The sequence below is a fragment of the Streptomyces sp. NPDC057616 genome (genome assembly GCF_042800575.1).
In the GTDB taxonomy this organism is placed as follows: Bacteria; Actinomycetota; Actinomycetes; order Streptomycetales; family Streptomycetaceae; genus Streptomyces.
Map to the genome: position 1 here is coordinate 289,338 of NZ_JBHVGU010000006.1, position 45,394 is coordinate 334,731.

Here is a 45,394-nt window from a genome sequence, read left to right on the forward strand (position 1 = left end):
CGATGTGGCCCTCGTAGGCCATGATCCCCACGACCTTGAAGCCGGGGCGCCGGGCCACGGCGCGGGCCATGTCGGCCACCTGGGCGGGGGAGTGCAGCGGCGAGCGGCGCGCGCCGACGCGCACGCGGCCCCCGAACAGCTTGAGCGAGGTGTCCAACTCCAGGCAGACGCGGATGACTTCGCTCCCGCCGTCGCGCGCCTCGTCGATGAGGCGCAGCTGCGCCGGGTCGTCCACCATCACGGTCACGGCGGCGGCGAGCTTCGGGTCGGCGGCGAGCTCGGCGTAGGAGGCGCGGTCCGCGGACGGGTAGGCGAGCAGGACGTCGTCGAAGCCGCTGCGCGCCAGCCACAGGGACTCGGCGAGCGTGAAGGACATGACGCCGGTGAACCCGTCCCTGTCCAGGACCCGCTCCAGCAGGGCACGGCAGCGTACGGACTTGCTCGCGACGCGGATCGGCTTGCCGCCGGCGCGGCGGACGAGATCGTCCGCGTTGGCGTCGAAGGCGTCCAGGTCCACGATGGCCAGCGGTGCGTCCAGATGGGCGGTGGCCCGGTCGAAACGGGCCCGGTCGGCGGCGCGCGCAGTCATGAACGAAGCCTGCCAGACAGGATTACCGCAGGGTAGGGGGACGTTCCGGGCAGATGCCCCGGGCTCGTGGACTGGTTCCCGTATCGACAGGAGCAACCCGTAGAGTGACGCGCACGTACGGCGGAACGACGTCGGCCGCACACCGCGCTCGGGGATGTCTCTCCGTTCGTACGGGTATGCGTGCCCCGGGACGGACCGAAACCCGGCGTCGACCGGTTGAGCGCACGGACGGCGGCCCGCGTACAGGTAGTCGGTCCGGGCGCGAGGAAACGGGGGGTGCATGAGCACGGAAGCGCGGCACGCCTCCATCCCGCCACGCCCGTCCAAGCCCCCGGCGGCCGGCCCGGACCAGGCGGCCTCCGAACCCGCGCGTACCGCGGACGACACCACCAGGTCCGAGGGCGTCTGGTCCCCGTGGCGCACCTCCGAACCGTTCGACGCGTTCGCGCGCCGCGGCCCGGCGCGCGACACCCGCGACGCGGAGGAGGTCCCGGCGGAGCGACGGGAGTCCGCAGCCGCCACGGACCGCGGCCCGGAGCGCCCCCAGGAGACCCGCACCCAGGACGGCCACCCGTCGGACTCCCGCACCCAGGACGGCCACCCGTCGGACTCCCGCGCCTCGGACGGCCGCACCTCGGACACCCGCACCCGCTTCCCGAGCCTCCGGGCGCCGTCCGACCCGCCCCCGCCGCAGGCCTCGGCCCGCTTCCCGGACGCCCCGCCGTCGGCCGGACGCGAGGAACGGCGCCAGGAGCCGCGCGAGGAACAGCGCGACGGCGCCGGCCCGGACGCGCCGGCACGGGTCGTGCCGCCCCGCCCGGCCCACCGCCCCGGCATCCCGCCGCACCGTACGAGCGCCCCCGCGGAGACCACCCAGGAGTCCACCAGGCGCCTGCGCCCGATCCCCGGGCAGACCGCGCCCGTACCCCCGCCGCCACCCCCCGCACGGGAACCCGCGGGACCCGACCCCGCGCTCTCCTGGAGCGCCCCCGCCGCGCCTGCCGCCCCCGCCGCACCCCACGCCTCCGGCGCGCCCGCCCCGACGCCGGGCTCCGTGCGGCCGGTCGTGTCGTTCGGGGAGCCCGAGGGGTACGACGAGCAGGCCCGGCCGCGGCCGCTCGGGATGCGGATGCGCCCGCGCACGGCCGCCGTCGGCGTCTGCCTCGTGCTCGGCCTCGGCCTCATCGGCGGTGCCGTGACCGGCAGTTGGCTGGTCGGCGGCGGTGGCGAGGGCGGCACCCAGGACACCTACGCCGCGGCCGGGACCCTCTGGCACAGCGTGCCCGTGGACCGTCTGTTCCCGCCGACCGTGCAGGGCACGGGCGCCGGACCCGGCGGCGCCGACCGCACCTGGACACGCGTCGCCGTCGCACCGGACACCGGCTGCAAGAACGCCTTCGACCCGCTCCTGCGCAAGGCGCTCGCCCCCGTGGGCTGCCGGCGGCTGCTGCGCGCCACGTACACCGACGCCACCCAGAGCTTCGTCACCACCGTCGGCCTGATGTTCACCAAGGCCGACGCCGCCTCCATGGACGCCCTCGCCAGGCGCTTCCGGAACGAGGGCCTCGGCACCCGCACCGACCTCATGCCCCGCCCCTACGCCGAGAAGGGCACCGCCGCCGCCCGCTTCGGCCCCGAGCAGCGCGCCTCGTGGACCGTCTCGGTGCTCACCGACGCCCCCGTCGTCGTCTACGCCGTCTCCGGCTGGGCCGACGGCCGCAGCGTCGACACCCCGGTCCCGGCCGGGCAGGCCACGCAGTCCGGCGCGGCCTCCGCCCCCGCCCAGGCCGGCCTCGGCAACGAGGCCCAGGGACTCGCCGACCGCATCGAGCGGTCCCTGCGCAAGGACGTCACTTCGCCCACGGAGAAGCCCTCGTGAAGCGCCGTACCGGAGCCGGGGACGGGGCGGGGGCGAGGCGCCGGCTCGGCACGCTGAGCGTCCTGCTCGCCGCCTCGCTCGCGCTCGTCCCGCCCACGGTCGCGCACGCCGACGGCATACGCGCACAGCAGTGGGCCCTCGACGCCATGCACACCCAGCAGGCGTGGCAGAGCACCAAGGGCAAGGGCATCACGGTCGCCGTCCTCGACACCGGCGTCGAGGCCGGCCACCCCGACCTCGCGGGCAACGTCCTGGCCGCGAAGGACATGATCGGCTTCGGGGCGAAGCAGGGCGACCGGGCGTGGGCCCGGCACGGCACCGCCATGGCCGGGATCATCGCCGGGCACGGCCACGGGCCCGGCGACGGCGACGGCGTCATGGGCGTCGCGCCCGAGGCGAAGATCCTCCCCGTCCGCGTGATCCTCGAGGACGGCGACCCGGCCCGCACCAAGGCCCGCAGCACCCGCGGCAACGCCCTCGCCGAGGGCATCCGCTGGGCCGCCGACCACGGCGCCGACGTCATCAACCTCTCCCTCGGCGACGACTCCGCCTCCGCCCACCCCGAACCCGCCGAGGACGAGGCCGTCCAGTACGCCCTGAAGCGGGGCGTCGCCGTCGTCGCCTCGGCCGGCAACGGCGGCGAGAAGGGCGACCACGTCTCCTACCCGGCGGCCTACCCGGGCGTCATCGCCGCGACCGCCGTCGACCGCTTCGGCACCCGCGCCTCCTTCTCCACCCGCCGCTGGTACGCCACGGTCAGCGCCCCCGGCGTCGACATCGTGATCGCCGACCCCGACCACAAGTACTACGAGGGATGGGGCACCAGCGCGGCCTCCGCCTTCGTCTCCGGCGCGGTCGCCCTCATCAAGGCCGCCCACCCCGGGCTCACCCCCGCCCAGATCAAGCAGCTCCTCGAGGACACCGCCCGCAACGCCCCCTCCGGCGGCCGCGACGACTCCCGCGGCTTCGGCATGATCGACCCGGCCGCCGCCATCAAGGCCGCCGGCCGCCTCAAGCCGGAGGGCCTCCAGGTGGCGTCGTACGGCGACAAGTACTTCGGCCCGGGCCCGGACGCCGCCAAGTCGTCCGACGCCACCAGCGGCTGGGCCGCCCCGCTCGCGGGCAGCCTCGGCGGCGTCCTGCTCGTCATGGCCGTGATCATGTGGCGAGGCCGCCGCATCCGTTACGAGGGCCGGTGATCAGGCGCTGCCGGTCAGCGCCCCTACCGCCGCCTTGGCCGTCGTCTCGACGAGGGTGATTCCCTGCGCCTTCGTCGAGTTGCCGTTCGACAGGACGGCCACCAGGCAGTCCCGGCCGTCCACCGTCACGCGGCCGATGCTGTTGATGTCCCACAGGCCCGTCGTGCTGCGGGCCAGCCAGCCGTTCTTCAGCGCCCACTCCGAGCCGTCGGCGGCGGCCGAGACGCCCCAGTGCTGGTCGGCGGCGATCTGCGCCATCAGCCCCTGCAGATACGTCCGGGACGCCTCGCTCAGCTCCGAGTCGTCCCCGAACACCTGGCCCAGCAGCGTGAGTTGATCGGCGGCGGTGGTCTGGGTCAGCCCCCACAGCATCCCGTCGCCCCCCTCGGTGCCCGTGAGCCCGAGCCGCTCGTTGGCGGCGTCGAGCCCGTCCGCCTCGCCGATGATCCGCCACAGCGCCGACGCGGAGTCGTTGTCGCTGTTCTCGATCATCGCGGTGGCGTACGTCTTCTCGGCCGCGGTGAGATGCCGGTCCGCGTCCTGCGCCTGCAGCAGCAGCGCCGCCAGGATGTCGACCTTGACGATGCTCGCGGTGTCGAAGGCGCCGTCTCCGTAGGAGGCGCTCGCGCCGGAGTCCAGGTTCAGCACCGCCACCGACACGTCGGCGCCGTCCTCGACGGACACCGACTTCATGGCGGTGGTCAGCAGCGCGTCGTGGTCGACCGCCGCCTGTGTCACGGATTCCACGGATTCCTCCCCGTCCGCCGTGGCCGAGGTGGAGGCCGACGCCGTCGCGGACGACGATACGGCGACCTTGCCCGAGTGCGCCTGAGCCTTCACGTACACCGTCCCGGCGGCCGTAGCGCCCACGACGGTCAGGGCGGCGAGGGCGACGTGGAGCACGGACCTGGTCCTGGGCGGGCGCGAACGGCGGCCTCTGTGGGCTCTGGGGGACTCCATGCCGCGATGCTCGGGGCGGCGACTGTGCGTGCCGTTAGACGGACGTTAGATGTGTGTCAGGGGATTCTGAGAAAGCGGTGAAGGCCGTGAACGACCGGTTTCCGGGGCCGCACAAGCCCAGCAGCATCCCCCCTATAGGGTCGGTGACCGTGGCGAACAAGAACATTCCCGACCCCGGCTTCTCCGACGACGACGGCTCCGCCGACCCCCGGCTGAGCGCGGCGCTCGCCGCCTGGGCCGAGGACCGCACCGCCGTCGGCCCCGTCCTGGAGGCGCTGAAGGGCGCCCGGCTCCTCGTCCCCGTGGTGGCCGTCCTGGGCGAGGTCGAGGAGGACGAGAACGGGCTGCGCCGCGAGAAGACCAGCGACATGGCCGTGCCGACCCTGAAGGCCGGGTCCCGGACCGCGCTGCCGGCCTTCACCTCCACCGACTCGCTGTCCCGCTGGGACCCGGCGGCCCGCCCCGTCGCCGTACCCCTGCACCAGGCCCTCCAGGCCGCCGCGCACGAGAAGGCGGACACGGTGGTCCTGGACCTGGCCGGGCCGGTGCCGTTCGAGCTGACCGGACCCGCGCTGCTCGCCCTCGCCGAGGGGCGTACGACCACCGACCCGCTCACCGACCCCGCGGTGCGGCAGGCGGTCCGCGCCGCCGTCGAGGCCGAGCCGTCCGTGCTGCGCGCGCACCTGGGGCCCGGCCGGGCCGACGGCACCCTCGCCCTCGTGCTCGACGCCTCCGCGGCACCCGACGAGGCCGCCCGCGCGGTCGCCGGGCGGCTGGCCGCCGACGAGACGCTGAGGGCCCGCCTGGTGCGCGGCCTCGACCTGGCACTGCTGCCGGCCGGGGCGACGCCGCCGGGCGAGCCCTTGTACGTAAGGTGATCGACTAGCCGTAGATCGGGCCCGTGTACTTCTCGCCCGGCCCCTGACCCGGCTCGTCCGCCACGAGGGACGCCTCGCGGAAGGCCAGCTGGAGCGACTTCAGGCCGTCGCGCAGCGGGGCCGCGTGGAAGGAGCTGATCTCGGTCGCGGACGCGTCCAGCAGGCCGGCGAGGGCGGTGACCAGCTTGCGCGCCTCGTCCAGGTCCTTGTACTTGTCGCCCTCCTCGGTCAGGCCGAGCTTCACCGCGGCGGCGCTCATCAGGTTGACGGCGACCGTCACGATCACCTCGACCGCGGGGACCTCGGCGATGTCGCGGGTCATGGCGTCGAAGTCGGCGGGGGACTCAGGAGGGGTGTCACTCATGCCCCACACGATAGGGCCCGGTGCACACCGGTTCGCACCACCCCCGGGTTGCTGCTAACCTTGTGTGACGACCGGCCGGACGTGCGCGACAGCGAGCGGCCCGGCCCACAAGTGGAGGCTCCGATCTCCCACCTGACCGTCCCCCGGGACGGCGGGTCACCCCGGTCAGGCGACCACCATCGTTCCGTACGGACGATGGAGTCGTCCGAAAGCGCGCCCCGCGGCATCGCGGCGGTGCTCCGGTAGTGCTTGGAGCCCCGCCTGTGATCGTCCGGGGCATTTTTTGTGCTTCGGTGCGGTTAGGTCTGTCGAAAAGAGACAAACGCGGCTGTCCGCCAGACCGCCGTGTGGTGCTAACCGAGGAGGATCCATCAGCGCCGAGCCCCGCATCAACGACCGGATTCGCGTTCCCGAGGTGCGACTTGTCGGTCCCAGTGGCGAGCAGGTGGGCATCGTCCCGCTGGCGAAGGCACTGGAGCTTGCCCAGGAGTACGACCTCGACCTCGTCGAGGTGGCGGCGAACGCCCGTCCGCCCGTGTGCAAGCTCATGGACTACGGGAAGTTCAAGTACGAGTCGGCCATGAAGGCCCGTGAGGCGCGCAAGAACCAGGCGCACACGGTCATCAAGGAGATGAAGCTCCGGCCGAAGATCGACCCGCACGACTATGACACCAAGAAGGGTCACGTCGTCCGGTTCCTCAAGCAGGGCGACAAGGTCAAGATCACGATCATGTTCCGTGGTCGCGAGCAGTCCCGGCCCGAGCTGGGCTACCGACTGCTGCAGCGGCTCGCGGAGGACGTCCAGGACCTCGGTTTCGTCGAGTCGAACCCGAAGCAGGACGGCCGCAACATGATCATGGTTCTCGGTCCGCACAAGAAGAAGACCGAGGCGATGGCCGAGGCCCGCCAGGCGCAGGAAGCCCGTAAGGCCGAAGCGAAGGCCAACCCCGGCAAGTCGCAGAACGCCGCGGACGCCGAGAGTGTCGAGTCCGCGACGGACACGGCCGAGGCTCCTGCCGAGGCTTCCGCCGAAGCGTGACCCCCGGGGACGCGAGTCCCCAAGGACGTAACCGATACAAGAGCGACGTTCCACCGTGCCCGGTTTCCGTGACCGGGCACCGGAACGCCACCGACGAGGAGATAACGGCGCCATGCCGAAGAACAAGTCGCACAGCGGTGCCAGCAAGCGCTTCAAGGTCACCGGCTCCGGCAAGGTGCTCCGCGAGCGCGCCGGCAAGCGCCACCTGCTCGAGCACAAGTCGTCGCGCCTGACGCGTCGCCTCACCGGCAACGCCGAGATGGCCCCGGGCGACGCCAAGAAGATCAAGAAGCTTCTCGGCAAGTGACGTGAGCGGCGCCCGCACGGAGCGCCGTACGTCAGGACCGGGACCCAATCGTTTCCGGGCCGTGTGAGTCCAACCGCGGCCCCGCTACAAGGAGTTAAAAAGTGGCACGCGTCAAGCGGGCAGTCAACGCCCACAAGAAGCGCCGGGCGATCCTCGAGCAGGCCTCCGGCTACCGCGGTCAGCGTTCGCGCCTGTACCGCAAGGCCAAGGAGCAGGTCACCCACTCGCTGGTCTACAACTACAACGACCGCAAGAAGCGCAAGGGTGACTTCCGCCAGCTGTGGATCCAGCGCATCAACGCCGCTGCCCGCGCCAACGGCATCACGTACAACCGCTTCATCCAGGGCCTGAAGGCCGCCAACGTCGAGGTCGACCGCAAGATCCTCGCCGAGCTGGCCGTCAACGACGCCACCGCGTTCGCCGCGCTGGTCGAGGTCGCCCAGAAGGCGCTGCCCGCCGACGTCAACGCCCCGAAGGCCGCGTGACGCTGCGCTGGCTCCAGGCCGACGTGACTTGTACGGACCCGCGGGTTATACCTGCGGGTCCGTTGCGTTGAGTGGAAGTTGGTTGCTGAAAGTGAGTGGCATGCCCCCGGTCGCCCCCGAGTTGATCTCTCCCCGTTCCCCGCGGGTCTCGGCCGCTCGACGGCTGGCCAAGCGGAACTTCCGGGGCAAGGAGCGGCTGTTCCTCGCGGAGGGGCCGCAGGCCGTGCGCGAGGCGGCCGGGCACCGGGACACCATCGTGGAGCTGTTCGCCACGGTCGAGGCCGCGGAGCGCCACGCCGACATCATCGGTGAGGCCCGGGCCGCCGGGGCCCGCGTCCACCTCGCCTCCGAGCAGGTCGTCGCCGAGATCTCGACGACGGTCACCCCGCAGGGGCTGGTCGGGATCTGCCGGTTCGTGGACACCCCGTTCGCGCAGATCCTCGCCGCCCGGCCCAAGCTGGTCGCCGTACTGGCGCATGTCCGCGACCCCGGGAACGCCGGGACCGTGCTGCGGTGCGCCGACGCCGCCGGGGCCGAGGCCGTCGTGCTGACCGACGCCTCCGTCGACCTCTACAACCCCAAGGCCGTACGGGCCTCGGTGGGCTCGCTGTTCCACCTGCCGGTCGCCGTCGGCGTCCCCGTGGAGGAGGCGGTCGCCGGGCTGAAGGGTGTGGGCGTCCGGATCCTCGCCGCGGACGGCGCCGGAACCGACGACCTCGACGACGAGCTCGACAAGGGCACCATGGGCGGGCCGACCGCCTGGGTGTTCGGGAACGAGGCGTGGGGGCTCCCGGAGGAGACCCGCGCACTCGCGGACGCCGTGGTGCGCGTCCCGATCCACGGGAAGGCCGAGAGTCTGAACCTCGCCACCGCGGCCGCCGTATGTCTCTATGCGTCGGCCCGTGCACAGCGCGCCGCCGGAGGGTGCCGCTCCGTCACCGCGAGCTAGTAGGGTGACCAGCCCGGGGGGGCCACCTGCGCCGTCTGAGAGGTGGGGTACGGGGATGAGTGTCGGCACGAGCAGGGCACGCGGCGCGCGTCGCACGCCCGCGCCCCGGCACGGCGACCTCGCCGAGCTCGGCATCGACCCCGACGAGCTGCCCGACGGCCTCGTCGTCGCCGACGAGCACGGCCGCGTCATCTGCTTCAACGCCGCCGCGGAGCGCATCACCGCGGCCCCCGCCGCGGAGGTCCTCGGGCAGCGGCTGGAGAAGGCGCTGCCCCTGGAGGACCTCGAGGGCCGCCGCTGGTGGCAGCTGACCGACCCCTACGGCGGCCTCGCCATCCGGGTCCGCCAGCCCGAGCGCAACCTGCTGCTCCCCGGCGGCCGGGAGGTCCTCGTCTCGGCCCGGTACGTCCGCGGCGAGCCCACCGGCCCGGTCCGCCGCGTCGTGGTCTCCCTGCGCGACACCGAGGCCCGCCGCCGCACCGAGCGCAGCCACGCCGAGCTGATAGCGACGGTGGCCCACGAACTGCGCTCGCCCCTCACCTCGGTGAAGGGCTTCACCGCCACGCTCCTCGCCAAGTGGGAACGCTTCACCGACGACCAGAAGCGGCTGATGCTGGAGACCGTCGACGCCGACGCCGACCGGGTCACCCGGCTGATCGCGGAGCTGCTGGACATCTCGCGGATCGACTCGGGGCGGCTGGAGGTCAGGCGCCAGCCGGTCGACATCGGCGCGGCCGTCGGACGGCACATCCAGGCCTACGTCGCCGCCGGCCAGCCCGCCGACCGCTTCCTGCTGCGTCTGGAGCAGCCGCTGCCCGCGCTGTGGGCGGACCCCGACAAGGTCGACCAGGTGCTCAGCAATCTGCTGGAAAATGCCGTGCGGCACGGCGAGGGAACCGTCACGATTGACATCACGGCCACGGCGTCCCCGCGCGAGGGGGAGGACGCCGGCACGTCGGTCACGGTGAGCGACGAGGGGCCCGGCATCCCGGAGGAGTCCATGAACCGCGTCTTCACCCGCTTCTGGCGGGGCAGCAAGCGCGGCGGCACCGGCCTCGGGCTCTACATCGTCAAGGGCATCGTCGAGGCCCACGGCGGCACCATCACGGTCGGCCGCGCCCCCGGGGGCGGAGCCGAGTTCCGATTTACCTTGCCCGTGGCGGCGCCGGCGTATCTCGCCTAGCGGCCCACGGGCGCATTCGCATACTCCGACCCCGTTAGACTCGGCCATTGGCACCTTTGCGTCCACCACCGGAGACGAGGCGTCTCCAGGTCGAGACGGGGCACGTCAGCCAGCCAATCGGAAGCACGGGAAGAGATGTCGGCACCGAATAAGTCGTACGACCCGGTCGAGGTCGAGGCGTTGAAACCGGAAGAGATCGAGCGCATGCGGGACGAGGCGCTCGCCGCCTTCGCCGCCGCGGACTCCCTCGACGCGCTCCAGGAGGCCAAGGTCGCCCACACCGGCGGCACCTCGCCGCTGGCCCTCGCCAACCGCGAGATCGGCGCACTGCCCCCGCACGCCAAGGCCGCCGCCGGCAAGCTGGTCGGCCAGGCCCGCGGCGCCGTGAACAAGGCGCTCGGAGCCCGCCAGGCCGAGCTGGAGGCCGAGCGCGACGCGCGCGTGCTGGTCGAGGAGGCCGTGGACGTCACGCTGCCCTACGACCGCGTGCCGGCCGGCGCCCGCCACCCCCTGACCACGCTCTCGGAGCGCATCGAGGACGTCTTCGTGGCCATGGGCTACGAGGTCGCCGAGGGCCCCGAGATCGAGGCCGAGTGGTTCAACTTCGACGCCCTGAACATCGGCCCGGACCACCCGGCCCGCGGCGAGCACGACACGTTCTTCGTGCAGGGCCCGGAGGGCGGCACCGAGTCCGGTGTCGTGCTGCGCACCCACACCTCGCCGGTCCAGATCCGCTCGCTGCTCAGCCGTGAGCTGCCGGTCTACGTGATCTGCCCGGGCCGCGTCTACCGCACCGACGAGCTCGACGCCACGCACACGCCCGTCTTCCACCAGGTCGAGCTGCTCGCCGTGGACGAGGGCCTGACCATGGCCGACCTCAAGGGCACCCTCGACCACATGGTCCAGGCGCTGTTCGGCGGCGAGGGCATGAAGACCAGGCTGCGGCCGAACTTCTTCCCCTTCACCGAGCCGTCCGCCGAGATGGACATGGTCTGCTACGTCTGCCGGGGCGAGTCCGTCGGCAATCCCGACCGTCCCTGCCGCACCTGCTCCAGCGAGGGCTGGATCGAGCTCGGCGGTTGCGGCATGGTCAATCCGCGGGTCCTCACGGCCTGCGGCGTCGACCCGGAGAAGTACAGCGGCTTCGCCTTCGGGTTCGGCATCGAGCGGATGCTGATGTTCCGCCACAACGTCGAAGACATGCGAGACATGGTCGAGGGTGACGTCCGGTTCACCCGGCCGTTCGGGATGGAGATCTGATGCGGGTCCCGCTTTCTTGGCTGCGGGAGTACGTCGACCTGCCGGCGACGGAAACCGGCCGCGACGTCCAGGACAAGCTCGTCTCGGCCGGGCTCGAGGTCGAGACCGTCGAGCACCTCGGCGCCGACCTCAAGGGCCCGCTCGTCGTCGGCCGGGTGCTGACCATCGAGGAGCTGGAGGGCTTCAAGAAGCCGATCCGCTTCTGCACCGTCGACGTCGGCCAGGCCAACGGCACCGGCGAGCCCCAGGAGATCGTCTGCGGCGCCCGCAACTTCGCCGTCGGCGACAAGGTCGTCGTGGTGCTGCCCGGCGCCACTCTGCCGGGCGGCTTCTCGATCTCCGCGCGCAAGACGTACGGCAAGACGTCCCACGGCATGATCTGCTCCAGCGACGAGCTGGGCATGGGCGACGACGGCAGCAAGGGCATCATCGTGCTGCCGCCGGAGATCGAGGTCGGCAAGGACGCCATCGAGCTCCTGGAGCTGGTCGACGAGGTCCTGGACATCGCCGTCACCGCCAACCGCGGCGACTGCCTGTCCATCCGCGGCGTCGCCCGCGAGACCGCCATCGCCTACGGCCTGCCGCTGCGCGACCCGGCGCTGATCGACGTACCCGGCCCGAACGCCTTCGGTTACCCGGTGCAGGTCTCCGACCCCACCGGCTGCGACCGCTTCACCGCCCGCACGGTGACCGGCCTCAGCCCCGAGGCGCGCTCCCCGATCTGGCTGCAGCGCCGGCTGCAGAAGGTCGGCATGCGCCCGATCTCGCTCGCCGTCGACGTCACCAACTACGTGATGATGGAGCTCGGCCAGCCGCTGCACGCCTACGACCGCTCGCTGGTCCAGGGCACCATCGGCGTCCGCCGGGCCGAGCCCGGCGAGAAGCTCGTCACCCTCGACGGCACCGAGCGCAAGCTCGACGCCGAGGACCTGGTGATCACCGACGAGCGCGGTCCCATCGGCCTCGCCGGTGTCATGGGCGGCGCCAACACCGAGATCGCCGACCACGACGACGTGGAGAACGCCACCAGCGACGTGGTGATCGAGGCCGCGCACTTCGACGCGGTGTCGATCGCGCGCACGGCCCGCCGTCACAAGCTGTCCTCCGAGGCGTCCCGGCGCTTCGAGCGCGGCGTCGACCCGCAGGCCGCGGCCGCCGCCGCGCAGCGCACGGTCGACCTGCTGGTGCTGCTCGCCGGCGGCAGTGCCGAGGCCGGCGTCACCGAGGTCGTCGCGCCCTCCGCGCCGCACACCATCACGGTCGCCGCCGACCACCCGGACAAGGTGGCGGGCGTCGACTACGGCCGCGAGACCGTCGTGCGGCGGCTTCAGGAGATCGGCTGCGACGTCTACGGGCAGGACGAGCTGATCGTCACCGTGCCGTCCTGGCGGCCCGACCTGATGGAGATCAACGACCTCGCGGAGGAGGTCATCCGCCTCGAGGGCTACGAGAACCTGCCCTCCACGCTGCCCAAGCCGCCGTCCGGCCGCGGCCTGACGCACCGCCAGCGGCTGCACCGCCGCATCGGCCGCGCGCTGGCCGGGGCGGGCTACGTCGAGGCGCCGAACTACCCGTTCATCGGCGAGCAGGTCTTCGACCAGCTGCTGCTGGAGGCCGACGACCCGGCGCGGCGCGTCGTGAAGCTGACCAACCCGCTCAACGACGAGGAGCCCGCGCTCCGTACGTCGCTGCTGCCGGGCCTGTTCGGCGCGCTGCGCCGCAACAACGGCCGCGGCTCGCACGACCTGGCGCTCTTCGAGACCGGCCTGGTCTTCCGGCCGCGCGAGGAGCAGCAGATCGCCGCGGCCCTGCCGGTCGACCGGCGGCCCACCGACGAGGAGATCGCCGAACTGGACGCCGCGCTGCCGGAGCAGCCGCGCCACGCCGCCGTCGTCCTCGCGGGCGCCCGCGAGCAGGCCGGCTGGTGGGGCAAGGGCCGTCCGGCGGACTGGGCCGACGCCGTCGAGGCCGCCCGGGCCGTGGCCCGCGAGGCCGGCGCCGAACTGGCCGTGCGCGGAGGGCAGTACGGGCCCTGGCACCCGGGCCGCACGGCCGAGCTGGTGGTCGTCGTGGACGGTGCGGACAAGGTCGTCGGCCACGCCGGCGAGCTGCACCCGCGCGTGATCAAGGCGCTCGGCCTGCCCGAGCGGACCTGCGCGATGGAGATCGACCTGGACGTGCTGGAGGCGGTCGGCAACGACACCCCGCAGGCGCCCAGCATCTCCACGTTCCCCGTGGCCACGCAGGACGTCGCCCTGGTCGTCGACAAGGCCGTACCGCACTCCGACGTGGAGGCCGCGCTGCGCGAGGGCGCGGGCGAACTCCTCGAAGGAATCCGGCTGTTCGACGTCTACGAGAACGACGACCAGCTCGGCGAGGGCCGCAGGTCGCTGGCGTACGCGCTGCGCTTCCGCGCGGGTGACCGGACGCTGACGGTCGACGAGGCCTCGGCGGCCCGGGACGCGGCGGTCGCCCTCGCGGGCGAGCGCACGGGAGCCGTTCTGCGGGGTTAGCTACAGGAGGGAGGCATTGCAGTTTCCGCCGTGAATATGCCTCCCACCTGCATAAATGCGAGTGGCTCGTAGGTGCTCACTCATTCGGGTGACAATCTCGGATGATCTGGCCCTATCAGGCCATGCGGTCGACAGAATCGGACCGGTCTCTAGGGGCCGGTCCGTCTGTGCTGTCGGGGCCTAAATGGGGGGCCAATCGGCATGATCCGCATCAAGCCCGGGGTTCGCCGCGGCGCGGGGAGGCGGCCGCTGCGCCGGGTGCTCGCGCTGGGGCTGCCCACCGTGTGGGGCGCCATGGCGATCTCGTACAAACTGGCCTGTCCGCTGGCCCAGCAGAACGGTCTGGGCGCGCGGGTCGTCACCAGCGCCGTCTTCTTCGCCGTCGGGACGGGACTGATCCTGCACGTGCGGCACGCGCTGCTGCGCGAGCTGAAGGAGGCCCGCCGGGTCGCGGGCGTCGCGCAGAGCGCGCTGCTGAGACCGCTGCCGCCGCGGATCGCGGGGCTGAGCGTCGCCGCCGCCCAGGTATCCGCCGACCGCGGCGCGGCCATCGGCGGCGACCTGTACGACGCCATCGCCACCGAGCACGGCGTGCGGGTCGTGATGGGCGACGTGCGCGGGCACGGCCTGGCCGCCGTCAGCACGGTCGCCGCCGTCCTCGGCAGCTTCCGCGAGGCGGTGCACGACGAGCCCGAACTCGGCTCCGTGCTGCGGCGCCTGGAGCGCGCCCTGGCCCGGCACCTGCGCGAGCGGGCACGCAGCGAGCACCCCTCGGCCGGAGCGGAGCCGGACCACCCGGTCGCCGAGGAGTTCGTCACCGTACTGCTGCTGGAGATCGGGCCCGACGGAGAGATGCGCCTGCTCAACTGCGGGCACCCCTGGCCCCATCTGCTCGGTGAGGGACGGGCGGAGCCCATGGTCCGAGCGGATCCCCTCCCTCCGCTCGGACCATTCCCGCTCCCGCCCGAACTGGACGTGCAGCACTGCGGCCGTCTGCTGCCCGGCGAGACCCTGCTCCTCCACACGGACGGCGTGGAGGACGCCAGGGACGGCCGTGGCCGGTTCTTTCCGTTGGGCGAGGTCCTGGCCCGCTACGTGCGCGACACCACCGTGGCCGTCCCCCAGGCGGTCCTCGGATCGGTCTTCACCGCACTGCTCCACCACACGGCCGGCATCCCGACGGACGACATGGCCCTGCTGGCACTGAGGAACGACCGTTGCCTCCAACGCGCCCAGGGGGCGCGGGGAACCGCGCGACCGGCCACGGCACACCCGCAGCCGACCACGCACCTCTGACGCGACGGTGCTCAGTCGCCCGGCCAAGCCGCCGGCAGGCCGTCCGCCCCGCCACGGAGTGTCGGGCAGGCAGCTGGGCGGACGGCGCGAGAACGGGCCACCGCACTGTACGAGGGGGAGCCGGCGGCCCGGCCGGCCTCTTTGCGAGGCATTTCAGTCAACCGGGCGGAAACTCTCCGCAACAGCGCGCGTACGCTGCGGATTCGGGCACTCCGTTCACACCCCGTGTGAAGCCGTTCGCACTAGTCTGACGGGCACCGAGCCACCCGGGGGGCACATATGCAGCCCAACACTCTGCTCGACGCGATCCTGGACGAGGCCGGGATCTCGCATGCGGGGCTGGCAGCACACGTCAATCAGGCGGGGCGGGCGCGCGGTCTCGCGCTGCGTTACGAACACACCGCTGTGGCACGGTGGTTGAAGGGGCAGCGGCCGCGCGGTCAGGTGCCCGACCTGATCTGCGAGGTGCTCGCGGCCCGGCTGCACCGCCCGGTCACCCTCGACGACATCGGCCTCGGCGTCCCCGGCGAGCCGTCCGCGCCGCACGGCACCTCCCTGTCCGGCTTCGTCGAGCGGGCGACCGCGCTGTGGCGCTCCGACGAGCAGCAGCGCCCGCACATCCTGGGCGCGCCCGCGGTGACCGGCACGCCCGCCGTCATGCCCGTGTGGGAGTGGGAGAACCCGCCCGAGGACGTCGACGTATCACGCGGCGGCCGGCACCGGGTCACCCCCGCCGACCTGGAGATGCTGCGCGCCGCCCGTACCCACTACGAGCAGATGTACCGCAAGGCCGGCGGCATCGCGACGCGCACCAGGATCGTCGGCTTCCTCAACGCCGAGGCCGCACCGCTGCTGCGCGGCAGCTACACCGACGCCACGGGGCGTCAACTGCACCGGGCGACGGGCGGGTTGGTGGCGATCGCGGGCATCTGCGCCTACGACTCCGACGCGCACGGCCTCGCCCAGCGCTACTTCCACCAGGCGCTGCGGCTGGCCAAGGCCAGCGGGGACCGGGGACTGGGCGCGTACGTGATCGCGCTGCTGGTCAACCAGTCCCTGTTCATGCGGGAGTACCGGCAGGCCGTCGCCTTCGCGGAGGCCGCGCTGCGCGCCGCGGGCAAGCACATCACCCCGGCGCTCGCCTGCGACCTGTACGCGATGCAGGCCAAGGCGTACGCGCACCTGGGCGACGGCACGACCGCGCTGTCCTGCATCCGGCGGGCCGAGCAGGCCGCCGAACGCATCCGGCGCGGATACGAGCCCGACGAGACCGGCTATGTGCAACCGGGTCTGGTCAACGTCCAGGTGGCGGAGGCGCTCCTCAGCCTCGGTGAACTCGTGGCAGCGGGGGAGCACGCGGCGGCGGCCGTGGACAACCCGGCGCACGACCGCGGCCGGGTGCACCGGCTCGCCATGCTCAGCACGATCGAACTGCGCCGGGGCAACGCCGACAAAGCCGTGGCCACCGCGGTGCAGATGGCGGAACAGGCGCGCGGAATGGAGTCCCAGCGGCTGCGCGACAGACTCCGGGCGGTGCGCGAGCACCTGGTGCGCAGCGGCTGCGCGGGCACCGCCGAGGCCGCCGAACTCATCGACGGCGCACTGCGCGTACCGCTGTAGACCGGTTACCGAGCACCGCCGAACCACAGTCCCTGCTGCGATATTGCCACTTACTCGACGGAAGGTGGCAGAACCGTGCAGTGGACGAAACAGAACGAACAAACTGTGTATGCGAACCGCTGGTTCGACGTGAACCTCGCGGACGTCGAGTTGCCGGACGGCCGGCATCTCGATCACTTTCTGATACGGCTGCGTCCCGTGGCCGTGGCGACGGTGGTGAACGAGGCCAACGAGGTCCTCCTCCTGTGGCGCCACCGCTTCATCACCGACAGCTGGGGGTGGGAACTCGCGGCAGGGGTGGTCGAGGACGGCGAGGACATCGCCGCCGCGGCCGCCAGGGAACTCGAGGAGGAGACCGGCTGGCGGCCGGGACCTCTGCAGCACCTCATGAGCGTGGAGCCGTCCAACGGCCTCACCGACGCCCGGCACCACATCTACTGGGCCGACGAGGGCGATTACGTCGGGCATCCCGTGGACGACTTCGAGTCGGACCGCCGGGAATGGGTCCCCCTCAAGCTCGTCCCCGACATGATCGCCCGCGGAGAGGTCCCGGCCGCCAACATGGCGGCCGCGTTACTGTACTTGCACCACCTCAGGCTCGGGCAGGACGCCCGGCCCTGATCCCCCCGCGTCCTGGTCCGGTGTCAGTGGCCCAGGGCCTGCCATATCGTCGCCACGAGCGCGCCCACCGCGGTCAGGGTCGCAATCGCGGGCAGCGGCCAGCGGGCGTGCTCCAGCGCGATGATCCGTGCGCTCAGGTCGTCCATCTCCTTGTCGGCCTCCTCGGTCCGGTGGTTGAGCAGAGCGAGCCCTCCCTCGACGCGTGCGTACGCGACGTCGAGGCGGCGGCGTAACTCTGCGAGTTCTCCTTGGACCACGGGATGCTCGGGGTCGGCGGTCACGAGTCCGCTCCTTTCCGTAGTCGGCACATCCCTTGCATGCGCATGAGGAGTCAACTCGCCTGGTGGGCGCGTGGGGAGCGTGTGCGGACGGCATATGCGAGCCCGCGGCGCACACGGTGTGTGAATGGCGCGGGCCCGGCACCTCGAAAGGTGCCGGGCCCGTGTTCGTCGCACTGTGTAGCCGCCACCCTGGAACGGGCAGGGTGCGGCCCGCCGGGGCGCGGGTGTCAGCGGTAGCTGTAGAAGCCCGAGCCGGACTTCCGGCCGAGCCGGCCCGCGTCGACCATGCGCTGGAGCAGCGGGGGAGCGGCGTACAGCGGCTCCTTGTACTCCTCGTACATCGAGTACGCGACGGACGCGACCGTGTCCAGGCCGATCAGGTCGGACAGCTTCAGCGGGCCCATCGGGTGGGCGCAGCCGAGCTCCATGCCGTTGTCGATGTCCTCGCGGCTGGCGATGCCCGACTCGAACATCCGGATCGCGGACAGGAGGTAGGGGATCAGCAGCGCGTTGACCACGAAGCCGGAGCGGTCCTGGGCCCGGATGGCGTGCTTGCCGAGCACCTTCTCGGTGAACAGCTGGGCGCGGCCGAGGGTGCCCTCGGAGGTGGTGAGCGCCGGGATCAGCTCCACCAGCTTCTGCACGGGCGCCGGGTTGAAGAAGTGGATGCCGACGACCTGGTCGGGGCGCGAGGTGGCGACCGCCAGCTTGACCAGCGGGATCGAGGAGGTGTTGGAGGCAAGGATCGCGTCGGGCCGGGTCACGACCTGATCGAGGACCTGGAAGATCTCCGTCTTCACCTGCTCGTTCTCGACGACGGCCTCGATCACCAGGTCGCGGTCGGCGAACTCGCCGAGGTCGGTGGTGAAGCTGAGCAGCGCCTGCGTGGCGTCCAGCTCCGCCTCGGTGATCTTGCCGCGCTCGGCCGCCTTGCTCAGGGAGTTGAACAGCCGGGTGCGGCCGATCTCCAGAGCCTCGCCGGTGGTCTCGGCGACCTTGACCTCCAGACCGGAACGGGCGCACACCTCGGCGATGCCGGCTCCCATCTGGCCGCAGCCCACAACTCCGACGCGCGCAATGTCTCCCGCCGGGATGTCAGTCACATCGTCCCCTTCGCTGGTCTACGGGTGGGCGGCAGGTCTCCGCTGGTTCGGCCCCTGCTCCGATCGTGCACGTTACTCCCAAGTATCGATGATCGATCGTCCGGGTACGGGCATCCTGGGCGACGGAAACGATCCGTAACCGTACGGATCCGTACTGTATGGGGGTGCCCCGACCATGGGTCGAGTCTCACGCAGGGCGTTCACGCTGGCCGCGCTCGCCACGCTGGCGGCGGCTCCGGACGCGGCCGCCGCACCGCGGCGCCGGCGCGCGCCCGGCGAGATGCGGGGGGTGTGGGTGGCCACCGTGGCCAACCGGGACTGGCCCTCCCGCCCGGGCCTGACCGCGGCCGAGCAGCGCGCGGAGCTGGCCGGGCTGCTCGACCTGGCGGTGCGCAACCGCCTCAACGCCGTGATGTTCCAGGTGCGTCCGACCGCGGACGCGCTGTGGCCCTCGCCGTACGAGCCCTGGTCGCAGTTCCTCACCGGGACCCAGGGCCGGGACCCCGGCTGGAACCCGCTGGAGACGGCCGTCCAGGAGGCCCACGACCGCGGTCTGGAGCTGCACGCCTGGTTCAACCCCTACCGCGTGGCCACCCACACGGACCTGACGCGGCTCGCCGCCACCCACCCGGCGCGGCTGCGCCCCGACTGGGTGGTGCCGTACGGCGGGAAGCTCCACTACAACCCGGGACTGCCCGAGGTGCGCGCCTTCGTCCAGGACGCGATGCTCGACGCGGTCCGCAAGTACCCGGTCGACGCCGTGCACTTCGACGACTACTTCTATCCGTATCCGGTGGCCGGCCAGACCTTCGACGACGACGAGGCCTACGACACCTACGGCGGCGGCTTCGCGAGCAAGGCCGACTGGCGCCGCGACAACATCGACCGGCTGGTGCTGGAGATGGCGGCACGGATCAGGCGGACCCGGCCCGGAACGCGGTTCGGCATCAGCCCGTTCGCGGTGTGGCGCAACGCCGCGACCGACCCGCTCGGCTCGGACACCCGGGCGGGCGTGCAGACCTACGACGACCTGCACGCGGACACCCGCAGGTGGGTGCGCGAGCACTGGATCGACTACATCTGCCCGCAGGTCTACTGGAACATCGGGTTCGCCGCCGCCGACTACGCCACGCTCGTGCCCTGGTGGGCGGAGGTCGCCCGGGGCACCAGCACCCAGCTCTACGTGGGGGAGGCGCTGTACCGCGCCGGCGATCCGGCGCAGGGCGCGGCGTGGCAGGACCCCGCGGAGCTTTCCGGGCATCTCACCCTGGCACGGAACCACCCGCAGGTGCGCGGGCACGTCTACTTCGCCGCCAAAGACGTGGCGACGGACCGTATCGGGGCGATGGCACGGGTCGTCGCCGACCACTACCGCCGGCCGGCGAGGCCCCCGCGCTGATCTACTGCTGCGTCTCCTTGTGCCGGATCTCGGTGTCGGGGCCGGGGGAGCACACGCCCACGTGCCCGTCCTCGAAGCGGACGCGGAACGGCGGAGTGCCCTCCGGGCCCAGGACTTCGACGATCTCACCGACCTTGTCGTGCTGTCCGACCACCCTGCCGTGCTGGACAAGCTGGTCGCCCACGGTTGCCTGCATGTGTAGCGCCTCCTCACCGATGTGCGGGAGCAGCGGTCCGTGGCCGAGTCTACGGCGCGGGGCCCGGGTTGGGACCGGAGCGTGCACGCCGCTCAGCCCCGCGCCCGCTGGGTGACGGCGATGCACACGAGGACCGCCGCGGCGGTCAGCGGTGCGGCGGCCGTCGGATGCTCGCCCAGCAGCAGCACGGACCACACCAGTGTGAGCAGCGGCTGGGCCAACTGCAACTGGCTGGCCTTGGGGATGCCGATCGCCGCCATGCCCCGGTACCAGACGACCAGGCCGAGGAACTGCGAGCCCGCCGCGACCCAGAGCACCCCGGTCACGCTGTGCGCGGTCAACTGCGCGGGCTCGTACGACAGGGCGAGCGCCGCGGCAGGCACGCTCAGCGGCAGGCACAGGACCAGGGCCCAGCCGATGACCTGCCAGCCCGGCATGACACGGGCCAGCCGGCCGCCCTCGGTGTAGCCGGCCGCGCACACCAGCAGCGCGGCGAACAGATAGAGGTCGGCGGTGGTCAGTGCGCCGCCGCTCTGCTGCACCGTGAACGCGACGACGGCGGCCGCGCCCGCGAGGGCCGCCGTCCAGAAGGTACGGGAGGGCCGGTGGCCGGTGCGCAGGGCGGAGAACAGGGCGGTGGTGAGCGGGAGCAGGCCGACCACGACGGCCGCGTGCGCGGTGGTGGACGTCTCGAGCGCGAGCGTGGTCAGCAGCGGGAAGCCGACCACGACCCCGGCGGCGACCACCGCGAGCCCGGCCCAGTGGCGGCGCTCCGGCAGCCGCACCCGCGTGGCGAGCAGACAGGCGCCCGCGATGAGCGCGGCCAGCACACTGCGGACGGCCACCAGCGACCAGGGCCCGAAGCCTTCGAGCCCCCAGGCGGTGGCGGGGAAGGTGAGCGAGAAGGCGGTGACGCCGAGGACCGCCTGGAGCGTGCCGCCGACGGCCGGCGTCTCGTGCGGGGTGGCGACCGCTATCCGCTCCGAAGCAGTAGCGCTATTCTGTGCTCTCATGCAACAGCGTAGCAGCGTCGGTGAACTGGCGGGACAGCTGCGACGGGAACTCGACCGCTACTCTCCTGGTGGAAAGCTCCCGTCGAGTCGTGTCCTCGTCGAGCGGTTCCGGGTCAGCCCCGTGACCGTCTCGCGGGCCCTGGCCCAGCTGGCCGCCGAGGGACTGGTGGTGACCCGGCCGGGCGCGGGCGCCTTCCGTGCCGAGCCGCGGGGCGAGAGCGCCGCGCCCGGTGACACCTCCTGGCAGGAGGTGGCCCTGAGTGCGGACGGGGCCGCCGACCTCGTACCGCGCACGGTCGACGCGTCCGGCGTGGTCGTGTCGCTCGCCGCGCCGCCGCCCGGGGTCGTCGAGTTCAACGGCGGCTATCTGCACCCGACTCTGCAGCCGGAGCGGGCGATGGCGGCCGCGCTGGCCCGGGCCGGGCGCCGCCCCGGTGCCTGGGGCCGGCCGCCGATGGAGGGTCTGCCGGAACTGCGGGAGTGGTTCGCGCGCGGTATCGGCGGCGGGGTCACCGCGGCCGAGGTGCTGATCACCGCGGGCGGCCAGTCCGCCCTGACCACGGCCCTGCGCGCGCTCGCGCCGCCGGGCGCCCCGGTGCTCGTCGAATCCCCGACCTATCCGGGCATGCTGGCGATCGCGCGCTCGGCGGGCCTGCGCCCTGTCCCCGTCCCGGTCGACCAGGACGGCGTCAGGCCGTCCCTGCTCGCCGACGCGTTCCGCGCCACCGGCGCGCGGGTCTTCGTCTGCCAGCCGCTGTTCCAGAACCCGACGGGCGCGGTCCTCGCCGCGGACCGCCGCGCCGAGGTGCTGCGCATCGCCCGGGCGGCCGGGGCGTTCGTCGTCGAGGACGACTTCGTACGGCGGCTCGTGCACGAGGACGCGGGCCCGCTGCCGAGTCCCCTCGTGGCCGACGACCCCGACGGCGTGGTGGTCCACGTCGGCTCCCTGACGAAGGCGACCTCGCCCAGCTTCCGGGTGAGCGCGCTCGCCGCCCGCGGGCCGGTGCTGGAACGGCTGCGCGCCATCCAGATCGTCGACACCTTCTTCGTCCCCCGGCCGTTGCAGGAAGCGGCCGTCGAACTCGTCGGCTCCCCGGCCTGGCCCCGCCATCTCCGTTCCATCTCGGCGGAGTTGAAGACCCGGCGCGACACCATGACGGCGGCGCTGCGCCTGCGGCTGCCCGAACTCGCCCTCCCGCACGTCCCGTCGGGCGGCTACCACCTCTGGCTGCGCCTGCCCGACGGCACCGACGAACTCGCCCTCACCTCCGCCGCCCTGCGCGCGGGCGTCGCCATCACCCCCGGCCGCCCCTACTTCAGCGCCGAACCCCCGGCCGCACACGCGCGGTTGAGCTTCGCGGCGGTCGCGGGGGCCGGGGAGATCACGGAGGGGGTGCGCCGGCTGCGGACGGCGTTCAAGGAGGTGCGGGCATGACGCCGCGTGCGACGCCGGCGGCGGATCGCCCCGGAAAACCGCTCGACGCCCCTCCCCGGACCTGCGAGCCTCCCGCCATGAGCGACGCGGTGAAGCTTCCTGACGGGTACGAGATCTCGGCCGACGCCGGGCGCATCGACGTCGACCGGGTGCACCGGTGGCTGTCGAGCGACGCGTACTGGGCGCTGGAACGCTCGCGGGAGAAGCAGGAGCGAGCGGTCGCCGGGTCGCTCAACTTCGGTGTGTACGACATGGTTTCGGGAGATCAGGTGGCGTATGCCCGGGTCATCACCGACCGTGCCACCTTCGCCTGGCTGTGCGACGTCTACGTCGACCGCTCCGTGCGGGGCAAGAACATCGGGACGGCCCTCGTGGGCGCCGTACGCGATCACCTGGAGCCGTACGGTCTGCGGCGCATCCTGCTCGCCACGCATGACGCCCACGGTGTGTACGAGAAGCTCGGGTTCCGCGCGCTGGCGCGACCCGACCAGTGGATGGCGCTGGTGTTCTGAGCGGCCGGATTGCGTCACTTGTCCGCCAGGTCCTGACCTTGAAGTAAGGCCACGGGCACCGTGGGTAACCTGTGATCGCACGCCCTTGACCTGCGCACTTCCGCGACACACCATCGCCCCATGCAACTCAGGGTCACGTTCGTCGCCGCCGCGCGCAGCTCCCCGCTGCTCGCCGAGCACTTCCAGGACGACCGCCCGCTCGACCAGGCAGGCTGGGACGAGGTGCAGCGCGCCGCCCACGACCTGATCCCGCTCGCGGCGGCCGACCTGCGCTACTGCTCGCCGACGCCGCGCAGCCGCGCGACCGGCGACGCCCTCGGCTACGCACCACTGGTGCAGCTCGCCCTGCGCGACTGCGACATGGGCCGCTGGTGCGGTCTCACGCTCGGCGAGGCGATGGCCCGCGAGCCCGAGGCCGTCGACGCCTGGCTCGCCGACCCCAGGGCCACCCCGCACGGCGGCGAGTCCCTGCTGACCTTCATCACCCGGGTCGGCAACTGGCTCGACACCCGCCCCTTCGAGGACGGCGGCCGCATCGTCGCCGTGGCCGAGCCGTCCGTCGTCCGCGCGGCGCTCGTCTACGCCCTGAAGGCGCCGCCCGCCACCTACTGGAACCTCGACGTCCGCCCGCTGTCCACCACCACGGTCACCGGCCACGCCGGCCGCTGGAACCTCCGCTTCGACGCGCACTCGGCGCAGGCGTCCCGCGCCTGAGCGGCCGGTCGGCAGGGTGCTCCCGCGCAAGCGGCCGTTTGCGCGCCAACGGCCTTTCCCGCACGAGCGGTTGGTCGCGGCAGCAGCCGGCCCCGCCGCCGGTCGGCTCCCTCAAGCTCCCCGCACGTACTCCGTCGCCAGCACCAGATCCTTCGCCGGGCCGCCCACCCGCCACACCGTCCGCCAGTGATCCGCGTCGCGGACCGTGAACTCGCCGCGGTAGAAGTCCGCCGCGCAGGGATGGTCCGCGACATACCGGCCGGAGGTCAGATCCAGGTCGTGGAAGGGCCGGCCGTCGGTGAAGCGGACGTCCGCCGTGCCAGGTGAACTCCCGGGCAGGAAGCGGAGGGTGCGCTCGGCGGGCCGGGCGACGCCCCGCCAGGTGAACGTCCCGGACTCCTCGTGCAGCAGCCCGCCCTCCGTGAGCGGGCTGAAGAGCGTCGTCCCCGTGAAGCGCCCCTCGGCCCCGCTCGCCAGATCCCGTACCGTCCGCTCGACGCGCCACGGCCCGGCCAGGTGGGCGAGGACGTCCGGCACGGGCCACAACCCGTCCATCGTCAGCCCTTCCCGCGGCGGCGCCGCAGGCCGTCGGGGGAGCCGGTGGGGGCCTTGCGGTCGGCCTGGGCCCGGATCTCCTGGTGCGCCGCGTGGCTCGTGGTGCGGAAGGCCTCCTCGTACGCGGCCAGCGCTCCGGCCAGACCGCCACCGGCCGTCCCGCGACGGCGGATCCGGCGCGCCAGCCCGGTGAAGGCGAGCATGACGACGGCCAGGAAGGCGGTCAGCAAGAGGTAGGGCACCAGCGCATGCATGCCGCCGACCCTACGCCCGGCGCCGCTCGCCCCATTGACGTGCTCACGCCCCTTACCTATGTTTCCGTTCGAAGTGCTGACCGCTGTCTGATATCTCGAACGATTGCCATGATCCATTCCCAGAGCCGCGGAGTACCATGTCGCATCCCACTAATCGCACCCGGCTGAGACTCGGCCTCGGAGCAAGCGCTTGCCTCCTCGCCGCCGGACTCCTCCCGGGCCCTGCTCACGCCGCCGAGGCAGCAGGCACCACCGACATCACCGACTACGCGATCGACGTCGACCCCACCGCCAAGGGCGCGAGGATCGACGACACGATGTACGGCGTCTTCTTCGAGGACATCAACCGCGCCGCCGACGGCGGTCTCTACGCCGAGCTCGTGCAGAACCGGTCCTTCGAGTACTCCACCGACGACAACGCCTCGTACACGCCCCTCACCGCGTGGACGGTCGACGGCACGGCCCAGGTCCTGGACGACGACGGCCGGCTGAACACCCGCAACCGCAACTACCTCTCCCTGGGCGCCGGTTCGGCGGTCACGAACGCCGGCTACAACACCGGCGTCCGAGTCGAGCGGGGCAGGACGTACGACTTCTCGGTGTGGGCTCGCGCCGCGAGCGGCACCACGCTCGCCGTCTCGCTGCAGGACGCCGACGGCTCGCTCGCCGGCGTCCGCAAGGTGGCCGTGCGCAAGGGTGGCTGGGCGCGGTACCGGGCGACCTTCACCGCCGCCCGCACCAGCTCCGGCGGCCGCCTCACCGTGGGCACTTCGGCCGCCGCCGCGCTCGACATGGTCTCGCTCTTCCCGCGCGACACCTACAGGAACGAGCCGAACGGCCTGCGCAAGGACCTCGCCGAGAAGATCGCCGCCCTGCACCCGGGCTTCGTCCGCTTCCCCGGCGGCTGCCTGGTCAACACCGGCTCGATGCAGGACTACAGCGAGGCCTCCGGCTACCAGCGCAAGCGCTCCTACCAGTGGAAGGACACCGTCGGCCCGGTCGAGACTCGCGCGACGAACTCCAACTTCTGGGGATACAACCAGAGTTACGGGCTCGGCTACTACGAGTACTTCCGCTTCGCCGAGGACATCGGCGCCATGCCGCTGCCGGTGGTCCCGGCCCTGGTCACCGGCTGCGGGCAGAACAGGGCCGTCGACGACGACGCGCTGCTCAAGCGGCACATCCAGGACACCCTCGACCTCATCGAGTTCGCCAACGGGCCCGTGACGTCGACGTGGGGCAAGGTGCGGGCGCGGATGGGCCACCCCAAGCCCTTCCACCTCACCCACATCGAGGTCGGCAACGAGGAGAACCTGCCGAAGGAGTTCTTCGCCCGCTTCCAGCAGTTCCGCGCCGCCGTCGACGCCAAGTACCCATACATGACGGTGATCTCCAACGCGGGCCCGGACGACTCCGGTTCGACCTTCGACACGGCCTGGCAGCTCAACAAGGACGCCAAGGTCGACATGGTCGACGAGCACTACTACAACAGCCCGCAGTGGTTCCTGCAGAACAACGACCGCTACGACTCCTACGACCGCGGCGGGCCCAAGGTGTTCCTGGGCGAGTACGCCTCCGGCGGCAACGCGTTCAAGAACGGCCTGGCCGAGGCGGCGTACATGACCGGCCTGGAGCGCAACGCGGACGTCGTGAAACTCGCTTCGTACGCACCGCTGTTCGCCAACGAGGACTACGTGCAGTGGCGCCCGGACATGGTCTGGTTCAACAACCACGCCTCCTGGAACTCGGCCGACTACGAGGTCCAGAAGCTGTTCATGAACAACGTCGGCGACCGGGTCGTGCCCTCGACCGCCACCGGCACGCCCTCGCTCCTCGCCCCCATTTCCGGCGCCGTCGGCCTGTCGACATGGGCCACCGGCGCGGCGTACGACGACGTGAAGGTGACGGACGCCGACGGGAACACGCTGCTCGGCGACGACTTCTCCGGTGACGCCTCGAAGTGGACGCACACCGGTGGCGGCAGCTGGAGCGTCCAGGACGGGCAGTACGTGCAGACGGACACCGCCGCCGAGAACACCATGGTCTCGGCCGGCGACCCGTCCTGGCACGACTACGACCTGCACGTGAAGGCCACCAAGAAGGCCGGCAAGGAGGGCTTCCTGGTCGCCTTCGGCGTCAAGGACACCGGCACCTACTACTGGTGGAACATCGGCGGCTGGAACAACACCCAGACCGCCGTCGAACAGGCCGTGGACGGCGGCAAGTCGACGCTGATCGCCGAGCCGGGGTCGGTCGAGACGGGCCGCGCGTACGACGTCGACATCAAGGTGCGCGGCCGCCAGGTCACGCTCTCCCTCGACGGCCGGGAGTGGGGCAGCTTCACCGACGACAAGCCGGCCGAGCCCTTCCGCCAGGTCGTCACCCGGGACGCGCGGACCGGCGACCTGATCGTCAAGGTGGTCAACGCCCAGTCCTCGGCCGCCCGCACGGCCGTCGACCTCGGCGGCGCGAAGGTCGCGCCGAAGGCCCGCGTCACGACGCTGGCCGCCGCACCGGACGCGGTGAACACCGAGACGAGCACGCCCGTCGCCCCGGTGACGTCCACTTTCCCGGGGGTCGCCGGCAGGTTCACCTACACCTTCCCGGCGAACTCGGTCACCTTCCTGCGGATCAGGCAGAAGTAGGCCCCGCACGGCGCGCCTCGACCGAGCAGCGCTCGAGGCGCGCCGAAATTCACGCCGAAACTACGTCACGGGAAAGTTCTGTTTCCCTCTCGTTCACCATTCTATAAATCCCCGCTCGTATTCGGAATTGACGCCACCACTTTTCATGGTCGGCACAACCAATCCGAATGCCGGACCGTCTGAACGGTCGAATCGATAAACCGCGGGGAGTAAACGAGCAATGAAACGCCCGAGCCTGTCCGCGGCCGTTTCGAGTGACCATTTCGCACCGAGGAGGGCCGCGGCGCTGCTCGCGGCCGTCATCACCGTCACCGCGCTCTGCGTCGCCGACACGGCCGCCCGCAGCTATCCGTTCGGCCCCAACACGCGCAGCGTCAACGACCTCGGCAACCAGTACGTGCCGTTCCATGCCCACCTCTGGGACCTGCTGCACGGACGGGCCGGCGGCCTCCTCGTCAACTGGCGATCCGGCTACGGCTCCAGCTTCCTGCCCGACTTCGGCACCTATCTGAGCAGCCCGTTCGCGTTGCTCGTCGGGGTCTTCCCGCGGCACGAGATCGATCTCGCGGTGTACGTGGTCACCGTGCTGAAGACGGCCTGCGCGGGCGCCGCGGCGGCCTGGCTGCTGCCGAGCCTGCGCCGCGGGCCCTGGTGGGCAGCGGGGCTGCTCGGCGCCTCGTACGCCCTGTGCGGCTGGAGCGTCGCGGTCGGCTCCTACAACCCGATGTGGCTCGACGGCCTGATCGCGCTGCCCCTGCTGTGCCTGGTCGCGGAGTGGACGCGGCAGGCCCGGCGCCCCCTGCTCGGCGTCCTGGTGGTCGCGCTCGTCTGGACCGCCAACTTCTACACCGCCTACATGGCCACGCTCGCCGCCGGCCTGGTGCTGCTGCTCCGGCTGTGGCTCGCCGAACTCACGCGTCGGCAGCGGCTGGTGGCCGCGGGCCGCGCCGCCGTCACCGTCCTGCTCGGCGTGGGCCTCGCCGCCCCGCTGCTGACCGTCGTGTACGCCGGCACCGGGCACGCCTACCCCGGCCGGCAGGCGGACTTCCGGCCGGTGGCGACCGAGGACCTGCTGGCCCGGCTGCTGCCGACGACGTACAGCTTCAGCAGCCCGGCCGTCTACGCCGGGACCGCCGCGCTCGTCCTCGCCCTCGCGCTGCCCTTCCACCGGAAGGTGCCGCGCCGGGTGCGCACCGGCTGGACGCTGCTGACCATCGCGGTCGCATTGTCGCTCCAGTGGGGTCCGACCCAGCTGGTCTGGCACGCCTTCGCCACCCCGCAGGGCAGCGCGTACCGCGAGGCCTTCGTGCTGTGCGCGCTGCTGGTGATCGCCGCCTGGCACGCGCTGTCGTACGGGCCGCCGGACGCGCGCGCCCTGGGCGCGGCGGGCGTGCTCCTGGCGGTGATCACCGCCGTCGCGAGCCGCAGCGCCCTGGTGCACCCCGTGACCTGGGCGGTGTTCCTGCTCGCGGCCGTCGGGGCGCTCGGCGGGCTGGCCCTGCTGCGGTACACGGACCCCGGCCGGCGCACGGGCGGCCGCCCCCGCGTGGCCGGCGGACACCGCGTCGTCCTGGCCGGGCTCGCCCTGGCCCTGCTCTTCGGCGGGCAGTTCGGCGAGGCGATGGCCACCTCCGCCGTCGCCACCCGGCTTCGGCTCGGGCACATGGACGACTACGCCCCCTGGGGCGCACGCCGGCAGGCCCAGGCGGAGGTGATCGCACGGGCCGACGGCTGGCCCCGGTACCGCACCGACCCGGGGCGCGAACAGACCGTCGGCAACGACCCGTTGACCGTCGGCGGCGAGGGCGCCCAGTACTACAGCAGCCTCACCTCGGACGTCCTCAGCCGTACGCTCACCGCCCTCGGGGGCGGCTGGAACTCCCGCGGCCGCAGCGTCCAGAGCCTCGACAACGCCGTCACCGACGCGATCTTCTCCGTCGGCGCCCGGGTGCACTCCCCGCCGGACCCGCACCAGAACTGGTTCGAGCAGGACGGCAGCGGGCCGACGGTGACCCGGCAGGACGTGCCGCCCCTGGTCACGGTGCGCCCCTCGGGCGCGTCCGCCGGCGGCTGGGGCCCGTCGCCGTACCGCAACCAGGAACTGCTGCTCGGCGCCCGCGTCTACACCGTCCCCCGCATCACCGTGCGGACCAGCAAGGGCCTGCCGCCGAGCCCCGACCCCAGGCACCCCGGGCTGCTCGTCGGTCTGCCGGACCCCGGCAGCGCGCGGCAGCCGGTAGTCACGGCCTCCTGCCCGGCCGGCAGCGAGGTCTACCTGTGGGCGCCGCACTTCTGGGGGACCGCACAGCTCACCGGCGGCGGTCCCACCGGGCGGTTCCGCTCGGACGTCCGCGACACCAAGATCGCCGCCATGCAGCGGCTCGGCACGGTGCCGGCCTCGGGAAGGGTGCGCATCGACCTGACGCCGAAGGCCACCGGCACCGTCCCGGACGGCGCGGTCGGCTGCCTGGACACCGCCCGGCTGCACACCGCCGTCGCCCGCCTCAAGGCCGCCGGGGCCACCCGGGTGACCGTCTCCGGTGCCTCCGTCAGAGCCGAACTGCCCAGAAGCAGCAGGGGAGTTGCCGTCGTCGCGGCCCCGCGCATCGCCGGCTGGCGCTGCGCCGCGGGCGGGGCGGACGCCCGGCCGGCGGGGGAGTACCACGGCCTGATCGCCGTGCCCCTGGACGGCACCGCCACCACCGTCACCTGCACCTTCCACCCGCCCGGGCTGCGGCTCGGCACGGCCATCGGGGCCGCCTCGCTGCTGACCCTGGCCCTGCTCGGCGTCCTCGCGGCCGTCCGCAAACGGCGCCCCGCCGCACCGCCGCCCACCACGACCACCCGACCGCGCGAGCCCGTGACCGGCGCTCTGTGACCGCGTCCCTGGGAGAACAACCATGCTCATATCGATCGTCGCACCCTGCTACAACGAGGAAGACGTCATCGGGCTCTTCCACGACCAGGTCCAGCGGGTCGCGGACCAACTGCTGCCGCTGGGCCACGACATGGAGTTCGTGTACGTCGACGACGGCAGCCGCGACCGTACGCTCGCGGCCCTCGAGCGGCTCGCCGCACGCGACCCTCGCGTGCGGTACGTGTCCTTCAGCCGCAACTTCGGCAAGGAGGCGGCCCTGCTGGCCGGCCTGCGCCACGCCTCGGGCGACTCCGTGGTCGTCATGGACTCCGACCTGCAGCATCCGCCCGAACTCATCCCGCGCATGGTGGAGTTGCGCGAGGACGGCCACGACCAGGTCATCGCGCGCCGCACCAGGACCGGCGACCGGATGACCCGCACCCTCACCGCCCGCCTCTACTACCGGCTGGTCAACCGCCTCGTCGACGTCGAACTGGTCGACGGCGTGGGCGACTTCAGGATGCTCTCGCGGCGCGTGGTGGACGCGATCGTGGACCTCAGCGAGTACAACCGCTTCTCCAAGGGCCTGTTCGCCTGGGTCGGCTACCCGAGCACCACCTTCGAGTACGAGAACGCCGCCCGCGGGGCCGGCCGCGGCTCCTGGAGCCTGCGCGGTCTGCTCAACTACGGGATCGACGGCCTGCTCTCCTTCAACAACCGGCCGTTGCGCGCCGCCCTGCACCTGGGCACGGTCCTGCTGACGATCGCGGGCCTGTACACCGCATGGATCGTCGGCGCCGCGCTTGTCAACGGCGTCCAGACCCCCGGCTACGTCACGATCATCACGGCCGTCACCGGAGTCGCCGGAGTGCAGATGATCATGCTCGGCGTCATCGGGGAGTACACCGGCCGTATCTACTACGAGGTCAAACGGCGCCCGCACTTCCTGGTGAAGGCGACCAACGTGGACCGGGCGAAGGATCTCATTCCCTGATGACCCGGCAGACGAGCAGGCAGTTGTTCACCTTCGCCGTGATCGGTGTCGTCAACACCGGCACGTATTACTGCGCCTATCTCCCGCTGCTCACCCGAATCCCTTATCTCGTCGCCCATATTCTCGCGACCGCGATCAGTCTCACCGGTTCGTTCTTCCTCAATGCGCGATTCACCTACCGCACCCGCCCGACCCTGCGGAAATTCCTGCTGTTTCCGCTGACGAACGCGGCGAATTTCGTCATCACGACGGCGGGCGTCTACGTACTGGTCGACCTGCTGCACCTGAGCAGCCGCTGGGCGCCCCTGCTCGCCTCCCTGGGGGCGATCCCGGTGACGTTCGTCGTGTCCCGCCGGATCATGCTCCCGAAGGCCGACCGGGCTCAGATTGCATAAACGTGCAGCGAAACGTATAGTCATGCCATCCAGAGGAGGGTGACATGACGGTACGTGTGGCAGTGGCCGGAGCGAGCGGATACGCGGGCGGAGAGCTCCTGCGTCTGCTCCTGGCGCACCCGGAGACCGAGATCGGGGCGCTGACCGGCAACTCCAACGCGGGCCAGCAGCTCGGCGCGCTGCAGCCGCACCTGCTGCCGCTGGCCGGCCGGGTGCTGCAGGAGACCACCGCCGAGGTGCTCGCCGGGCACGACGTCGTCTTCCTCGCCCTGCCCCACGGCCAGTCCGCCGCCGTCGCCGAGCAGCTCGGCCCGGACGTGCTCGTGGTCGACATGGGCGCCGACTTCCGGCTCGAGGACGCGGCCGACTGGGAGCGTTTCTACGGCTCCGCACACGCCGGGACCTGGCCGTACGGCCTCCCCGAACTGCCGGGTGCCCGCGCCGCGCTGGAGGGGTCCAGGCGCATCGCGGTACCCGGTTGCTACCCGACCGCCGCCACCCTCGCGCTCTTCCCGGCCTACGCCGCCGGGCTCGCGCGCAGCGAGGCCGTGATCGTCGCCGCCTCCGGCACCTCCGGCGCGGGCAAGGCGCCCAAGCCGCACCTGCTGGGCAGCGAGGTCATGGGCTCGATGACGCCGTACGGCGTCGGCGGCGGCCACCGGCACACGCCCGAGATGATCCAGAACCTCAGCGGGGTGGCCGGCGAGCGCGTGACCGTCTCCTTCACGCCCACCCTCGCGCCGATGCCCCGCGGCATCCTCGCCACCTGCAGCGCCCCGGCCGTCGCGGGCGTGACCGCCGAGTCCGTCCGCGCCGCGTACGAGAAGGCCTACACCGACGAGCCCTTCGTCCACCTGCTGCCCGAGGGACAGTGGCCCGCCACGGCGTCCGTCTACGGTTCCAACGCCGTTCAGGTGCAGGTCGCGTACGACGAGGCGGCGGACCGCATCATCGCGATCAGCGCCATCGACAACCTCACCAAGGGCACCGCGGGCGGTGCCGTCCAGAGCATGAACCTCGCCCTCGGGCTCGACGAGTCCACGGGGCTGACCACGATCGGAGTTGCGCCGTGAGCGTGACGGCAGCAAAGGGATTCACGGCCGCGGGCATCGCCGCCGGGATCAAGGAGAACGGCAACCCGGACCTGGCCCTCGTGGTCAACAACGGTCCGCGCCGCGCCGCCGCCGGCGTCTTCACCTCCAACCGTGTGAAGGCCGCCCCGGTGCTGTGGTCGGAGCAGGTCCTCAGGAGCGGCCAGGTCTCCGCGGTCGTCCTCAACTCCGGTGGCGCCAACGCCTGTACGGGCCCCAAGGGCTTCCAGGACACCCACGCCACCGCCGAGAAGGCGGCCGAGGTGCTCGGCCGCGGCGCGATCGAGGTCGCCGTCTGCTCGACCGGCCTCATCGGCGTGCTGCTCCCGATGGACAAGCTGCTTGCGGGAGTCGAGACGGCCGCCGCCCAGCTCTCCGAGCACGGCGGCGAGAAGGCCGCCATCGCCATCAAGACCACCGACACCGTCCACAAGACGTCCGTCGTGACCAAGGACGGCTGGACCGTCGGCGGCATGGCCAAGGGGGCGGGCATGCTCGCCCCCGGCCTCGCCACCATGCTGGTCGTGCTCACCACCGACGCCGCGCTCGACGACGACGTGCTCGACAAGGCGCTGCGGGCGGCGACACGCACGACCTTCGACCGCGTCGACTCCGACGGCTGCATGTCCACCAACGACACCGTGCTGCTGCTCGCCTCCGGGTCCTCCGAAGTCACCCCGGAGTACGGGGAGTTCGCGGAGGCCGTGCGTCAGGTCTGCGACGACCTCGGCCAGCAGCTCATCCGGGACGCCGAGGGTGCCGGCAAGGACATCAAGGTCGAGGTGGTCAACGCGGCGAGCGAGGACGACGCCGTCGAGGTGGGCCGCTCCATCGCCCGCAACAACCTCCTCAAGTGCGCCATCCACGGTGAGGACCCCAACTGGGGCCGGGTGCTCTCCGCGATCGGCACCACCAAGGCCGCCTTCGAGCCCGACCGGCTGAACGTCGCCATCAACGGCGTCTGGGTCTGCAAGAACGGCGGCGTGGGCGAGGACCGCGAGAAGGTCGACATGCGCTACCGCGAGGTGCACATCGTCGCCGACCTCGCCGCCGGGTCCGAGACCGCCACGATCTGGACCAACGACCTCACCGCCGACTACGTCCACGAGAACAGCGCCTATTCCTCATGAGCACCACGCGAAAGCACACCGCGCTCCCCAAGGCCCAGATCCTCATCGAGGCGCTGCCCTGGCTGGTCAAGCACAACGGCAGGACGGTCGTCATCAAGTTCGGCGGCAACGCCATGGTCGACGAGGACCTCAAGGCCGCGTTCGCGCAGGACGTCGTGTTCCTGCACCACGCCGGGCTCAAGCCGGTCGTGGTGCACGGCGGCGGCCCGCAGATCAGCGCCGCCCTCGACAGGCACGGCATCGTCAGCGAGTTCAAGGCCGGCCTGCGCGTCACCACCGAGGACGCCATGGACGTCGTACGGATGGTGCTGGCCGGGCAGGTGCAGCGGGAGCTGGTCAACCTGCTCAACGAACACGGGCCGCTGGCCGTCGGGTTGACCGGCGAGGACGCGCACACCATCACCGCCACCAAGCACCAGCCCGAGATCGACGGCGAGTTGGTCGACATCGGGCGGGTGGGCGAGATCACCGAGATCGACACGGGCGCGATCGAGGCCCTGCTCGCCGACGGCCGGATCCCGGTCGTCTCCTCCATCGCCCGCAGTCAGGACGACGGACATGTCTACAACGTCAATGCTGATACGGCGGCTGCGGCACTCGCTGCTGCTCTTGGCGCCGAGACGCTCATGGTCCTCACGGACGTCGAGGGCCTTTACGAGGACTGGCCGCACAGCGACGAGGTGATCAGCCGCCTCACCGCCTCCCAGCTGGAGAAGCTGCTGCCGGACCTGAGCTCCGGCATGGTGCCGAAGATGGAGGGCTGCCTGTACGCCGTGCGCGGCGGTGTGCACACCGCCCGCGTCATCGACGGCCGGGTCCCGCACTCGATCCTGCTGGAGATCTTCACCGACGAGGGCATCGGCACGATGGTCGTGCCCGACGAGCAAGAGGGGGATTCCGAATGACGAGCACGGCGACGAACGCGGAGTTCGGCGAGCGCTGGCAGGGCGCGCTCATGAACAACTACGGCACGCCGCTGCTGCCCCTCGTGCGCGGCGCCGGCACCAAGGTGTGGGACGCCGACGGCACGGAGTACCTCGACTTCGTCGGCGGCATCGCGGTCAATGCGCTCGGCCACGCCCACCCGGCGATCGTGGACGCCGTCAGCACACAGATCGCCTCCCTCGGCCACATCTCCAACTTCTTCATGGCCGACCCGACGGTCACGCTCGCCGAGCGGCTGCTGCAGCTCTTCGGCCGCGAGGGCCGGGTCTTCTTCTGCAACTCCGGCGCCGAGGCCAACGAGGCCGCCTTCAAGATCGGCCGGCTGACCGGGCGGACACACGTCGTGGCCACCCAGGACGCCTTCCACGGCCGCACCATGGGCGCCCTCGCGATGACCGGCCAGCAGGGCAAGCGGGAGCCGTTCCTGCCGCTGCCGGGCGAGGTCACGCATGTGCCGTTCGGCGACGCGCAGGCCCTCGCGGCCGCCGTCACCGACGAGACCGCGCTGGTCATCCTGGAGCCGGTGCAGGGCGAGATCGGCGTCGTCCCCCCGCCGCCCGGCTACCTCAAGGCCGCCCGCGCGATCACCGCCGCGACCGGCGCGCTGCTCGTCCTCGACGAGGTGCAGACCGGTGTCGGCCGGACCGGGCACTGGTTCGAGTACCAGGCGCACGAGGGCGTCCTGCCCGACGTCGTCACCCTCGCCAAGGGCCTCGGCGGCGGACTGCCGCTCGGCGCCACCGTCGCCTTCGGGCGCGCCGCCGAACTGCTGCGGCCCGGGCACCACGGCACGACCTTCGGCGGCAACCCGGTCGCCTGCGCCGCCGGACTCGCCGTGCTCGACACCATCGAGAACGAGGGGCTGCTGGAGAACGTCAAGCGGCAGAGCGAGAAGTTGCGGGACGGGATCGAGTCCCTGGGCAACCCGTTGATCTCCCATGTCCGGGGAGCGGGCCTCCTCCTGGGTATCGTGCTCACCGAGCCCCTCGCACCCCAGGTGCGCCAGGCGGCTCAGGAGGCCGGAATCCTGGTGAACGCGCCCGCGCCCGACGTCGTACGGCTGATGCCGCCGCTGAACCTCGGCGACGACGAGGTGGACGCGTTCCTCCGGGCACTCCCCGGCGTCCTGGACCAAGCACACGGGGACGGATCCGGAGAATGAGACGACGATGAGCCAGGCGCAGGACGACGCACAGCACGCAGGGCCTGCCGTGCCGCAGACCCGCACCGCACGCCACCGCCGGATCGTGGACATCCTCAACCGGCAACCGGTGCGCTCCCAGAGCCAGTTGGCGAAGCTGCTCGCCGACGACGGGCTGACCGTCACGCAGGCGACGCTCTCCCGGGACCTGGACGAGCTCAACGCGGTGAAGATCCGCAACAACGACGGCGACCTCATCTACGCGGTCCCCAGCGAGGGCGGCTTCCGCACCCCGCGGGCACCGCTCGGCGAGTCGGCGAAGGAGGAGCGGATGCGGCGGCTCTCCCAGGAACTGCTGATCTCCGCGGAGGCCTCGGCGAACCTGGTGGTGCTGCGCACGCCCCCGGGCGCCGCGCAGTTCCTGGCGTCCGCCATCGACCAGGCCGAGCTGCACGACATCCTCGGCACCATCGCCGGCGACGACACGCTGCTGCTCATCAGCCGGGAGCCGACCGGCGGCCAGGCGCTCGCGGAGCACCTGCTGCGGCTCGCGCAGAACGGCCACTGACACCGACGAGTCCGGGGCCCCCGTCCACCCTTTCCCCCCCGGACTCGCATGGGGGTTCCTCCCGGGCCGGGCGGTCCGCCCGGCAGGTCTCAGCCCAGGCGGGCCGCCAGCCCTCCCGTGCAGCGGACCTCGTCGCCCGCCGTGATCAGCAGCGCCTCCACGTCCGGCAGGGACTCCAGCCAGCGCAGCCCGTCCCGCGAACCCATCGCGAACGCGGCCGTCGCCCAGCAGTCCGCCCAGGTCAGCTCGGGGGCCACCACGGTCACCGCCACCAGGTCGGTCACCGCGGAGCGGCCCGTGCGCGGGTCGACGATGTGCGCGCCCCGCTCGGCGGTGCCGGAGGTGGCCACCGCCAGCTCGTCGACGCCCGCCGCGGACACCACGGCCGCGAGGCCGCCCGGGCGCAGCGGGTCGGCCACCCCGACCCGCCAGGGCCGGTGCGGTTCGGGCGAGCCCAGCAACTGGACGTCCCCGCCGCCGTTCATGCTCACCCCGCACACCCCGGGCGTCGCCGCCAGCAGCCGCGCCGCCTGCTCGGCGGCCCAGCCCTTGACGATGCCGGTCGGATCCAGCCGCCCCTCGTAGCGCATGCTGAACCAGCCGTCGCTCACCCGCTCCGCCTCGGCGCCCAGGTCGAGCACCTCGGCGACCTCGGGATCGCAGTCCTCGACGGCCAGTTCGCCCCGCGAGAGGCGGGAGAGCTGGCTGTCCTCGCGGTACATGCTGAACACCTCGTTGACCCGGTGCAGCCCGGCGATCGCCTCCTCCAGCGCCGCCTGCACCGCACCGGGTTCCCCGCCGCGGACGTCGAAGGAGAAGACGGTCCCCATGACCTCCTCCGCATGACGCACCGCGGCGGGAGCCTCTGCCGATTCGGCCACCGTCTCAGCCACCGGCCTGGTCCAGCGCCGACTGGAGCGACTGCTTGTACCCGGTGCTCGTGTACGTGGCCCCCGACACCGAGTCGATCTGCGCGCTGCCGGCCGCGACCGCCTCCTGGTTGAGCTTCGGCACGGCCGCCGCGGTCTTCTGGTCGCTGAGGCCGCCACTGGGCGCCTGCACCGCGTCGGCCTTGGTGATCTTGCCGTTGCTGACGGTGATCCGGACCTGGACCGGCCCGTAGTCGGTCCGGACGAGCTTGCCCGTGACGGTCCTGGCCTGCGTGGAGCCGCCGGAGGCCTGCGAGGAGCCGCTGCCCGAACTGCCGGACGAGCCGCCGCTCTTCGAGGCCCCGGCGCTCGACTTCATCTTGTCGATCGCCGACTGCAGCGACTTCTTGTACCCGGTGCTCGTGTACGTCGCCCCGGACACCGAGTCGATCTGCGCGCTCTGCGCGGCGACCGCCTCCTGGTTGAGCTTGGGCACGGACAGCGCGGTCTTCTGGTCGCTGGTGCCGCCCTTGGGCGCCTGGACGGCGTCGGCCTTGGTGATCTTGCCGTTGCTGACGGTCAGCCGGACCTGGACGTTGCCGTACTGCGTCTGGACGACGTTGCCGTCGACCGTGCCGGACCCGGCCGCGGCGGAACCGCCCTGCGGCGACTCCTGCGCGGCCGCGGTCTGCTGCGCGGCCGCGCCGGCCGCCTCGGCGCCTGGGCCGGACGCCGGCTTCAGCGACAGCAGCAGGACGACGCCCGAGACGGTGGCCGCGGTGGCCAGCACGACACGTCGGAGGGGATGACTCTTCCTCATCGCTTCAAAAGCTCCTGAAGTCCCGTCGCTCACATCTCGAACGACTCGTGATGGATGCGGCGGGCGGGCACTCCCGCGCCGCGCAGTGCTTCGTAGACGGACTGCGCGAACCCGGCCGGGCCGCACATGAAGACGTCGTGGTTGTCGATGTCGGGCAGCTTCTGCCGCAGGCGCTCCGCCGAGATGTCGGGGCGCTCGCCGTCCGGGCTGTTGACCGCGTACATCAGGCGGGCGCCGCGGTCGTCGGCGATGGCCGCGAGCTCGTCCCAAAGGGCCAGATCCTGCGTGGTGTTGGCCCGGTAGAGCAGTGTGATGTCGCCGGCCGCGCCGGGCAGAGTCTCGAACAGCGCCCGCATCGGCGTGATGCCGACCCCGCCCGCGACCAGCAGCACCTTGCCGCGGCTGCGCCGCTGCGCGGTCATCGCGCCGTACGGGCCCTCGGCCCACACCTTGGTGCCGGGCCGCAGCTCGCGCAGCCGGGCGCTGTGGTCGCCGATCGCCTTCACGGTGATCCGCAGCACGTCGGGGCGCGGGGCCGCCGACAGCGAGTACGGGTGGGAGCTGAACCGCATGCCCGGCGCCATGAACCGCCAGCGGAAGAACTGCCCCGCCTCGGCGCCCATCCGGTGCAGCTTGCGCCCGCTGATCAGCACCGAGACGATGCCCGGCGTCTCCTCGATGACCGCCTCGACCCGCATGCGGTGGCGCAGATTGAGCCGGATCGGGGTGAGGATGCGGTACCAGACCACCAGCGCGGTGACGACGCCGTACAGGGCGTACCAGAAGGTCTTCGCCATCGGCTCGACCGCGAAGTCGTTGCCGGTGGTGATCTGGTGCCAGAACGTCAGGAACACCGCCGCGTACGTCAGCAGGTGGACGTGGTACCAGGTGTCGTACGGCAGCCGGCGGCGGACCGGGCCGATCGAGGTCAGCCCGATGAGCACGAACAGGCCCATGCCGATGGCCGCCTTGCCCATGTCCGGCAGCTGGTTGATGGAGTCGATCGTCTGCTGGACGATGTCGCCGAGCGACTTGCCGGCCTGGAGGGCGTAGCCCCACATGGTGAGGAAGACGTGCGCGAGGATGAGGCTGAGCGTGTAGCGGCCGCTCATCGCGTGCCAGCGCGCCACCCGGTCGGAGCCGACGCGCCGCTCCAGCGCCGGCACCCGCGCCATCTGGAGCACCACGAGCGCCATCAGATAGCCCGCGAGCAGCCCGGTGATCCGGCCCGCGTTGAGGATCTTGCCGTTCTGGTCGGCGATGGACGGCGTGTTGTGCCACCACAGCCACAGCACACCGACCGCACCGGCTCCTACGGCCAGCAGCAGGACGGTCGCCGGGGAGCGGCGCGGGCGGATGCGGCGCATCGTCTGGCGGCGGGCGGCGCGGCCGCCTGCGAGCGTGGTGGTCACTGTTCCTCCGGGGCGGGGGCAAGGGGGGTGGGCGTGGTCCCTTGGCCCTGAGATACGTGCCACGACGCTCGTGCGTTCAGCTGCGCGCCGAGTCCAGTGCGGACTGAAGTGACTGGCGGTAACCGTCACTTGTGTACGTGGCCCCCGACACGGTGTCGATGTCCGCGCTCTGGGCCTGGAGCGCCTCACTGCGCAGCCGCGGCAGGGCGAAGCTGTTGATCTCCTGGTCCCGCGGGTTGTCCGTCGGATAACTGACGGCGGTGACGTCGGTGAGCTTCCCGTTCTTGACCGTGATGCGGACCTGGACGGGACCCCATCGGGTCTGCACCGTGTCGCCGGTGACCTTCTTGGTGCCGGTGACGGCGCCTCCGGAGGTTCCCCCGGACGTGCTCCCGGACGAGCTGCTGGACGGGCCGGGCACCGCCAGGCCCACGTTCGGCGTCGAGTGCGGCTTCAGCGACAGCAGCAGCACCATCCCGGAGACGGTGGCGGCGCTCGCCAGCACGATCCGGCGCAGTGGGCGGTTCTTCTTCAACGCGTGCACTTCTACGGCCTCGCTGCTCTCAGAGTTCGAAGGACTCGTGGTGGATACGGCGGTCGGGGACCCCGGCGGCGCGCAGCGCCTCGTACAGCTCGCGGGCGAAGCCGTGCGGCCCGCAGATGTACACGTCGTGTCCGGCCAGGTCCGGGAAGGTCGCGCGCAGCGACTGCGGGGTGAGGCTGGGGCGCCGGCCGTCCGCCCCGTTCAGGGCGTAGAGCACCTTGGCGCCGCGCCAGCGCGCGATGGCCTCCAACTCCCCGCCCAGCGCCAGGTCCTCGGCCGTGCGCGCCCGGTAGAGGAGGGTCACCTCGCCGGGCAGCGTCTCGAACAGGGCCCGCAGCGGGGTGATGCCGACGCCGCCCGCGATCAGCAGCGACTTCGGCGCGGTCCGCCGGTCCGCGGTCAGCGAGCCGTACGGACCCTCCGCCCACACGCGCGTGCCCGGCCGCAGCAGGGAGACGGCCGCGCTGTGGTCGCCGAGCGCCTTGACCGTGATCCGCATCAGGTCCTGGCGCGGCGGCGCCGACAGCGAGTACGGCGTCGACGTCCAGCCCAGGCCCTCGCCGAAGAACCGCCAGCGGAAGAACTGCCCCGCCTGCACGTCGAGTTCGTCCAGCCTGCGGCCGCGTACGACGACCGAGAACACGCCCGGCGCCTCCCGGTGCACCGAGTCGACCCGCAGCCGGTGCCGCAGGTTCAGCCGCACCGGCTCCAGGACCCGGAACCACACCGCCAGGGCCGCGACACCGAGGTACAGCGCGTACCAGGCGGCCGTGGCGACGGTGTGGCCGTTGAACTCGTTGCCCAGCGTCAGCTGATGGAAGAAGGCCAGGAAGACCGCGAGGTAGGTGAGCAGGTGGACGTAGTACCAGAACTCGTGGCTGATGCGGCGGCGCGCGGCCCGGGCCGAGGTGATGCCGACCGCGAACAGGATCAGCGTGCCGAAGGTCGCCTTCAGCATGTCCGGGTAGTCCAGGACCACGGTGGTGGTCTCGTGCCAGAGCGAGGCGCCGTCCTGGGCGGCGTACCCGAGGAGGATCAGCACGATGTGCGCCACCAGCAGGCAGACGGTGTAGCGGCCGGCCATCGCGTGCCAGCGGGCCACCCGGTCGGAGCCGATGCGCCGCTCCAGCAGCGGCACCCGCGCCATCAGGCCGACCAGCACCGCGCAGGCGTACCCGCACAGCAGCCCGGCGATCCGCCCGGCCCCGGTCAGCCAGCCGGCCGCGCCGACCACCGACGTGGTGTCCGCCCACCACATCGCGACCACGGCGGCCGCGCCGGCCCACAGCAGCGCCAGTACGGCGGCCGCGGGGGAGCGCCGCGCGGGCGGCGCCAGGGCCGGAGCCGCCCGCCGCTCGTACACCGTGGTCATATGTGCGTCCTTTCGCCTGTTCCGGACGCAACTGTGCCGGGCGAACCTCTCAGCAGCCTCTGAACAGGACCCCACCGAGCGCACTCAGAGGAAACTCAGAGCGTCGCCCGGCGCCCGCCGCCGCCGCGAGGGGGGATGCTGGAAGGGCGATGAACACCACCCGCTCCGGCCGCCCCGCCCTGACCCGCCCCGACGGCACACCGCTGCGCGTCCTGGTCGTCGACGACGACCCGGACCTCGCCGAGGTGCTCTCCGGCGCCCTGCGCTACGAGGGCTGGCGGGTGCACTCGGCCGGCGACGGCGCCTCCGCCCTCACCGAGGCGAGGGAGCTGATGCCGGACGCGGTCGTCCTGGACGTGATGCTCCCGGACACCGACGGCTTCTCCGTGCTGCGCTCCCTGCACGCCGTGAAACCGGACGTCTGCGTGCTGTTCCTGACCGCGCGGGACGCGGTCGAGGACCGGATCGCGGGCATCACCGCGGGCGGCGACGACTACGTCACCAAGCCCTTCAGCCTGGAGGAGGTCGTCGCCCGGGTCCGCGGCCTGCTGCGCCGCGCCGGCATGGCCCGCCAGCAGGAGGACGGGCCCCGCCTGATCGTCGGTGACCTCGTCATGGACGAGGAGGCCCGCGAGGTGACCCGGGCGGGCGACCTGATCGAGCTGTCCCCGACCGAGTTCGAGCTGCTCCGCTTCCTGATGCGCAACCCCCGCCGGGTCATGAGCAAGACGCAGATCCTCGACCGGGTGTGGTCCTACGACTTCGGCGGCCGGGCCCACGTCGTCGAGCTGTACATCTCGTATCTGCGCAAGAAGGTGGACGCGGGCCGGGAGCCGATGATCCACACGGTGCGCGGGGCCGGGTACGTCCTCAAGCCGGTGAGCCCGTGAGGCTTCTGCGGCGCCTGCCCCGCCCGCGCACGCTGCGGGCGCGGCTCACCTTCGGTCTGGTGGTGCTGCTGGCGATCAGCTGCGCCGCGGTCGGGCTCGCCGCCGTGTTCGAGCTCAACGGCTTCCTCACCAGCCGCCTCGACCAGCAGGTGGCCCAGACCGGCCCCCGCTTCGCGGCGAGCCTGGAACACCCCGGCACCCTGCCCGACGACCACGACGGCGACGAGCACGGCGACGACCGCCGGCAGTCCACCGGCACCTTCGGCGCCCGCGTGGCCGACGGCACGGTCACCCACGCGGCGGTCATCCGCCCCTCCGGTGTCGAGAACGTCGACCTCTCCCGCCACGACCAGAAGCGGTTGCTCGGCGTCCCGGCCGACGGCAGGGGCCACAGCGTCGAGCTCTCCGCCCTGGACGACTACCGGGTCATCGCCTCGCCGGGCAAGGACGGCGACGTCCTGCTCACCGGGCTGCCCCTGGAGCCCGTGCAGGCCACCGTCTACCGCCTCGAGCTGGTCGCCGGGATCGTCTTCGGCGCCGCCCTCACCCTCACCGGCGTCGCGGGCGCGCTGTGGGTGCGCTGGTCGCTCAGGCCGCTGAGCCGGGTCGCGGCGACCGCCACCCGGGTCAGCGAACTCCCGCTGGCCAGCGGCGAGGTGGCGCTGCCCCCGCGCGCCCCGGAGGCCGACCCGCGCAGCGAGGTGGGCCAGGTCGCCGGCGCCTTCAACCGGATGCTCGGCCATGTCGAGGACGCGCTGACCAAACGGCACGCCAGCGAGGAGCGGCTGCGCAGCTTCGCCGCCGACGCGAGCCACGAGCTGCGCACTCCGGTCGCCACGGTGCGCGGGCACGCGGAACTCGCCCTGCTGCACCCGGGCCCCGTCCCGGCGCCGATCACCCGCGCCCTGGAACGCATCGCCGCAGAGTCCGGCCGCATGGGATCGATGGTGGACGACCTGCTGCTCCTGGCCCGCCTGGACGCCGGCCGCCCCCTGGAGCGCCGTCCCGTCGACCTGACCCGGCTGATCCTCGACGCGGTCACGGACGCCCGGGCCACCGGCCCCGGTCACCGCTTCACGCTGGAACTCCCGGAGGAGCCGGTCACCGTCACCGGCGACGAGCACCGCCTGCACCAGGTGCTGGCCAACCTGCTGGCCAACGTGCGGGTGCACACGCCCGCCGGCACCAAGGTCACGGTGTCCCTGGAGACCGAGGGCGCCACGGCCGTCCTCTCGGTGCACGACGACGGCCCGGGCGTCCCCGAGGACATCCGGCCCGGGGTCTTCGAGCGCTTCACCCGGGCCGACCGCCGCCGCACCGAGGCCCCCGGCGCCGGAGCCGGCCTCGGCCTGTCGATCGTGGCGGCCGTGGTGGAGGCCCACGGCGGCAGCGTCGGCCTGGAGAGCCGGCCGGGTTCGACCACGTTCACCGTGCGGCTCAGTACCGCGTGATCGCCGTACGCCCGCCCGTCGTGCCGATCGCGATGTGCGGGCCGCGGCCCGGCCGCGCCCAGGTGAGGATCCGCCGCATCGCGCCGGCCGGCACGGACACGCAGCCGGCCGTCGCCCCGCGCCCGTCGACGTGCAGGAAGATCCCGGCCCCGCGGCCGTGCACCCGGGAGTGGTAGTTGAAGCCGACGACGAGCGCGTACGCGTACTGGGTCGGGTACGCCACCAGATGCTCCGACTCGGAGGCCCGGCAGTCGGCCGGACGCGGCTCGGTCCAGCGGTTGTAGGAGCGCGAGGCGTTGTCCTCGCACCACCACGACGCCTGGTGCACCGGACGGTACGGGTAGACCGTCCCGCTCGGTGCGGGCTTGATGCCGAAGGCGAAGGGCAGGTCGTACAGACCGGTGGGCGTGGTGCTGGTGTTCTGCTTCCGGGAGGCGCCCTCGACCAGCCCCTTCGCCCCGAACCGGGCGGCCGCGGAACCGGTCTTGACCCAGCTCCCGCCCCGCCGGTCCCACCAGGTGACCGTGCCGGTCGCCGAGCTCGTGCCGGCCGCCACGGCGGTGATCAGCTGCGTGCCGCCCCCGGTGTCGGCCATGCGCGCGGGCAGCGGCGGGCCCGCGGGGGGAGCGGCCGGGGCGGCGCCGAGCAGCAGGACGGCGGCGGACACCAGGGCGCCCGCGGCCGGAGCGGTTCGCATGGCTCAGACCGTAGACGGGGGCAGCGGCAACGGCAGCCCGGGTAGGCCGTCCAGGCTGGTGGCGATGTGCTCCTTACGGGCGAAGTACTCGCCGAGCGAGGCGTCGTCCTCGCGCGCGAAGCGCCGGGCGTGCAGGTCGCGGTCCTCGTCGTACGTCATGAAGGGCACCGCGTAGCCGCACGTGTCGCGGACGAGTTCGGCCGTCACGACGATGATCGCGCGCAGTCCGTGCCGGAACCCGTCGATGTCGGGGAAGCGGGTGAGCAGTTCCTTGAAGCGCGGGTCGTCGCGGAAGACCGGCTCGCCCCGGCCGTGCACGCGCACGATGTTCGGCGGGCCCTGGAAGGCGCACCACATCAGCGTGATGCGGCCGTTCTCCCGCAGGTGCGCGATCGTCTCCGCGTTGGAACCCGCGAAGTCCAGATAGGCCACGGTGTGCTCGTCGAGCACGGCGAAGGAGCCCTTGAGGCCCTTGGGGGAGAGGTTGAGCGTGCCGTCGCCGGACAGGGGCGCGGTCGCGGTGAAGAAGAGGGGCTGCTCCTCGATGAAGGTCCGCAGCCTGCCGTCGATACCCTCGTAAGTTTTTCCCACGCTTCATGATTATGCGCGCAGGTCTTTCGTTTGTCTAAGGAATTACGCCGTCCAGTTCGCGCCCACCGGCCGTGGCCGCCCCGGCCGGCGCTGCATCGGGGCGGCCACAGCGCCTGTCACGTCACTTCGTGAGCGTGCAGGCGGCCAGGGAGTCGAGGCCGGTGGGCTTGTCGGCGGTGCGGCCGATGGCGATGGCGATGCGGTCGACGGTGGACTTCCGCTTGTCGGCGAGGGGGCCGAGGATGGCGTTCTGGACGAGGTCGGGTCCGCCTTGGCCGACGGCGGCGGCGAGGCGCTTGTCGGCCTCGTCGATCTGGGTGGTGAGCAGGGCGAGGTTGCGGTCGACCTCGGCCTGCGCGGAGGCGGGGATCGCGGGGA

At 72.2% G+C, this 45,394-nt stretch carries 43 protein-coding genes and 2 pseudogenes (1 of these 45 running past the window's edge); 28 read left to right on the forward strand and 17 right to left on the reverse strand.

Translation table 11 applies throughout. The features are described from left to right. A protein-coding gene (locus tag ACFU97_RS09970) for an amino acid deaminase/aldolase (protein ID WP_384253374.1) crosses the window boundary here: on the reverse strand, positions 1 to 589 show its start. Its footprint begins 614 nt before the window's first position; the window shows 589 of its 1,203 coding nt (coding positions 1-589); the start codon lies at positions 587 to 589; the stop codon falls past the left edge of the window. Positions 590 to 869: 280 nt separating this feature from the next. Between ACFU97_RS09970 and ACFU97_RS09975 the strand changes: the two genes are divergently transcribed. Continuing rightward, the gene (locus ACFU97_RS09975; RefSeq protein ID WP_384253377.1) at positions 870 to 2,468 is read left to right on the forward strand and encodes a hypothetical protein; all 1,599 of its coding nucleotides are present in this window, start codon (positions 870 to 872) and stop codon (positions 2,466 to 2,468) included. After that, positions 2,465 to 3,667 carry a type VII secretion-associated serine protease mycosin gene (mycP, locus tag ACFU97_RS09980; RefSeq protein ID WP_384253379.1) on the forward strand — a complete coding sequence of 401 codons (1,203 nt, stop codon included), beginning with the start codon at positions 2,465 to 2,467 and terminating at the stop codon, positions 3,665 to 3,667. The genes ACFU97_RS09975 and mycP overlap by 4 nt, the downstream gene beginning before the upstream one ends. On the opposite strand, the gene ACFU97_RS09985 is transcribed toward mycP, so the two are convergent. Next, the gene (locus tag ACFU97_RS09985; protein WP_384253381.1) at positions 3,668 to 4,627 is read right to left on the reverse strand and encodes a serine hydrolase; all 960 of its coding nucleotides are present in this window, start codon (positions 4,625 to 4,627) and stop codon (positions 3,668 to 3,670) included. 149 nt (positions 4,628 to 4,776) lie between these two features. Between ACFU97_RS09985 and ACFU97_RS09990 the strand changes: the two genes are divergently transcribed. Next, positions 4,777 to 5,505: an SseB family protein gene (locus ACFU97_RS09990; protein WP_384253384.1), complete on the forward strand. Its 729-nt coding sequence runs from the start codon at positions 4,777 to 4,779 to the stop codon at positions 5,503 to 5,505. Between the two features lie 4 nt (positions 5,506 to 5,509). On the opposite strand, the gene ACFU97_RS09995 is transcribed toward ACFU97_RS09990, so the two are convergent. Continuing rightward, on the reverse strand, positions 5,510 to 5,869 hold the full coding sequence (locus tag ACFU97_RS09995; protein ID WP_384253386.1) for a DUF1844 domain-containing protein: 360 nt from the start codon (positions 5,867 to 5,869) through the stop codon (positions 5,510 to 5,512). A gap of 345 nt (positions 5,870 to 6,214) precedes the next feature. Here ACFU97_RS09995 and infC point away from each other — a divergent pair. The 10 genes and pseudogenes from infC to ACFU97_RS10045 all read left to right on the forward strand — a co-directional run bounded on the left by infC (position 6,215) and on the right by ACFU97_RS10045 (position 17,142). After that, a pseudogene (infC, locus tag ACFU97_RS10000) lies at positions 6,215 to 6,908 on the forward strand (translation initiation factor IF-3). A 112-nt stretch (positions 6,909 to 7,020) separates the two neighbouring features. After that, positions 7,021 to 7,215: a 50S ribosomal protein L35 gene (gene rpmI, locus ACFU97_RS10005; RefSeq protein WP_007829094.1), complete on the forward strand. Its 195-nt coding sequence runs from the start codon at positions 7,021 to 7,023 to the stop codon at positions 7,213 to 7,215. A gap of 101 nt (positions 7,216 to 7,316) precedes the next feature. Beyond that, positions 7,317 to 7,700 carry a 50S ribosomal protein L20 gene (rplT, locus tag ACFU97_RS10010; RefSeq protein ID WP_004933571.1) on the forward strand — a complete coding sequence of 128 codons (384 nt, stop codon included), beginning with the start codon at positions 7,317 to 7,319 and terminating at the stop codon, positions 7,698 to 7,700. 100 nt (positions 7,701 to 7,800) lie between these two features. Next, complete coding sequence (locus ACFU97_RS10015; RefSeq protein ID WP_384253388.1) at positions 7,801 to 8,649, forward strand: TrmH family RNA methyltransferase; 849 nt, start codon at positions 7,801 to 7,803, stop codon at positions 8,647 to 8,649. 55 nt (positions 8,650 to 8,704) lie between these two features. After that, entirely contained in the window at positions 8,705 to 9,832 is a 1,128-nt protein-coding gene (locus tag ACFU97_RS10020; protein ID WP_384253390.1) for an ATP-binding protein, read from the forward strand. 135 nt (positions 9,833 to 9,967) lie between these two features. After that, positions 9,968 to 11,092, forward strand: a complete 1,125-nt coding sequence (pheS, locus tag ACFU97_RS10025; protein WP_384253393.1) for a phenylalanine--tRNA ligase subunit alpha — start codon at positions 9,968 to 9,970, stop codon at positions 11,090 to 11,092. Further along, positions 11,092 to 13,605, forward strand: coding sequence for a phenylalanine--tRNA ligase subunit beta (gene pheT, locus ACFU97_RS10030; RefSeq protein WP_384253395.1), 2,514 nt, complete (start codon positions 11,092 to 11,094; stop codon positions 13,603 to 13,605). Before pheS ends, pheT begins: the two co-directional genes overlap by 1 nt. 201 nt (positions 13,606 to 13,806) lie before the next feature. Next, on the forward strand, positions 13,807 to 14,901 hold the full coding sequence (locus tag ACFU97_RS10035; protein WP_384253398.1) for a PP2C family protein-serine/threonine phosphatase: 1,095 nt from the start codon (positions 13,807 to 13,809) through the stop codon (positions 14,899 to 14,901). A 279-nt stretch (positions 14,902 to 15,180) separates the two neighbouring features. After that, the gene (locus ACFU97_RS10040) at positions 15,181 to 16,521 is read left to right on the forward strand and encodes a transcriptional regulator (RefSeq protein ID WP_384253400.1); all 1,341 of its coding nucleotides are present in this window, start codon (positions 15,181 to 15,183) and stop codon (positions 16,519 to 16,521) included. 75 nt (positions 16,522 to 16,596) lie between these two features. Beyond that, on the forward strand, positions 16,597 to 17,142 hold the full coding sequence (locus ACFU97_RS10045) for an NUDIX hydrolase (protein WP_384253402.1): 546 nt from the start codon (positions 16,597 to 16,599) through the stop codon (positions 17,140 to 17,142). A 23-nt stretch (positions 17,143 to 17,165) separates the two neighbouring features. Here ACFU97_RS10045 and ACFU97_RS10050 read toward each other — a convergent pair whose 3' ends face one another. Together ACFU97_RS10050 and ACFU97_RS10055 are read right to left on the reverse strand one after the other, a co-directional pair. After that, positions 17,166 to 17,423 carry a hypothetical protein gene (locus ACFU97_RS10050; protein ID WP_384253404.1) on the reverse strand — a complete coding sequence of 86 codons (258 nt, stop codon included), beginning with the start codon at positions 17,421 to 17,423 and terminating at the stop codon, positions 17,166 to 17,168. A 227-nt stretch (positions 17,424 to 17,650) separates the two neighbouring features. Next, entirely contained in the window at positions 17,651 to 18,526 is an 876-nt protein-coding gene (locus tag ACFU97_RS10055; RefSeq protein ID WP_384253406.1) for a 3-hydroxybutyryl-CoA dehydrogenase, read from the reverse strand. A 175-nt stretch (positions 18,527 to 18,701) separates the two neighbouring features. Between ACFU97_RS10055 and ACFU97_RS10060 the strand changes: the two genes are divergently transcribed. Then, on the forward strand, positions 18,702 to 19,925 hold the full coding sequence (locus ACFU97_RS10060; RefSeq protein WP_384253408.1) for a glycoside hydrolase family 10 protein: 1,224 nt from the start codon (positions 18,702 to 18,704) through the stop codon (positions 19,923 to 19,925). A gap of 1 nt (position 19,926) precedes the next feature. Here ACFU97_RS10060 and ACFU97_RS10065 read toward each other — a convergent pair whose 3' ends face one another. Together ACFU97_RS10065 and ACFU97_RS10070 are read right to left on the reverse strand one after the other, a co-directional pair. After that, positions 19,927 to 20,121, reverse strand: coding sequence for a DUF1918 domain-containing protein (locus ACFU97_RS10065; protein ID WP_384253410.1), 195 nt, complete (start codon positions 20,119 to 20,121; stop codon positions 19,927 to 19,929). A 92-nt stretch (positions 20,122 to 20,213) separates the two neighbouring features. Continuing rightward, positions 20,214 to 21,134: a DMT family transporter gene (locus tag ACFU97_RS10070; RefSeq protein ID WP_384253413.1), complete on the reverse strand. Its 921-nt coding sequence runs from the start codon at positions 21,132 to 21,134 to the stop codon at positions 20,214 to 20,216. On the opposite strand from ACFU97_RS10070, the gene ACFU97_RS10075 reads away from it, so the two are divergent. From ACFU97_RS10075 to ACFU97_RS10085, 3 genes are all read left to right on the forward strand, one after another. Continuing rightward, the gene (locus ACFU97_RS10075) at positions 21,133 to 22,569 is read left to right on the forward strand and encodes a PLP-dependent aminotransferase family protein (protein ID WP_384253415.1); all 1,437 of its coding nucleotides are present in this window, start codon (positions 21,133 to 21,135) and stop codon (positions 22,567 to 22,569) included. The genes ACFU97_RS10070 and ACFU97_RS10075 overlap by 2 nt on opposite strands. A gap of 77 nt (positions 22,570 to 22,646) precedes the next feature. Continuing rightward, positions 22,647 to 23,081: a GNAT family N-acetyltransferase gene (locus ACFU97_RS10080; protein ID WP_384253417.1), complete on the forward strand. Its 435-nt coding sequence runs from the start codon at positions 22,647 to 22,649 to the stop codon at positions 23,079 to 23,081. Between the two features lie 120 nt (positions 23,082 to 23,201). Further along, complete coding sequence (locus ACFU97_RS10085; protein WP_384253420.1) at positions 23,202 to 23,795, forward strand: histidine phosphatase family protein; 594 nt, start codon at positions 23,202 to 23,204, stop codon at positions 23,793 to 23,795. Positions 23,796 to 23,906: 111 nt separating this feature from the next. Here ACFU97_RS10085 and ACFU97_RS10090 read toward each other — a convergent pair whose 3' ends face one another. Continuing rightward, positions 23,907 to 24,350 carry a DUF6314 family protein gene (locus tag ACFU97_RS10090; RefSeq protein ID WP_384253422.1) on the reverse strand — a complete coding sequence of 148 codons (444 nt, stop codon included), beginning with the start codon at positions 24,348 to 24,350 and terminating at the stop codon, positions 23,907 to 23,909. Between the two features lie 2 nt (positions 24,351 to 24,352). Continuing rightward, positions 24,353 to 24,604: a hypothetical protein gene (locus tag ACFU97_RS10095; protein WP_384253425.1), complete on the reverse strand. Its 252-nt coding sequence runs from the start codon at positions 24,602 to 24,604 to the stop codon at positions 24,353 to 24,355. Between the two features lie 137 nt (positions 24,605 to 24,741). Between ACFU97_RS10095 and ACFU97_RS10100 the strand changes: the two genes are divergently transcribed. The 9 genes from ACFU97_RS10100 (at position 24,742) to ACFU97_RS10140 (ending at position 36,370) form a co-directional block, all read left to right on the forward strand. Then, positions 24,742 to 27,249 (forward strand): alpha-L-arabinofuranosidase C-terminal domain-containing protein, encoded by a 2,508-nt coding sequence (locus tag ACFU97_RS10100; RefSeq protein WP_384253427.1) that lies wholly within the window; start codon positions 24,742 to 24,744, stop codon positions 27,247 to 27,249. A 220-nt stretch (positions 27,250 to 27,469) separates the two neighbouring features. Next, a complete protein-coding gene (locus ACFU97_RS10105; RefSeq protein ID WP_384253429.1) occupies positions 27,470 to 30,127 on the forward strand; it encodes a YfhO family protein in 2,658 nt (885 codons plus the stop codon). Positions 30,128 to 30,149: 22 nt separating this feature from the next. Further along, complete coding sequence (locus ACFU97_RS10110) at positions 30,150 to 31,100, forward strand: glycosyltransferase family 2 protein (RefSeq protein WP_384253432.1); 951 nt, start codon at positions 30,150 to 30,152, stop codon at positions 31,098 to 31,100. Beyond that, positions 31,100 to 31,495, forward strand: coding sequence for a GtrA family protein (locus ACFU97_RS10115; protein WP_384253434.1), 396 nt, complete (start codon positions 31,100 to 31,102; stop codon positions 31,493 to 31,495). The genes ACFU97_RS10110 and ACFU97_RS10115 overlap by 1 nt, the downstream gene beginning before the upstream one ends. Before the next feature lie 44 nt (positions 31,496 to 31,539). Beyond that, positions 31,540 to 32,568 (forward strand): N-acetyl-gamma-glutamyl-phosphate reductase, encoded by a 1,029-nt coding sequence (gene argC, locus ACFU97_RS10120; protein ID WP_384253436.1) that lies wholly within the window; start codon positions 31,540 to 31,542, stop codon positions 32,566 to 32,568. Further along, positions 32,565 to 33,716: a bifunctional glutamate N-acetyltransferase/amino-acid acetyltransferase ArgJ gene (argJ, locus tag ACFU97_RS10125; protein WP_384253438.1), complete on the forward strand. Its 1,152-nt coding sequence runs from the start codon at positions 32,565 to 32,567 to the stop codon at positions 33,714 to 33,716. Before argC ends, argJ begins: the two co-directional genes overlap by 4 nt. Beyond that, positions 33,713 to 34,621: an acetylglutamate kinase gene (gene argB / locus ACFU97_RS10130; RefSeq protein ID WP_384253441.1), complete on the forward strand. Its 909-nt coding sequence runs from the start codon at positions 33,713 to 33,715 to the stop codon at positions 34,619 to 34,621. The genes argJ and argB overlap by 4 nt, the downstream gene beginning before the upstream one ends. Further along, positions 34,618 to 35,823, forward strand: a complete 1,206-nt coding sequence (locus ACFU97_RS10135) for an acetylornithine transaminase (protein WP_384253443.1) — start codon at positions 34,618 to 34,620, stop codon at positions 35,821 to 35,823. Before argB ends, ACFU97_RS10135 begins: the two co-directional genes overlap by 4 nt. Before the next feature lie 7 nt (positions 35,824 to 35,830). Further along, positions 35,831 to 36,370 carry an arginine repressor gene (locus tag ACFU97_RS10140; protein WP_208779647.1) on the forward strand — a complete coding sequence of 180 codons (540 nt, stop codon included), beginning with the start codon at positions 35,831 to 35,833 and terminating at the stop codon, positions 36,368 to 36,370. An 89-nt stretch (positions 36,371 to 36,459) separates the two neighbouring features. On the opposite strand, the gene ACFU97_RS10145 is transcribed toward ACFU97_RS10140, so the two are convergent. The 5 genes from ACFU97_RS10145 to ACFU97_RS10165 form a co-directional block, all read right to left on the reverse strand. Next, positions 36,460 to 37,200, reverse strand: a complete 741-nt coding sequence (locus tag ACFU97_RS10145; protein WP_384253446.1) for an FAD:protein FMN transferase — start codon at positions 37,198 to 37,200, stop codon at positions 36,460 to 36,462. A 55-nt stretch (positions 37,201 to 37,255) separates the two neighbouring features. Beyond that, entirely contained in the window at positions 37,256 to 38,059 is an 804-nt protein-coding gene (locus ACFU97_RS10150) for an FMN-binding protein (RefSeq protein WP_384253448.1), read from the reverse strand. A gap of 29 nt (positions 38,060 to 38,088) precedes the next feature. Beyond that, a complete protein-coding gene (locus ACFU97_RS10155; protein ID WP_384253451.1) occupies positions 38,089 to 39,471 on the reverse strand; it encodes a ferric reductase-like transmembrane domain-containing protein in 1,383 nt (460 codons plus the stop codon). Between the two features lie 76 nt (positions 39,472 to 39,547). Further along, complete coding sequence (locus ACFU97_RS10160; protein ID WP_384253453.1) at positions 39,548 to 40,015, reverse strand: FMN-binding protein; 468 nt, start codon at positions 40,013 to 40,015, stop codon at positions 39,548 to 39,550. A 19-nt stretch (positions 40,016 to 40,034) separates the two neighbouring features. Beyond that, a complete protein-coding gene (locus tag ACFU97_RS10165; RefSeq protein ID WP_384253456.1) occupies positions 40,035 to 41,387 on the reverse strand; it encodes a ferric reductase-like transmembrane domain-containing protein in 1,353 nt (450 codons plus the stop codon). 149 nt (positions 41,388 to 41,536) lie between these two features. On the opposite strand from ACFU97_RS10165, the gene ACFU97_RS10170 reads away from it, so the two are divergent. Together ACFU97_RS10170 and ACFU97_RS10175 are read left to right on the forward strand one after the other, a co-directional pair. Next, positions 41,537 to 42,277, forward strand: a complete 741-nt coding sequence (locus ACFU97_RS10170; protein WP_384253459.1) for a response regulator transcription factor — start codon at positions 41,537 to 41,539, stop codon at positions 42,275 to 42,277. Between the two features lie 5 nt (positions 42,278 to 42,282). After that, positions 42,283 to 43,728 carry a sensor histidine kinase gene (locus ACFU97_RS10175; protein ID WP_384253488.1) on the forward strand — a complete coding sequence of 482 codons (1,446 nt, stop codon included), beginning with the start codon at positions 42,283 to 42,285 and terminating at the stop codon, positions 43,726 to 43,728. Here the strand turns inward: ACFU97_RS10175 and ACFU97_RS10180 are convergent. The 3 genes and pseudogenes from ACFU97_RS10180 to ACFU97_RS10190 form a co-directional block, all read right to left on the reverse strand. After that, positions 43,715 to 44,425, reverse strand: a complete 711-nt coding sequence (locus ACFU97_RS10180) for a L,D-transpeptidase (protein ID WP_384253461.1) — start codon at positions 44,423 to 44,425, stop codon at positions 43,715 to 43,717. The genes ACFU97_RS10175 and ACFU97_RS10180 overlap by 14 nt on opposite strands. Before the next feature lie 3 nt (positions 44,426 to 44,428). After that, complete coding sequence (locus ACFU97_RS10185) at positions 44,429 to 45,016, reverse strand: pyridoxamine 5'-phosphate oxidase family protein (RefSeq protein WP_384253463.1); 588 nt, start codon at positions 45,014 to 45,016, stop codon at positions 44,429 to 44,431. 121 nt (positions 45,017 to 45,137) lie between these two features. After that, positions 45,138 to 45,394: pseudogene (locus ACFU97_RS10190) on the reverse strand (hypothetical protein); the annotation flags it as partial.

Excerpts from the sequence above, each read along its gene's own strand:
- pheT (WP_384253395.1), top strand. The coding sequence starts at position 11,092 with ATGCGGGTCCCGCTTTCTTGGCTGCGGGAGTACGTCGACCTGCCGGCG.
- ACFU97_RS09985 (WP_384253381.1), bottom strand. The coding sequence starts at position 4,627 with ATGGAGTCCCCCAGAGCCCACAGAGGCCGCCGTTCGCGCCCGCCCAGG.
- ACFU97_RS10115 (WP_384253434.1), top strand. The coding sequence starts at position 31,100 with ATGACCCGGCAGACGAGCAGGCAGTTGTTCACCTTCGCCGTGATCGGT.
- ACFU97_RS10110 (WP_384253432.1), top strand. The coding sequence starts at position 30,150 with ATGCTCATATCGATCGTCGCACCCTGCTACAACGAGGAAGACGTCATC.
- ACFU97_RS10085 (WP_384253420.1), top strand. The coding sequence starts at position 23,202 with ATGCAACTCAGGGTCACGTTCGTCGCCGCCGCGCGCAGCTCCCCGCTG.
- ACFU97_RS10075 (WP_384253415.1), top strand. The coding sequence starts at position 21,133 with ATGCAACAGCGTAGCAGCGTCGGTGAACTGGCGGGACAGCTGCGACGG.
- ACFU97_RS10070 (WP_384253413.1), bottom strand. The coding sequence starts at position 21,134 with ATGAGAGCACAGAATAGCGCTACTGCTTCGGAGCGGATAGCGGTCGCC.
- ACFU97_RS10105 (WP_384253429.1), top strand. The coding sequence starts at position 27,470 with ATGAAACGCCCGAGCCTGTCCGCGGCCGTTTCGAGTGACCATTTCGCA.
- ACFU97_RS10065 (WP_384253410.1), bottom strand. The coding sequence starts at position 20,121 with ATGCAGGCAACCGTGGGCGACCAGCTTGTCCAGCACGGCAGGGTGGTC.
- ACFU97_RS10095 (WP_384253425.1), bottom strand. The coding sequence starts at position 24,604 with ATGCATGCGCTGGTGCCCTACCTCTTGCTGACCGCCTTCCTGGCCGTC.
- ACFU97_RS10100 (WP_384253427.1), top strand. The coding sequence starts at position 24,742 with ATGTCGCATCCCACTAATCGCACCCGGCTGAGACTCGGCCTCGGAGCA.
- ACFU97_RS10020 (WP_384253390.1), top strand. The coding sequence starts at position 8,705 with ATGAGTGTCGGCACGAGCAGGGCACGCGGCGCGCGTCGCACGCCCGCG.
- pheS (WP_384253393.1), top strand. The coding sequence starts at position 9,968 with ATGTCGGCACCGAATAAGTCGTACGACCCGGTCGAGGTCGAGGCGTTG.
- ACFU97_RS10080 (WP_384253417.1), top strand. The coding sequence starts at position 22,647 with ATGAGCGACGCGGTGAAGCTTCCTGACGGGTACGAGATCTCGGCCGAC.
- ACFU97_RS09975 (WP_384253377.1), top strand. The coding sequence starts at position 870 with ATGAGCACGGAAGCGCGGCACGCCTCCATCCCGCCACGCCCGTCCAAG.
- argC (WP_384253436.1), top strand. The coding sequence starts at position 31,540 with ATGACGGTACGTGTGGCAGTGGCCGGAGCGAGCGGATACGCGGGCGGA.
- ACFU97_RS10165 (WP_384253456.1), bottom strand. The coding sequence starts at position 41,387 with ATGACCACGGTGTACGAGCGGCGGGCGGCTCCGGCCCTGGCGCCGCCC.
- ACFU97_RS10170 (WP_384253459.1), top strand. The coding sequence starts at position 41,537 with ATGAACACCACCCGCTCCGGCCGCCCCGCCCTGACCCGCCCCGACGGC.
- ACFU97_RS10150 (WP_384253448.1), bottom strand. The coding sequence starts at position 38,059 with ATGAGGAAGAGTCATCCCCTCCGACGTGTCGTGCTGGCCACCGCGGCC.
- ACFU97_RS10135 (WP_384253443.1), top strand. The coding sequence starts at position 34,618 with ATGACGAGCACGGCGACGAACGCGGAGTTCGGCGAGCGCTGGCAGGGC.
- ACFU97_RS10090 (WP_384253422.1), bottom strand. The coding sequence starts at position 24,350 with ATGGACGGGTTGTGGCCCGTGCCGGACGTCCTCGCCCACCTGGCCGGG.
- ACFU97_RS09995 (WP_384253386.1), bottom strand. The coding sequence starts at position 5,869 with ATGAGTGACACCCCTCCTGAGTCCCCCGCCGACTTCGACGCCATGACC.
- argB (WP_384253441.1), top strand. The coding sequence starts at position 33,713 with ATGAGCACCACGCGAAAGCACACCGCGCTCCCCAAGGCCCAGATCCTC.
- ACFU97_RS10145 (WP_384253446.1), bottom strand. The coding sequence starts at position 37,200 with ATGGGGACCGTCTTCTCCTTCGACGTCCGCGGCGGGGAACCCGGTGCG.
- ACFU97_RS10140 (WP_208779647.1), top strand. The coding sequence starts at position 35,831 with ATGAGCCAGGCGCAGGACGACGCACAGCACGCAGGGCCTGCCGTGCCG.
- ACFU97_RS10060 (WP_384253408.1), top strand. The coding sequence starts at position 18,702 with ATGGGTCGAGTCTCACGCAGGGCGTTCACGCTGGCCGCGCTCGCCACG.
- ACFU97_RS10035 (WP_384253398.1), top strand. The coding sequence starts at position 13,807 with ATGATCCGCATCAAGCCCGGGGTTCGCCGCGGCGCGGGGAGGCGGCCG.
- rpmI (WP_007829094.1), top strand. The coding sequence starts at position 7,021 with ATGCCGAAGAACAAGTCGCACAGCGGTGCCAGCAAGCGCTTCAAGGTC.
- ACFU97_RS10015 (WP_384253388.1), top strand. The coding sequence starts at position 7,801 with ATGCCCCCGGTCGCCCCCGAGTTGATCTCTCCCCGTTCCCCGCGGGTC.
- ACFU97_RS10040 (WP_384253400.1), top strand. The coding sequence starts at position 15,181 with ATGCAGCCCAACACTCTGCTCGACGCGATCCTGGACGAGGCCGGGATC.
- ACFU97_RS10180 (WP_384253461.1), bottom strand. The coding sequence starts at position 44,425 with ATGCGAACCGCTCCGGCCGCGGGCGCCCTGGTGTCCGCCGCCGTCCTG.